At 63.1% G+C, this 55,515-nt stretch carries 59 protein-coding genes (2 of these 59 only partly in view); 14 read left to right on the forward strand and 45 right to left on the reverse strand.

What is annotated here, in order from left to right; genetic code table 11:
* The 26 genes from H2040_RS00275 to H2040_RS00400 form a co-directional block, all read right to left on the reverse strand.
* Nucleotides 1–210 carry the 5' end (the start) of an RNA polymerase sigma factor gene (locus tag H2040_RS00275; RefSeq protein ID WP_022699019.1) on the reverse strand. 336 nt of this gene lie to the left of the window's left edge, so 210 of the gene's 546 nt are visible here — the first part of the coding sequence; its start codon is at nt 208–210; its stop codon lies off the left edge, out of view.
* A 15-nt stretch (nt 211–225) separates the two neighbouring features.
* Nucleotides 226–606 carry a DUF6249 domain-containing protein gene (locus tag H2040_RS00280; RefSeq protein ID WP_022699020.1) on the reverse strand — a complete coding sequence of 127 codons (381 nt, stop codon included), beginning with the start codon at nt 604–606 and terminating at the stop codon, nt 226–228.
* A gap of 88 nt (nt 607–694) precedes the next feature.
* Nucleotides 695–1,246 carry an NnrU family protein gene (locus H2040_RS00285; protein ID WP_287153264.1) on the reverse strand — a complete coding sequence of 184 codons (552 nt, stop codon included), beginning with the start codon at nt 1,244–1,246 and terminating at the stop codon, nt 695–697.
* A gap of 37 nt (nt 1,247–1,283) precedes the next feature.
* Complete coding sequence (locus H2040_RS00290) at nt 1,284–3,359, reverse strand: S9 family peptidase (RefSeq protein WP_287153266.1); 2,076 nt, start codon at nt 3,357–3,359, stop codon at nt 1,284–1,286.
* A gap of 143 nt (nt 3,360–3,502) precedes the next feature.
* A complete protein-coding gene (locus tag H2040_RS00295; protein WP_287153269.1) occupies nt 3,503–4,012 on the reverse strand; it encodes a GFA family protein in 510 nt (169 codons plus the stop codon).
* Nucleotides 4,013–4,438, reverse strand: a complete 426-nt coding sequence (locus H2040_RS00300) for a VOC family protein (RefSeq protein WP_287153271.1) — start codon at nt 4,436–4,438, stop codon at nt 4,013–4,015.
* Between the two features lie 50 nt (nt 4,439–4,488).
* Nucleotides 4,489–4,968, reverse strand: coding sequence for a VOC family protein (locus H2040_RS00305; protein ID WP_287153273.1), 480 nt, complete (start codon nt 4,966–4,968; stop codon nt 4,489–4,491).
* A 109-nt stretch (nt 4,969–5,077) separates the two neighbouring features.
* The gene (locus H2040_RS00310) at nt 5,078–5,797 is read right to left on the reverse strand and encodes a DUF1428 domain-containing protein (RefSeq protein WP_287153275.1); all 720 of its coding nucleotides are present in this window, start codon (nt 5,795–5,797) and stop codon (nt 5,078–5,080) included.
* 40 nt (nt 5,798–5,837) lie between these two features.
* Nucleotides 5,838–6,227: a VOC family protein gene (locus H2040_RS00315; protein ID WP_287153277.1), complete on the reverse strand. Its 390-nt coding sequence runs from the start codon at nt 6,225–6,227 to the stop codon at nt 5,838–5,840.
* Nucleotides 6,224–6,685, reverse strand: coding sequence for an SRPBCC family protein (locus H2040_RS00320; RefSeq protein ID WP_287153279.1), 462 nt, complete (start codon nt 6,683–6,685; stop codon nt 6,224–6,226). The genes H2040_RS00315 and H2040_RS00320 overlap by 4 nt, the downstream gene beginning before the upstream one ends.
* Before the next feature lie 24 nt (nt 6,686–6,709).
* Nucleotides 6,710–7,171, reverse strand: a complete 462-nt coding sequence (locus tag H2040_RS00325) for an SRPBCC family protein (protein WP_287153281.1) — start codon at nt 7,169–7,171, stop codon at nt 6,710–6,712.
* 99 nt (nt 7,172–7,270) lie between these two features.
* Nucleotides 7,271–8,062 (reverse strand): FkbM family methyltransferase, encoded by a 792-nt coding sequence (locus H2040_RS00330; protein WP_287153283.1) that lies wholly within the window; start codon nt 8,060–8,062, stop codon nt 7,271–7,273.
* 54 nt (nt 8,063–8,116) lie between these two features.
* Nucleotides 8,117–9,292, reverse strand: coding sequence for a PepSY-associated TM helix domain-containing protein (locus H2040_RS00335; RefSeq protein WP_287153285.1), 1,176 nt, complete (start codon nt 9,290–9,292; stop codon nt 8,117–8,119).
* Nucleotides 9,292–11,346, reverse strand: a complete 2,055-nt coding sequence (locus H2040_RS00340) for a TonB-dependent receptor domain-containing protein (RefSeq protein WP_287153287.1) — start codon at nt 11,344–11,346, stop codon at nt 9,292–9,294. Before H2040_RS00340 ends, H2040_RS00335 begins: the two co-directional genes overlap by 1 nt.
* 127 nt (nt 11,347–11,473) lie before the next feature.
* Nucleotides 11,474–11,605 carry a hypothetical protein gene (locus H2040_RS00345; RefSeq protein WP_287153289.1) on the reverse strand — a complete coding sequence of 44 codons (132 nt, stop codon included), beginning with the start codon at nt 11,603–11,605 and terminating at the stop codon, nt 11,474–11,476.
* On the reverse strand, nt 11,602–12,327 hold the full coding sequence (locus H2040_RS00350) for a hypothetical protein (RefSeq protein WP_287153291.1): 726 nt from the start codon (nt 12,325–12,327) through the stop codon (nt 11,602–11,604). Before H2040_RS00350 ends, H2040_RS00345 begins: the two co-directional genes overlap by 4 nt.
* Nucleotides 12,324–13,157, reverse strand: a complete 834-nt coding sequence (locus tag H2040_RS00355) for a hypothetical protein (protein ID WP_287153294.1) — start codon at nt 13,155–13,157, stop codon at nt 12,324–12,326. The genes H2040_RS00350 and H2040_RS00355 overlap by 4 nt, the downstream gene beginning before the upstream one ends.
* A gap of 98 nt (nt 13,158–13,255) precedes the next feature.
* The gene (locus tag H2040_RS00360; protein WP_287153296.1) at nt 13,256–13,636 is read right to left on the reverse strand and encodes an MBOAT family protein; all 381 of its coding nucleotides are present in this window, start codon (nt 13,634–13,636) and stop codon (nt 13,256–13,258) included.
* 132 nt (nt 13,637–13,768) lie between these two features.
* Nucleotides 13,769–14,812 (reverse strand): hypothetical protein, encoded by a 1,044-nt coding sequence (locus H2040_RS00365; protein ID WP_287153298.1) that lies wholly within the window; start codon nt 14,810–14,812, stop codon nt 13,769–13,771.
* Between the two features lie 14 nt (nt 14,813–14,826).
* Nucleotides 14,827–16,395, reverse strand: a complete 1,569-nt coding sequence (gene guaA / locus H2040_RS00370; RefSeq protein ID WP_287153300.1) for a glutamine-hydrolyzing GMP synthase — start codon at nt 16,393–16,395, stop codon at nt 14,827–14,829.
* Nucleotides 16,396–17,682 (reverse strand): RsmB/NOP family class I SAM-dependent RNA methyltransferase, encoded by a 1,287-nt coding sequence (locus tag H2040_RS00375; RefSeq protein WP_287153303.1) that lies wholly within the window; start codon nt 17,680–17,682, stop codon nt 16,396–16,398.
* Nucleotides 17,675–18,115: an MAPEG family protein gene (locus H2040_RS00380; RefSeq protein WP_033311605.1), complete on the reverse strand. Its 441-nt coding sequence runs from the start codon at nt 18,113–18,115 to the stop codon at nt 17,675–17,677. The genes H2040_RS00375 and H2040_RS00380 overlap by 8 nt, the downstream gene beginning before the upstream one ends.
* An 18-nt stretch (nt 18,116–18,133) precedes the next feature.
* Nucleotides 18,134–18,478, reverse strand: coding sequence for a DUF3088 family protein (locus H2040_RS00385; protein ID WP_287153307.1), 345 nt, complete (start codon nt 18,476–18,478; stop codon nt 18,134–18,136).
* Between the two features lie 2 nt (nt 18,479–18,480).
* Nucleotides 18,481–19,953, reverse strand: coding sequence for an IMP dehydrogenase (gene guaB / locus H2040_RS00390; RefSeq protein WP_287153309.1), 1,473 nt, complete (start codon nt 19,951–19,953; stop codon nt 18,481–18,483).
* A gap of 105 nt (nt 19,954–20,058) precedes the next feature.
* The gene (locus H2040_RS00395; RefSeq protein WP_287153311.1) at nt 20,059–20,763 is read right to left on the reverse strand and encodes an RlmE family RNA methyltransferase; all 705 of its coding nucleotides are present in this window, start codon (nt 20,761–20,763) and stop codon (nt 20,059–20,061) included.
* Nucleotides 20,760–21,779 (reverse strand): Ppx/GppA phosphatase family protein, encoded by a 1,020-nt coding sequence (locus tag H2040_RS00400; protein ID WP_287153313.1) that lies wholly within the window; start codon nt 21,777–21,779, stop codon nt 20,760–20,762. Before H2040_RS00400 ends, H2040_RS00395 begins: the two co-directional genes overlap by 4 nt.
* A 226-nt stretch (nt 21,780–22,005) precedes the next feature.
* Here H2040_RS00400 and hspQ point away from each other — a divergent pair, with 226 nt between their 5' ends.
* Nucleotides 22,006–22,335 (forward strand): heat shock protein HspQ, encoded by a 330-nt coding sequence (gene hspQ, locus H2040_RS00405; protein ID WP_022699225.1) that lies wholly within the window; start codon nt 22,006–22,008, stop codon nt 22,333–22,335.
* A gap of 15 nt (nt 22,336–22,350) precedes the next feature.
* Here the strand turns inward: hspQ and H2040_RS00410 are convergent, their stop codons facing one another.
* The 3 genes from H2040_RS00410 to H2040_RS00420 are packed head-to-tail and all read right to left on the reverse strand — an operon-like array spanning nt 22,351 to nt 25,904.
* Nucleotides 22,351–23,364 (reverse strand): fumarylacetoacetate hydrolase family protein, encoded by a 1,014-nt coding sequence (locus H2040_RS00410; protein WP_287153316.1) that lies wholly within the window; start codon nt 23,362–23,364, stop codon nt 22,351–22,353.
* Nucleotides 23,361–24,338: a hypothetical protein gene (locus H2040_RS00415; protein ID WP_287153318.1), complete on the reverse strand. Its 978-nt coding sequence runs from the start codon at nt 24,336–24,338 to the stop codon at nt 23,361–23,363. Before H2040_RS00415 ends, H2040_RS00410 begins: the two co-directional genes overlap by 4 nt.
* Before the next feature lie 3 nt (nt 24,339–24,341).
* The gene (locus H2040_RS00420) at nt 24,342–25,904 is read right to left on the reverse strand and encodes an MBOAT family O-acyltransferase (RefSeq protein WP_287153320.1); all 1,563 of its coding nucleotides are present in this window, start codon (nt 25,902–25,904) and stop codon (nt 24,342–24,344) included.
* A gap of 194 nt (nt 25,905–26,098) precedes the next feature.
* Here H2040_RS00420 and H2040_RS00425 point away from each other — a divergent pair, with 194 nt between their 5' ends.
* Nucleotides 26,099–27,130, forward strand: a complete 1,032-nt coding sequence (locus H2040_RS00425) for a coiled-coil domain-containing protein (RefSeq protein WP_287153322.1) — start codon at nt 26,099–26,101, stop codon at nt 27,128–27,130.
* A gap of 57 nt (nt 27,131–27,187) precedes the next feature.
* On the opposite strand, the gene H2040_RS00430 is transcribed toward H2040_RS00425, so the two are convergent.
* The 12 genes from H2040_RS00430 to gatC form a co-directional block, all read right to left on the reverse strand.
* Entirely contained in the window at nt 27,188–27,706 is a 519-nt protein-coding gene (locus H2040_RS00430) for a choice-of-anchor V domain-containing protein (protein ID WP_287153325.1), read from the reverse strand.
* Nucleotides 27,699–28,703, reverse strand: a complete 1,005-nt coding sequence (locus tag H2040_RS00435) for a Vgb family protein (RefSeq protein WP_287153327.1) — start codon at nt 28,701–28,703, stop codon at nt 27,699–27,701. Before H2040_RS00435 ends, H2040_RS00430 begins: the two co-directional genes overlap by 8 nt.
* 4 nt (nt 28,704–28,707) lie before the next feature.
* A complete protein-coding gene (locus H2040_RS00440; protein WP_287153329.1) occupies nt 28,708–29,841 on the reverse strand; it encodes a homogentisate 1,2-dioxygenase in 1,134 nt (377 codons plus the stop codon).
* A 76-nt stretch (nt 29,842–29,917) separates the two neighbouring features.
* Nucleotides 29,918–30,637, reverse strand: coding sequence for a gamma-glutamyl-gamma-aminobutyrate hydrolase family protein (locus H2040_RS00445; RefSeq protein WP_022699233.1), 720 nt, complete (start codon nt 30,635–30,637; stop codon nt 29,918–29,920).
* A gap of 7 nt (nt 30,638–30,644) precedes the next feature.
* Nucleotides 30,645–31,967: a carboxylate--amine ligase gene (locus H2040_RS00450; protein ID WP_287153332.1), complete on the reverse strand. Its 1,323-nt coding sequence runs from the start codon at nt 31,965–31,967 to the stop codon at nt 30,645–30,647.
* A gap of 69 nt (nt 31,968–32,036) precedes the next feature.
* Entirely contained in the window at nt 32,037–32,726 is a 690-nt protein-coding gene (locus H2040_RS00455; RefSeq protein WP_287153334.1) for a fumarylacetoacetate hydrolase family protein, read from the reverse strand.
* A complete protein-coding gene (locus H2040_RS00460) occupies nt 32,723–33,298 on the reverse strand; it encodes a UbiX family flavin prenyltransferase (RefSeq protein ID WP_287153336.1) in 576 nt (191 codons plus the stop codon). The genes H2040_RS00455 and H2040_RS00460 overlap by 4 nt, the downstream gene beginning before the upstream one ends.
* A gap of 1 nt (nt 33,299) precedes the next feature.
* Entirely contained in the window at nt 33,300–34,796 is a 1,497-nt protein-coding gene (gene gatB / locus H2040_RS00465; RefSeq protein ID WP_287153338.1) for an Asp-tRNA(Asn)/Glu-tRNA(Gln) amidotransferase subunit GatB, read from the reverse strand.
* Nucleotides 34,796–35,245, reverse strand: a complete 450-nt coding sequence (locus H2040_RS00470; RefSeq protein WP_287153341.1) for a hypothetical protein — start codon at nt 35,243–35,245, stop codon at nt 34,796–34,798. The genes gatB and H2040_RS00470 overlap by 1 nt, the downstream gene beginning before the upstream one ends.
* The gene (locus H2040_RS00475; RefSeq protein ID WP_287153342.1) at nt 35,242–35,460 is read right to left on the reverse strand and encodes a hypothetical protein; all 219 of its coding nucleotides are present in this window, start codon (nt 35,458–35,460) and stop codon (nt 35,242–35,244) included. The genes H2040_RS00470 and H2040_RS00475 overlap by 4 nt, the downstream gene beginning before the upstream one ends.
* Nucleotides 35,460–36,941 carry an Asp-tRNA(Asn)/Glu-tRNA(Gln) amidotransferase subunit GatA gene (gene gatA / locus H2040_RS00480; RefSeq protein WP_287153344.1) on the reverse strand — a complete coding sequence of 494 codons (1,482 nt, stop codon included), beginning with the start codon at nt 36,939–36,941 and terminating at the stop codon, nt 35,460–35,462. Before gatA ends, H2040_RS00475 begins: the two co-directional genes overlap by 1 nt.
* Entirely contained in the window at nt 36,938–37,225 is a 288-nt protein-coding gene (gatC, locus tag H2040_RS00485) for an Asp-tRNA(Asn)/Glu-tRNA(Gln) amidotransferase subunit GatC (protein ID WP_022698967.1), read from the reverse strand. The genes gatA and gatC overlap by 4 nt, the downstream gene beginning before the upstream one ends.
* A gap of 216 nt (nt 37,226–37,441) precedes the next feature.
* Between gatC and H2040_RS00490 the strand changes: the two genes are divergently transcribed.
* Nucleotides 37,442–40,309: a M16 family metallopeptidase gene (locus H2040_RS00490; RefSeq protein WP_287153347.1), complete on the forward strand. Its 2,868-nt coding sequence runs from the start codon at nt 37,442–37,444 to the stop codon at nt 40,307–40,309.
* Nucleotides 40,310–40,347: 38 nt separating this feature from the next.
* On the opposite strand, the gene H2040_RS00495 is transcribed toward H2040_RS00490, so the two are convergent.
* Complete coding sequence (locus tag H2040_RS00495; protein ID WP_287153349.1) at nt 40,348–41,520, reverse strand: AI-2E family transporter; 1,173 nt, start codon at nt 41,518–41,520, stop codon at nt 40,348–40,350.
* A gap of 129 nt (nt 41,521–41,649) precedes the next feature.
* Between H2040_RS00495 and ruvX the strand changes: the two genes are divergently transcribed.
* From ruvX to dprA, 4 genes are all read left to right on the forward strand, one after another.
* Nucleotides 41,650–42,108, forward strand: coding sequence for a Holliday junction resolvase RuvX (ruvX, locus tag H2040_RS00500; RefSeq protein ID WP_287153351.1), 459 nt, complete (start codon nt 41,650–41,652; stop codon nt 42,106–42,108).
* A gap of 62 nt (nt 42,109–42,170) precedes the next feature.
* Nucleotides 42,171–43,100, forward strand: coding sequence for an aspartate carbamoyltransferase catalytic subunit (locus H2040_RS00505; RefSeq protein WP_287153353.1), 930 nt, complete (start codon nt 42,171–42,173; stop codon nt 43,098–43,100).
* On the forward strand, nt 43,097–43,708 hold the full coding sequence (plsY, locus tag H2040_RS00510; RefSeq protein ID WP_287153355.1) for a glycerol-3-phosphate 1-O-acyltransferase PlsY: 612 nt from the start codon (nt 43,097–43,099) through the stop codon (nt 43,706–43,708). The genes H2040_RS00505 and plsY overlap by 4 nt, the downstream gene beginning before the upstream one ends.
* Nucleotides 43,698–44,810: a DNA-processing protein DprA gene (dprA, locus tag H2040_RS00515; RefSeq protein WP_287153357.1), complete on the forward strand. Its 1,113-nt coding sequence runs from the start codon at nt 43,698–43,700 to the stop codon at nt 44,808–44,810. The genes plsY and dprA overlap by 11 nt, the downstream gene beginning before the upstream one ends.
* On the opposite strand, the gene H2040_RS00520 is transcribed toward dprA, so the two are convergent.
* A complete protein-coding gene (locus H2040_RS00520) occupies nt 44,807–45,013 on the reverse strand; it encodes a hypothetical protein (protein WP_022698961.1) in 207 nt (68 codons plus the stop codon). The two genes, dprA and H2040_RS00520, sit on opposite strands and share 4 nt — an antisense overlap.
* A gap of 144 nt (nt 45,014–45,157) precedes the next feature.
* Between H2040_RS00520 and topA the strand changes: the two genes are divergently transcribed.
* Genes topA through rpmG form a run of 5 tightly spaced genes read left to right on the forward strand, consistent with a single transcriptional unit; the run spans nt 45,158 to nt 52,118 of the window.
* The gene (topA, locus tag H2040_RS00525) at nt 45,158–47,716 is read left to right on the forward strand and encodes a type I DNA topoisomerase (RefSeq protein ID WP_287153410.1); all 2,559 of its coding nucleotides are present in this window, start codon (nt 45,158–45,160) and stop codon (nt 47,714–47,716) included.
* A gap of 3 nt (nt 47,717–47,719) precedes the next feature.
* Nucleotides 47,720–50,026 carry a ribonuclease R gene (gene rnr, locus H2040_RS00530; protein WP_287153360.1) on the forward strand — a complete coding sequence of 769 codons (2,307 nt, stop codon included), beginning with the start codon at nt 47,720–47,722 and terminating at the stop codon, nt 50,024–50,026.
* Complete coding sequence (locus H2040_RS00535) at nt 50,023–50,763, forward strand: NUDIX hydrolase (protein WP_287153362.1); 741 nt, start codon at nt 50,023–50,025, stop codon at nt 50,761–50,763. The genes rnr and H2040_RS00535 overlap by 4 nt, the downstream gene beginning before the upstream one ends.
* Nucleotides 50,727–51,890, forward strand: a complete 1,164-nt coding sequence (locus H2040_RS00540) for an MFS transporter (protein WP_287153364.1) — start codon at nt 50,727–50,729, stop codon at nt 51,888–51,890. Before H2040_RS00535 ends, H2040_RS00540 begins: the two co-directional genes overlap by 37 nt.
* A 60-nt stretch (nt 51,891–51,950) precedes the next feature.
* On the forward strand, nt 51,951–52,118 hold the full coding sequence (gene rpmG / locus H2040_RS00545) for a 50S ribosomal protein L33 (RefSeq protein ID WP_022698956.1): 168 nt from the start codon (nt 51,951–51,953) through the stop codon (nt 52,116–52,118).
* Nucleotides 52,119–52,144: 26 nt separating this feature from the next.
* On the opposite strand, the gene H2040_RS00550 is transcribed toward rpmG, so the two are convergent.
* Nucleotides 52,145–53,533 carry a PleD family two-component system response regulator gene (locus H2040_RS00550; protein ID WP_287153367.1) on the reverse strand — a complete coding sequence of 463 codons (1,389 nt, stop codon included), beginning with the start codon at nt 53,531–53,533 and terminating at the stop codon, nt 52,145–52,147.
* A 9-nt stretch (nt 53,534–53,542) separates the two neighbouring features.
* On the reverse strand, nt 53,543–53,908 hold the full coding sequence (locus H2040_RS00555; protein WP_027068560.1) for a response regulator: 366 nt from the start codon (nt 53,906–53,908) through the stop codon (nt 53,543–53,545).
* Nucleotides 53,909–54,037: 129 nt separating this feature from the next.
* On the opposite strand from H2040_RS00555, the gene H2040_RS00560 reads away from it, so the two are divergent.
* Nucleotides 54,038–54,970 (forward strand): ROK family protein, encoded by a 933-nt coding sequence (locus H2040_RS00560; RefSeq protein WP_287153371.1) that lies wholly within the window; start codon nt 54,038–54,040, stop codon nt 54,968–54,970.
* 4 nt (nt 54,971–54,974) lie between these two features.
* A protein-coding gene (locus H2040_RS00565) for a DNA polymerase IV (protein WP_287153374.1) crosses the window boundary here: on the forward strand, nt 54,975–55,515 show its start. 725 nt of this gene lie beyond the right edge of the window; the window shows 541 of its 1,266 coding nt (coding positions 1–541); the start codon lies at nt 54,975–54,977; the stop codon falls past the right edge of the window.

Here is a 55,515-nt window from a genome sequence, read left to right on the forward strand (position 1 = left end):
CCCCTTGCCCGTGAAGCTTCCGATCTTGGTGAAGGCGCGAATAAACGCGTCCTGCGCCAGATCATCGCCCAGCGCCGCGTTTCCGCACATCCGGGTCAGCATGGACCGGACAAGCCCCTGGTGGCGCCGGACCAGTTCGCCAAAGGCGTTCCGGTCCTTCGTCGCGATGACAAGCGCCACCAGTTCCTGGTCAGAAGCGGAAACGGACAAAGGTGCGAAGCTCCCCTAGGCCGCGTCGCGGTCCTGGCGGGGCGTAAGGAAGTGGAAGCCCAGATAGGCCAGGCCCACCAGTCCCGGGAACGCCGCGATGCCCAGCATGGCCATCATGCCTTCATCGTCATAATAGCTGACGGACCAGCCAAACAGCGCAATCGCAACAGCTATGGCGATCAGGATGATGCCGCGCCGCAGATCGGTATTGTGCGGCATCTTCGGCGCGCCGATGGAACGCACCAGGTCCGGGGTCAGCTGGGATCCGTTTTCCACGGCCTTGCGGATGGTCTGCTGGACCTCGGCCTGTTTCCGCTGCCCGAAATAGAACGCGAAGATAAAGATCAGCGCGACCGAGCAGAAAAGTGCAAGCGGGACGGCAATTTCAACGCCCATTTGTTTTCTCCTTCATCAGAACAGGCAGTCCGCGCCCGTCTTCTGATCATAAGATGCGCGGCGCGCGCGATTTGGATGCGTGGACCATCTATCCGGCAAGCACCGGTCCGAACAAGACGCCATGGAACCGGAAGACGGCAAAATAAGCCACGGCCCCGACAAGCACCGCGAATGCATCCCACCGCCAGGCGCCGGCGACCGGCGGCAGATAGCCGCGCCGCTCCGCCAGCCAGACCGAGGCCGGCACGTAAAGTGCAAAAGACCCGAACAGCAGGATGGAGGCCGCGTCGCCGTTGGCCAGAAGGTGCAGACCCGACCAGATCAGAATGGCCAGCAGCATGGGATGCCGCAAGCTGCGCCGCAGCCGGCCCGGAACATAAGTCACCGCCAGAATGACAAAAGCCACCGGCATGGCGTGCATGGCAATCGCCCGTCCCGCCGGCGGCGGGTCATAGACCGGGCTGAACGGCGCTATCGCCTTGCCCCAGATGATCAGGCCAAGACCGATGAAGGCAAACACGGTCACGAACAGCTTGCGGCCGCCCTCGCCCAGCCGCCCGGTCAGCGCGGCGCGCGCCGGCCCGGCGGCCAGGATGTGAGCGGCGAAAAAGATCGCCAGTCCGGCGATAAGCGCGGCCATGAGACTTCCCCTCCCCGGCGCCTGATGCGGGGCGACTCTAGTCCGAGTCGCCGCCCTCCGCCTCGTCTTCCTTGGCCGGGTCGTATTTTGCGAACCAGCCCATGATATTGTCTGTCTTGGCAATCAGATTGCTGGGCCGCGCAGCGATGGAGTGGGAGGCGCCAGGGACGCGGATCAGCGCCGTCGGAACATCCTGCAGCTTCAACGCGCCGTAGAATTGCTCCGCCTCCCAGGCCGGGGTGCGGTAATCCTCTTCCCCGACCATAACCAGAGTGGGCGTGGTGACGTTGCCGACCAGAGAGATCGGCGACAGGCGCCAGTACAGCTCCGGGTCTTCCCAGGGCTGGGCGCGCATCCAGTGACGCCCGACGAACGCGGCAATATCCCCGGCCAGCGCCATCGTCGTCCAGTTGATGACAGGCTTGATCGTCGCCGCCGCGGCAAAGCGGTCCGTCTTGCCCACAATCCATGACGTCAGGACGCCGCCGCCCGAACCGCCCGTCACGAACAGACGACCCGGATCGGCGTAATTCTTCGCGACGACCGCATCGACGACGCTCATCAGGTCGTCATAGTCCTCGCCCGGATAGGCGCGGTCGATCTCCAGCGCGAAATCCTCGCCATAGCCGGTCGACCCGCGCGGATTGGCGTAGACCGTCACATAGCCTTCGGCCGCGTAGCGCTGAATCTCGGCCGCGAAGTGCGGGGTGTACATGGCGAACGGTCCGCCATGAATTTCCAGGATCATTGGGTAGGAGCCGTCAGCCGTGAAGCCCGGCGGTTTGGCGATCCAGGCCTCGACCGTGCGGCCGTCAACGCTGGACTCAACCTGAATTTCCTCGATCTCGGCCAACTGGATATGGCCCAGCGCGTCGCTGTTGAGATCGGTCACCCGGCGCGGATCGCCCGAGCCAGTCAGGATCGCCAGGTCCGCGGGCCGGCTGGACGCGCCCTGCGTATAGGCCACAACGCTGCGCCGTCCCTCATCGGACGCGGAAAAACCGCCTGACGCATAGGGCCGCCCCAGACTGGTCCCGCCAACATCGTCGGCCAGCTGATCGACGCCGCCATTGAGATCGACCAGCGCCAGAACATTCTGACCGTTCACTTCGGCCGTCACGTAAACGCCGCGGCCATTGGCGGCCCATTCGGGCGAGCTGACGGAATGATCGAAATCCGCCGTCAGGTTGCGCGGCTCTGCGCCATTGGCGTCCATGACCCAGAGATCGGTCTGCTGATAGGCCAGGACCCTGTCGTCATAGCCCGTATAGGCGATGCGCCGGCCGTCCGGCGACACGGCGGGGGAGCCATCCGGTCCGTCCCGCGTGGTCAAGGCGCGGCGGTCGCCGCTGTTCACGCTGATTGCGTAAATCTCGCTCTCGATCGGATCGAGATCCGGGTTTTCGACGTCATTACCGACCGCAAGAATGGTATTTTCATCCAGCCATTCCGGCGATCCGAAACCGTTATCGCCTTTCGTCAGCTGGCGCGGAGAACCGCCATCGGCGGGTACAACATAAATATGCGCCGCGCCTTCCTTCAGCCAGCCCTGACCGTCGAACCGGTAGACCAGATCGTCGAATACGCGCACGGGCTCGGCCCATTCGGCCCCCTCCGGCTTCTCTGGCGGCGTGGCGAAGCTGGGCGTCTCCCCCTTTGTAAACATGGAAAATGCGATGGTGCGGCCGTCCGGCGACCAGTCATAGCCCTGCGGCGGCTGGAACAGCTGCGCGACGGAGAAGCTGGATCCGTCGTCCATGTAGCGCACGCGCATTTCCGGCTTGCCATCCTCGACCGCCATATAGGCCAGCCGCCGTCCGTCCGGCGACCAGCGCGGGGCGTTGTAGGAGCCCGCGCCCGTGATCAGAGGCCGGTGCGCGCCAGAGTCGACATCGACAACCCAGACGGATCCGGCCGGCGAATCCTTCGCCTTGTCGTATCCCATCCGCACATAGGCGACGGTCTCGCCATCCGGCGAGACTTGCGGATCATTGGCCCACTCCAGGTTGAACACGTCTTCCGCCGTGAACTTGCGGATATCGTCATCCTGGGCCGAAGCGGCCACAGGCGCGAGAAGCGCCGCGGCCAGCGCGGCGTGAACGGCAATTTTCATGAATCCTCCCCGGGGGCGATTGGGCGTATCTTTATCGAAGGCAGACTATCGCCCGGTCAGAAGCGCGCGCAAGTTAAGCTCCGGTCAGATTGTCGCGGGGATCGAAAACAGCGCCGCGGGCGCTGGCGCGCGCTGGTTGTTCATTATCCCGCAACGGCGGCGAGACGCGTCTGAACCTCCTCGCTCCACACATCCCGAGGGTCGTAACTGCCCTCGAACGCAGGAACATCGTCGGGTATGGCCACCCAGGGAAAACGGGTTGCCGTGAAACAGTGCAGGTCCGGCTTGAGACGACGCGCGCCATCCATCGCGCCGATCCGCACCAGCGCGATGGAGGGTCCCAGCAGCGGGTGCTCGCTCCACAGCGGCACTTGACAGGTCGGGCAGCGATGCCAGACTTGGCCGTGCGGATGGAAGGAGGGCGTGTCCACGGCCACAGGCGCAAGATCGCCTGAAACCTCCACTCGCTCCCGTTCGATGAGCGCATTGAATCCGAACGCCGATCCGCTCATCCGCTGGCAGAACCGGCAGTGGCAGCAATGAACCACCATTGGCGCCGAGGTCAGATGAAAGCGGACGCCGCCGCAGGCGCACCGGCCTTCCAAGCTGGCGGGTTGGCTGTCTGTATCCGTGATACCGGCGGTTTCACTCATTTAAACCGGCTGTCCCTCGCCCTTCGCACCCTCATAGTTCACCATCCAGGGCGTGCCGAAACGGTCGCGGACCATGCCGAAGCGTTCGGCCCAGAAGGTCTCGTCCAGCGGCATGGCCACCTCGCCGTCCTCCTTCAGAGCGTCGAACCAGCGCTGCGCTTCCTCGGCCGAGGAGGCCGGCAGATTGACATAGAAACCTTGCGGCCGGTCATACATTTCATCGGAATTGTCGGAGCCCATCATCGTCGCGCCGCCGACGGTAATCGCCATATTCATGACCATGTCGTCGCCGCCGGGCATGCGGGCGTCCGGCGAGGCGTCGCCGTTCAGGAAAATACCCGCCACCTCGCCACCGAACAGCTCGGCGTAAAAGCGCATCGCCGCTTCGCAGTTTCCTTTGAAGAAAAGATAGATTTGCGGTTGCATGTTCTTTCTACTCCAGCGTGTCTCTTTCGCTTGTTTAGGGCCCGTTGCCCTTATCCGTTGGCCGCCGCCTCAATCGCTGCGATGTCGATTTTCCTCATCGTCATCATCGCGTCGAAGGCGCGCTTGGCCTTGTTCCGGTCGGAGCTGGTGGTCAGATCAAGCAACAGTTTCGGCGTGATCTGCCAGCGGAAGCCCCAGCGGTCCTTGCACCAGCCACAGGCGCTCTCCTCGCCACCATTGCCAACAATCGCATCCCAGTAACGGTCGGTCTCTTCCTGGTTTTCGGTGACAATCATGAAGCTGACCGCCTCGTCCGGCGTGAAATTCGGCCCGCCGTTCAGGCCGACGAATTTACGACCGAGCACGGTGAATTCGACGGTCAGTTCGGCGCCCTCCTCTCCGCCGGGAAAATCACCGGGCGCGGTATTCACGCGGTCGACACGGCTGTCCGGGAACGTGACGGCGTAGAATTCCGCCGCCTTGCGCGCTTCGCCGTGGTCGAACCAAAGACAGTTGATGATATCCGGCATGATATTTTTCCTCCAAAAATCGAGTTTCAATCCCGGTCCGGCGCGCCTGGCGGAAACAGCGACAGGCGCTCGCGGTCAGCGCGGACATTGCGCGCTCAATCAGACGGGATCAGGCTTCAACGATGGGCGCAAAGCCGCCATAGATCATGCGCATCCCGTCGAACGGCATGGCGTGATGATCGGGCTTCATGCGTTCGTCTTCCATCATCTTCGGCCAGGCTTCGTCACGGGCCTCCTTGGAAGACCATTCGATCCAGGAGAAGACGACATCTTCTCCGTCCTTGGCTTTCACGGCGCGCCTGAAATCGGTGACCTTGCCGTCCGGGACATCATCGCTCCAGGTCTCGACAACGCGATTGGCGCCATATTCCTGGAAGACCTTGGCCGCTTTTAACGCCATTTCCTGATAGGCCCCCCGGTTTGCCGTTGGCACGGCCACAAGCATCCCGTCCACATAGCCCATATCGCCGCCCGACTTTTCATCGAGGATCGGCGCGAAACCGCCGAAAATCATGCGTTTTCCATCGAAGGGCATGGTCTCGCCCATGTCCTGCATGCGCGGATCGTTCATCATCTTTTCGTTGGCGGCGTCGCGGGTCTCGCGGTCGGGATATTCAAACCAGGAAAAGACGACCACTTCGCCGTCTTCAGCCTTCACCGCCTTGCTGAAATCGGTCAGCTTGCCGCTGGGCACGTCATCGCCCCAGCACTCCACCATCCGCGCCGCGCCGAACTCTCTGAACAGCGGCGCGGCGTCCGCGGCGTGCTTACGGTATTCTTCCTTGTTTTTCGCCGGAACCGCGGCGACGAAACCCTCTACATAAGTCATTTGCGTTCCTCCCATTGGCTCCGTCATGGAGACCGGTTTTTCAGAAATTCATGATGTGCAGGATGTTGCCGTCCGGGTCCTTGAACCAGGCGAGCTTTGTGTCGCCGGCGGCGTGGACGCCGTTTTCAAACACCAGCCCCGGCAGATCATAATGTTCGAAAGCAACGCCCTTGTTGCGCAAATCCGCAATGATGGCGTCAAAATCCTCTCCGGCGGCCCAGGTGACGGCGTTCGCCTTGTTCGTGCCGGCGAATTCGGACTGATAAACGGTCAGAAACGTGCCGCCGGTGCGGTAGCCAACCGCCCCTTGCGTCTCCATTGAGGCGTCGGCGACCTCCAGACCCAGCGTCTGTTCGTAGAAATTTCGCGCCGCGGCCAGGTTTTTCACGGCCACAATGGCCGATGAGTTCTTGTCTTTCAGGCGTGTCATGCGGCCTCCTTCTCCAGATACGCGGCCAGACGGTCGAAGCTTCCGGTCCAGCCCTCTTCGTGGCCGTCCCGCGCCTCTTCATCAGCAAACTGTTCGTGGCTGAAGATCATCAGTGTCCGGTCCCCTTTCGCGCGCAGCATCACGCTGACTAGAGACTCCCGCTCCGGCATCGTGATCCACTGCCAGGTGAAAACCAGCTTCTGCTTGTCCTCCACCTCGCGATAGACGCCGCTGACATTGTGGACTTCGGGATCCGGCGGGATGGAGAAAATGACCCGGAAACTCCCGTCCACCCGAACATCGGTTTCGGCGTGGGTAACCTCGGCCCCTTCCGGCCCGAACCACTGGAACATCGCCTCGGGATCCGTCCATGCCCGCCAGACCCGTTCGACCGGCGCATCGAAACGCCTTTGAATGGTCAGGCTGGGCTTCGTGTCGGCGGGTGCGGCGGTGGCCATGGCGGCTCTCCCTGTTTCTTTGGATCAGAGTTTGGCGGCGATGGCTTCCAGTTGGCTGGCGACCTGTCCCCAGCCGTCATGGAAACCCATGTCTTCGTGCGTTTTCCGGTCTTCCTCTCGCCAGTGCAGCGCCCGCGCCGTGTAGCGCGTCCTGTCGCCTTCGCTGGCCAGTTCGATGATGGCCGTCATGAAGGGCTGTCCCGACGGAACCCAGCCGAGCTGGAAGGCGTCAGTGAAAATCAGACGCTTTTCCGGCTCGACCGACAGGTAAACACCCGGCCCGCCCGACTCTTCACCGTCCGGGCCGCGCATCGCAACGTGGAACCCGCCGCCTGGGCGCAAATCCATTTTTTCGACTTCTGCTGTCCAGGGATGAGGGGCGAACCATTGCTCCAGCAATTCCGCCTCGGTCCAGCAGCGCCAGACATTGTGGCGCGGCGCATTCAGCACCCGCTCCAGCTTCAGTTCGAATGATGCGTCGCCCATGGATAACTCACCCGTTAAATAACCGATTGGTTTATTAAAGGCGCTGGCTGTTCAGGTCAACCCGTATCAGGATCGCCCATTCGGGCGTTTTTCAGGCAGTCACCAATCTTTTGCCGGCGTTGCGATGAAGCGTGACCGTGGTTCAAAATTCATCTGGTCGAGAAAATCACGGTGCGTGTAGAAAACGTCGAACCGGCTATGAGCCAGCTGGACATAGCCGTGCTGGTCCAGCAGCAGGTCCAGCGCCAGTGACGGGCGCTCGATGGTCATGAAGCGGAATTTGTAGCGGCTGAAATCGAACTCCCGCAGGATCAGCTCCTCCGCGCCTTCCACGTCCAGCGACAAATAATCAATCAGGCGAGGCGCGCCATGCCGGTCCAGCGCATCAGCAAGCGTGACAGTGGGAACGCGGATGATGCGGGCCGATTGCAATTCCTCCGCCCGGTTCTCCGCAGAATTGTCGAAGCCTTCGCCCACGATGCCGCCCAGCATCCCGTTATCGATGCGAAACTCGACTTCAGGCGCCGCGCCGTCGGTTACACATTCGGCAACTAGCGGCGATGTGCGATTGCTGGCGATCGAGTCATGAAAATCCGGATTGGGCTCGAACAGAAGCCCGGTCCATTCCAGATGCCTTTCAAGAAAATAGGTGTTGCTTAGCTCGACGCCGTCGGCACAGGCCAGATCGACAAAATACCCGCCGCGCTTCAGGCCCTGCCGCTCATAATCAAAGATGTTCATCAGCAGGTAGTCCACCTGCCCCTTCTGGCAGCCAAACGTCTCACGCTGCTGACGCTTCAGCCGCGTCATCTCCTTGATGTCGCGCGAAATGACCTGGAGGTCGGGCTTGTCCAGCGAGAAAAGCTGTTTGATCAGCCTGGCGATTTCCATATCCGCTCCCCTGCCCGGCCCGTGCGGCCAGTCCCCCGTTGGCGCGGCTCCGCGTCAACCCAATCGCCGCGCGCCTTTCCGCCATCGGCGGGCGCCCAGCTTGCGCGCCCAGAGGATGATGCCGGTAATGCAGAGGATCGCAACCAGTATGCCCGAAACAAATAGGATCGCGCGTCCGATGCCCCCGAACGCCTTTCCGGAATGCAGCGGATATTGCCAGGCCAGGAACACATCGCCCGCGGTTCCTTCGGTGATATGCCGGTCGCTGAGCACTTTCCCGCTATTGGCCTCGACCACGATCATGCGGCGCCCGTACGGATCGATGTCCCGCACATCATGGGCGCGCAGTTCATAGGCGGCTTTCCAGGGATTGTAGCTCGCCAGGTCGACCTCCGGCGCGCCTTCCAGCCGGCCGGCGATTGTAAATGCCTCATCGAAATCGATCTGCGGCGCGAAGTCGGCCTCATCATTCGCCGGCAGCGCAAATATGGCGCGCTCCGTGACGCGAGAGACGCGGTCGACCGCGGCCACGACGTGCTCGTACCAGTTAAAATAGAGGCCGGAGACAGCGAACATGAGCGTGACCGGCCACAGCCAGAGCCCCATCGCCCGGTGAAGATCGAAGGTGAATTTGTGCCGCCCCTTCCGCAAACGGACGCGGAAACTCGCGGCCCACTTCCTGGCCGTCGGGAATGACAGGACAACCGAAACCGCGTGGTCGAAAATCCAGAAAAACGCGACAAGGCCCAGGAACCACAGCATCCAGTCCCCAAGATGCAGGTCCAGATGAAGCCCGTAGAGGAAGTTCATCAGGTTGCGCGGCCCAAGGCCCGCCGCGTCATAGCTTCGGCTCCCCAGCAACTCCGCCGTGTAGGGGTCGACGAAGACTTCGATTTCGGAGTCGTCCTCCAGGGACGGCATGGACAGCCGGACGGAGTCATCAGGCGCGCCCGGCAGGTCCACGAAGCGGATGAACCGGTCCGGAAACTGATCGCGCGCGGCAGCGAACCAGAGTTCCACACTGGCAGGCTCAGCGCGTGCTTCGACCTTCTTGAGGTCCTGATTCAGCCAGACATCGAGTTCGTCATAATAAACGACGGCCGATCCCGTCAGCCCCATCAGGGCAAGCCAAAGCGCCGCCAGGATGCCGAACCAGCGGTGCCAGAGCACGAAAAGCGGCCGAATACGAATACTCGGCCGCTTCTCTTTCCGGAAGGCCGCAGCCGGCATCAGAACTCGTATGCGGCCGAGATACGGATATCGCGTCCCGCTTCATAGAGGCCCGCCACGCCTTCCCATCCAGGGATGGCGTTATAGTCGGCGACGCTCGCGTGATCGCGATACTGCTCGTCAAACAGGTTCTGGACAGCCACATTCAGGCGCAGACCTTCGACCTGTCGCGGACGCCACTCTCCATAGATGTCGGCGACCGTGTAGCCGGGCTTGTCCACTTGCTGCAGGGCGTCGATCCAGCCAATCTCGACAGCGCGGTAAAGCACGTCGATGTCATTGAGATCTTCGACCACGCGGACATTCAGGCCCAGATCGATACGGTCCGTCGGCCCCCAACCGAGATTGAGATTCCACTGATCGCCCGAAGCGTTGGCCAGGCCGATTTCCTCATAACCCTCGACAGGGCGGTCATTCAGCTCTGAATCGTACGAGGTATAGAACAGGTCCGCAGAGATGCGTTCCCAGGAATAGCCGAGGCGCAATTCCACGCCCTGCGTCTCAAACTCCCCGACATTTTCGTAGAAAATCGAATCCTCAGGGGCTACGCCGCCGCCGATCTGGTCAAGAATGACATCGTCAATGACCATCGAGAACACGGACGCGGATGCACGAAGCTGCCCATTATCGTATGTCAAACCGGCTTCAGAATTGTCCACGCGTTCGGGCTGAAGCGACGGATCGACTCTCAGACGGCCGGGGCGTTTCTCCAGCGTGAAGGCGTCGCCGACTTCCTTGCCGCGAAGGGCCTGGCCGTGACCCGCCGTGAAGGCCAGTGCGGGCGTAATGTCATAACGGATGCCGACATTGCCGCTGAAGCCCTCGCTGTCCGAGCGCTCGTCATAGGTCACCAGTTCCAGATCGTAGGAATCATAGCGCCCGCCGACACTGATCAGGACCGGGTCAGCCAGACGGAAGTGGCCCTGCACATAGGCGCCCCACAGCTCCCCCTTCTCCTCGAAGGACCCGATTGACGGGTCCCAGGCCCAGCCGCCCCAGACCGACTGATCGGCCAGGTACCGGCTCTTCACGACATCGTTCCGGTGCTCCACGCCATAGATGATCTCGCTCGCGCCGAAATTGGAAGTGTTGCGGATGTCGAAACCGTAGGTCTCGATATCCGCGCCGTATTTGCCCCAGCGGTCAAAGCGGTCCTGCTGGAATTCAGACGTGGTGAAATAGCCGGTCACATCCATGTTCAGCGCGGGGCTGATCGTGTTGCGATAGTTGGCCACCACGGTGCGGCGCTCCGCGTCGGCCGGGAACAGCATGTCGCCTTCCAGAGTCGGCCAGTTCGGACGCGCGCCAAACTCGCCTTCCTCGTCGCGATGCTCATAGCTGACCGACAGATAATGATCGGGAACGATCTCGCCCGACAGCTTCACAAAGCCCAGAAGCTGCTCCGCCGCGGTGCCGAACAGCGTGTTGCCATCGCCATCGTCCATATTGTCGCGGTCGACATAGACCAGCGACCCCAGAACGCCCCAGTTGTCGTTCAGCTTGCCATAGGCGGACACGCTGCCCTTGTAACCGTCATTGCTGAACCAGCCGGCCTTGGTCATGGCGCCGAAACGCTGACCCGGCTTGAGAAGATCGTCAGCGCTCTTGGTCCGGAACCGAATGGCCCCGCCAACCGCGCCAAAACCGGCTGTCGCCTCGCCCGCGCCAGCCTGCAGGTCGACCTGCTTCAGCAGTTCCGGTTCGATCTGGACGCGGCCAATGTGATGGAACAGCGTGCCGGTCTGCGGCGCGCCATCCACCGTGACATTCAGCAGAGTGTCTTCGAGCCCCCGCACGTACACTTTCTGCGCAATGCCCAGCGATCCGCCAACCGAGACAGACGGCGTCTGGCGGAACACGTCGGCCAGGTCGTTCGCCTGAGTTTTCTCGATCTGATCAGAATCGATCAGGACGTTCGTCGTTTCGCCTACAACGATGATGACATCACCGTTTTCGACCGTCTCAGCTTCATCAGCCACGGCGTCCTGCGCGATTGCAGGCGTGCTCGAAATTGCCGCCGAAGCAATGCCGGCCAGCCAGATTTTCTTGGTCACAATCTACCCCTTGGAAGTCAGTTCCCGGGCCTGATAGCCGAGGCCCGGATGACTCGCAAGTGATTATCATTCTCAAATATGCGGTAGACCCGATGAGTTTCTGAACGACTTCAAAAACAGCAGAGGATCATGACTGCTCTGTCTCGCTCTCGGCGAGAATGGCGCCGGCCTGTTCGACCAGCCGCATCACGTCATTGACGAGGTGGTTCTTGCCGACCTGAAGCACTTGGGTCGCGGCCGCAAGGCGCTTTAGGATCATGAGCCGCCCTCCCTTGCGTCCTTCCCGAGATATTCCGCCAGGGCCTGCTGCATGGCGCGCAGCTTGACGTCGAACCATCTGTGATACCGAAGCTGCTCGGACAGTACGAGAGTCATCGTTTCCGTGTTTCTGACCACCGCCGGGTTTGCGGACATATCCTCGAACGGGGTGACCAGACGGCGTGTCTCTCCACTCCAGGCATAATCCAGCTCGCCGGAGAGGACCTGCATCGTATCCATCGTGACAGATCCAAGATTGGCCATGGATGTATCGACGCCATCCACGTCCTCATGAAACTGGAGGATCAGGCGCTTTAGGCGCTCATCGCGCACAAGGGCGATGCGTCCGCTCTGAAGCTCATCCAGCGTTGAGCGGATGATGCATAGATCGGTCCACGGACCGATCTTCAGAAATTGTTCGCGAAACGCCGCTTCACCGCCCTCGCCCAGCTCACCCGTGCGCAACATTTCAGAAGCGTCGCGCGCGGTCGCGAAGTAATTTTCCATCCGGACAGTGCAGGCCTGCTCCGTCTCCAGCGACGTGGTCAGTTCCTCGTACAGGCGCTCGACCAGTTGTTCTCCGCGCGCCCGCTCGGCCCGCGCCTCGTTCCAGTTGCCGAGCTGTATGCCGAGGAAGACGCCAAGCACCACGATCAGCGTTTCGATCAGGACGGTGACCCAATCCTGCTTGCGCAACGCGGTTGCAAGGCGGCGCAGGATCATGGCGCGTCAGACTCCGCCTCGCTCAGATCGATCTTGACCCCGTACACAGCCTCGACCTGGTCCGCCATGGGCTGGAACTTCGATATGTCGACGCAATCGCCGTAAACACGGCGATTCACGGCGCCAAAAAGGTCTGAATCAATTTCGTCAGGCGCGCTGAACGGCAACCGGCCGTCATACTGATAATCGAACGACGTCAAAGACTGCATCATCTGGCTGGCGTGAACCGTGATCAGCCCTTCGATTGCGGCGTATTCGCCCAGCAGGGCATAGGCGTCGCGGCGCGCATCGGCGTCCATCGGGCCGGGCATGCCGAGATGGGCCAGCCGGCCTTTCAGAACCAGCGCCTGAGTCTGCAGGTCCCGGATTTCAACCGCCACATCGAAAATTGCGCTCAGTTCGATGAATTTGCCGCGATCCATGTAGAGGGCGGTTTCGCTGGCAAGCAGGGCTTTCCACGATTCCGCGGACAGGTTCCGGATGGGCGTACGCACGGGGGTTTGCAGGATCATCGGACCACCCGGCGCCTGGAGACCGTCCGGCATCCGGGGAATCCACTCTCCCTCACCGGCCTTCAACCGCCCGGCGATAAACTCAACCTGCTCTACCCGGCAGGGTTCAATGGCCATGCGCTCCGAAGCAAAGGCAAGCAACTTGATGAGATCGGTCTCGACAGCGTCGAGCGCCTGGCGCGTTTCCTTGATCTGCACGGCGCGTGTCGCCCACTGGTTGGCGACCAGGGCAATGCCGACGCCGATCACGATGATCGCCACCTCAAAGCCGAAACGCCGCCACCCTGTCAGATTTCCACCCGGCCGGAAAAACCGCATCGCCCTCCCCCAGGTCCGAATGTTGGAGGAGGACAGCTTACACACGGGAAAGTTTCAGAGTCAGCTTTTAGTTAAACAGAGTGGCGGGCGGTGCCCCTTCAAAAGGCCAGCGCCCGCCGCAACTGGATTGACAGCGCCGGGGCCGCGCCGAGATAGCTCGCCACGATCAACGCCCGGAACAGCCAGGGCCGGCGTCCGAAATTCCAGCGGAAGGCCTCGCCCGCCACCACGCCAAGCGACAGGAAGAAGAACCAGCTCATGAAAATGAAGGCCGGCTCGCCGCGCAGGGCCATGATGACGGCGTCATGGATCAGCCCGCTGACCACGAAGGTCACAACCACTGCCAGCGAGGCCGGCAGCACCCGGTTCATCGGCTGATTGACGAAGCGCGACAGCCCATAGCCCCAGATCGGATTCCAGTGCCGCCAGAAGCCGGCGATACTGCTCGCCCCGAACGACCGGCGCAGCATGTTCGACATCGACCCCGCGCCCCGGCCCGCACCTCGTTCCGCTTGCGCACATAGCGCCAAAGCGTGATGTGCCGACGATCCGGTGCCCAGAATGAAGCGCTAACCTTCTTGGTTAATAGCATCGTCTATCAATATTGAGAATTATTTTAATAATAATTTGCAACGCCTCCACAAAGCGTAGCTATTTAATTTAATAAAACGCAAACTCAGTTGCAGAAAAGAACGGTGGCTCTCAACAATTATAGCACGAAGGAATGTCATCGGATCAGCTTCCCATTCCGCCTCAAAAGTCTCAGCAGAACGCTGCCCATCCTCGAACTTGGCCAGTATTTCCGTGATTACCATATTATGGTAGTCGGCCAGCCACATGAACTTTTTACGGGCGCGGCCGCGGGTGGTGGTAAGTTTTTCCCGAATTAATTTGGCGTGCTGTTCTAGAAACATGAAATAACTGGGCGGGTCATCAAATTCAGACTCGCTCGCAGAGAGATAATCTATGAAGCGCGAGCCATCAGCATCAAGACGGAGCAATCGATCTACGTAATTAGCTTCCTCCTCAACGTCATGGTCCTCTTTATGTAGCCGAGGATCTGAGCGAAAGCGCTGATAGGCAGATTCATCGATGACGACCCGAGGGTAAATCGCTTCGTGAGTCTCGATTTCAAATGCGCGAACCATAGCCGGGCCGAATACCGGCCCCTCACCGCCAAGCCCGACATGGGCATCACCGATTGTGAGGCCAGCCCGAATTACAACTCCATATGCAACACATTGTACTTGAGCATGCAGTAGGTCGAGGAGTTCGTGAAAAAATGCCCCGTCGTTGTACTCTGTTTCGAAAACACGCACTCTTACCACTGCGTCTGAAACCGAATCTACGAAGGCACGACTGGACAATCGTGCATCCTTGATCCTACGCAAACCGGTTAGCTCACTGGGAGCAGTGAACTCTCGTAGCTGAAGCAAAGTATCGCGTATATCATGAGCGTGGCGAGTGGTAAGCAAGTCGCGGAAGCCAAGCACATCGATAAAACTGACAATGCAAGGTTCGTAGCCCTCGCCAGGAACGCGCGCAGCAACCTCAGCCTCATGCTTTTCGCGTACTCGCTTCCGATCAGCCGCAGCACGCTGGACCTGTTTCATAGCTTCAGCAACTGTCCGAGTTTGTTTCGACTTCTTCGGCATCTACAGCGCATTCCCTATTCCCACTCGATCGTGCCCGGCGGCTTGGATGTCACGTCATAGACGACGCGGTTCACGCCGCGCACTTCATTGATGATGCGCGTGGCGGTGCGGCCGAGGAAGTCGTGGTCGAAGGGATAATAGTCCGCCGTCATGCCGTCGCGGGAGGTGACGGCGCGCAGGGCCAGCACGGCCTCGTAGGTGCGCTCGTCGCCCATCACGCCGACCGTGTTAACCGGCAGCAGCACGGCGAAGGCCTGCCAGATCTCGTCATAGAGGCCGGCCTTGCGGATCTCCTCCAGATAGATGGCGTCGGCTTCCTGCAGGATCGCGACCTTGTCCGGCGTGATCTCGCCGGGAATGCGGATGGCCAGGCCCGGCCCCGGGAAGGGGTGGCGCTGGACGAAGGCCTCGGGCAGGCCCAGCTCGCGCCCCAGCGCCCTCACCTCGTCCTTGAACAGCTCGCGCACCGGCTCCACCAGCTTCATGTTCATGCGCTCGGGCAGACCGCCGACATTGTGGTGGGACTTGATGGTGACGGACGGGCCGCCGGTGGCGGAGACGCTCTCGATCACGTCCGGATAGAGCGTGCCCTGGGCCAGGAATTCCGCGCCGCCGATCCTGGCGGCCTCGCGCTCGAATACCTCGATAAACGTGCCGCCGATGATCTTGCGCTTCTTCTCCGGATCGCTGACGCCATCCAGCTTGCCGAGGAACAGATCGCCCTCATCGGCGTGGACCAGCGGGATGTTGTAGTGGCCGCGGAACAGGTCGACGACCTGCTTGGCCTCGCCCTTACGCAACAGGCCGGTATCGACGAAGACGCAGGTCAGCTGATCGCCCAGCGCCTCGTGCAGCAGCACCGCCACGACCGAGGAATCGACGCCGCCTGACAGGCCGCAGATCACCTTGCCGTCGCCCACCTGCTCACGGACCTTGGCGATCTCTTCTTCTTTGAAGGCCGCCATGGACCAGTCGCCCTTCATGCCGGCGATGGCGTGAGTGAAGTTCTTGAGCAACGCCGCGCCGCGCGGGGTGTGGCTGACCTCCGGGTGGAACTGGACGCCATAGAACTGCCGGCTCTCGTCCGCGATGGCGGCGAACGGCGCGTTCTGCGTCTTGGCGATGACTTCGAAGCCTTCCGGGATGGCGTGGACGCGGTCGCCGTGACTCATCCAGACGCGCTCCTCCGTGCCCGGTCCGCCAAAGCCCTCGAACAGCGGGGTATCGGCGACGATCTCGATATCGGCGCGGCCGAATTCGCGCTCATTGGCGGGCGTCACCTCGCCGCCAAGCTGGTTCACCATGGTCTGCTCGCCATAGCAGATGCCCAGCACCGGCACGCCCAGATCGAAGACCTCTTTCGTGGCCCGCGGCGTTCCCTCGCCCGTCACGCTGGCCGGACCGCCGGACAGGATCACGCATTTCGGGCTGAACGCGCTCAGGAACGCTCCGTCCACCTTGTTGAAGGGGTGGATTTCGCAATAGACGCCGCTCTCCCGCAGGCGCCGGGCGATCAGCTGGGTCACCTGGCTGCCGAAATCGACGATCAGGGCGCGTTCATGTTGTTCCTGAATGGTGGTCATCTATCCTGTTCTCTGAAGCGCGGCGACGAAGAAGCCGTCCGTCCCCGTGGAGGCGGGCGTCAGCGTCACCGAGTTGAAATCGGCCGACCAGGGCTTGGGCTTGTCGAAACCGAAAATGTCCTGCCAGACCTCGCCCACGGAGACGAGTTCGAAATCGCCGTTGGAGAGCAGGAAATCCTCGATCCGGTCCTCGTTCTCCTCCGGGAAGACCGAGCAGGTGATATAGACGAGAAAGCCGCCTTTCTTGACGTAATCCTTCGCCTCGCTCAGCACCTGAACCTGCTCGCTCTGGCGGCGCGCCAGGGCTTCCGGCGTCAGACGCCATTTCGCGTCCGGGTGACGCCGCCAGACGCCTGAGCCCGTGCAGGGCGCATCCAGCACCACCCGGTCCATCCTGCCTTTCAGGTCATCCAGCACGCCGGGCTTGGGATCGCGCACCTGGACATTGCGTACCTTCGCCCGGACCAGCCGGTCATGAATCGGCGCCAGGCGGTTGATATCCGCGTCATAGGCGTAGATCTGGCCCTTGTTTTCCATAGCCGCCGCCATGGCCAGCGTCTTGCCCCCCGCCCCCGCGCAATAATCCAGGATCTGTTCGCCTTCCTTGGCCCCGACCAGCAGCGCGGCAATCTGGCTGCCTTCGTCCTGCACCTCGATCCAGCCCTTCTGATAGGCGCTTTCGGGCGTCACGTTCGGCGTGCGGGAGGCGCCCTCGCCGGCCGGGTAGCGGAGGCCGGTCGGGCAGATCGGCGCCTTCTGCGGCGTTTTGCGAAGGGCCTTTGCGGCCTTGTCGCGGTCAGCCGTCAACGTGTTCACGCGCAGGTCCAGCGGCGGACGTTGCGCCAGCGCTGCGCCCTCGGCCACCCATTCCTCGTCGAAATTGGCCTGGAACGACTCTTCGCACCAATCAGGAATATCGGCCCTCACCCAGTCCGGCGCGCCGTCGAGGCTTTTTACGATAGCGACTTGCTCGGATTCGCTCATGGGGTCCGGGGCGTGCTCGTCATCGGCGAAGGCGCTGGCGAATTTCGCCTTGTCCCAGCCCCAGCCGAACGCCATGGCGCCCAGCGCCAGCGCGCGCGGCGTTTCCGCCCCCATGCGCCAGGCAATGGAGGCGCGCATCCGCATCGCGTCATAAACGATATTGCCAATCGCCGCCCGGTCGCCCGACCCGGCAAAGCGGTGGCTCTTGCCCCAGTCGCGGAGCGCCTCGCTAACCGGCCTGTGGCGCGCTTCGACGTCCTCCAGAACCTCGATCGCGGCGGCTATGCGGCCCGCCTCACGCAACGGCCAGGTAACTCCCCACCGCGTGACCGGTCAGATAGCCCCACATGACCAGCAGCACGATGGCGCTGAGTATGAAGACCTGGAAACGCAGGATCACCACGTTCCGCCCGATATGAACGAATGCGTGAACATAGCGGATCAGCACATAGACGCACCCGAGGATCGCCATCAGCCACCCCGCGCCGCCAATCGTGAACGCGAAGAGAACCGCCGCGTAGAACAGCACCGGCATCTCGAACTGGTTCATGTAGGCATTGGATATCTTACGCACCGGCGTCGGCCAGACCGTGTGATCTATGGCCATGCGCTCCAGATCGACCTCGCCCTTTTTGGCGGCGCTGTAGCGCGCCGCGGCCATGCGGAAGCCCAGGAAGAAAACCAGAAGAACGTGAGCGACAACGCTCAGGAAAAGCACCAGATGAGCTGCTGGCATGACGTAAGTCTCCCCGTTTTAAGGATGCGGCGCGGCCCCGCCGTGCCGGTCCGTCAGATAACGCGTGATGGCCCGGGGGTCGGTCAGGAACCGCATCCCGTTGGCTTCAAGCACAGCTTCCGCCGTCTCCGCTCCGTCGGCAAGCACCAGCGCGGGCAGGTCCTGCGCGCCCTCGCCCAGGATCGCGACGATTTCCGCGCGCGGACGCGGCCAGGCCAGGCGGTGAATCTCCACACGATCCGCCCAGTGCGGCGACGCCAGAAGCGCGCCTTCCACCGCCGCGCAATCGAAACAGAACCACGGGCCGTCCGGCCCGTCCTCGAACGGCGCGGTCAGCAGATAGAGGCGGTCGCATTCAGCCATCCCTAGCCGGGGCTCGGATAGTTCGGCGCTTCCCGCGTGATCATCACGTCATGCACGTGGCTTTCCTTCAAGCCCGCATTGGTGATCTTGATGAACACCGCGTTTTTCCGGAAATCAGCCAGCGTGCGGGAGCCTGTATAGCCCATGGCCGCGCGCACACCGCCCACCAGCTGGTGGATAATCGGGGCAACGGGGCCTTTATAGGGAACGCGTCCTTCGACGCCTTCGGGCACCAGCTTCATCTGGTCGGTGACTTCCTTCTGGAAGTAACGGTCGGCGGAACCGCGCGCCATCGCGCCCACAGAGCCCATGCCGCGATAGGATTTGTAGGACCGGCCCTGATAGAGGAAGACCTCGCCCGGCGCTTCTTCCGTCCCCGCCATGAGGGAGCCGATCATCACCGTCTCCGCCCCGGCGGCCAGCGCCTTGGCGACGTCGCCGGAATATTTCACGCCGCCATCGGCGATAATCGGAATATCGGCCGCATGCGCCGCCTTGGTCGCGCCTTCGATCGCGGTCAGCTGCGGCACGCCGACGCCCGCCACCATTCGGGTGGTGCAGATAGAGCCCGGCCCGATGCCGACCTTGATGGCGTCCGCCCCGGCGTCGATCAGCGCCTTGGCGCCGCCTTCGGTGGCGACATTGCCGGCAATGACCTGAACCCGGTTGGACAGTTTCTTCACGCGCTCCACGGCCTCCAGGACGGCGTTGGAATGACCGTGCGCGGTATCGATCACCACGGCGTCCACGCCCGCATCCATCAGGGCCTGCGCGCGCTCATAGCCGGCATCGCCCACCGTTGAGGCGGCGGCGACCAGCAGGCGACGCTGGGCGTCCTTGGCGGCCAGGGGGAAGGCGCTGGCCTTTTCCATGTCCTTGACGGTCAGCAGGCCAATGCAGCGGTCCGCATCATCAACCACCAGCAGGCGCTCTATGCGGTTCTTGTGGAGAAGGCGCTGCGCCTCTTCCTGACTGGTGCCTTCGCGAACCGTGACGACCTCGCGGGTCATCAGATCGGCGACTTTCTCGTTCGGATCTTCGGCAAAGCGAACGTCGCGGTTGGTCACGATGCCGATCAGCTTGCCGGGCTCGCCCGAACCTGTGGGCTCCACGACCGGGATGCCGGAAATCTTGTATTGCGCCATCAGCATCTGCAGATCGCGCAGCGTGGCGTTCGGCGAGATCGTGACCGGATTGACCACCATCCCGGATTCGAACCGCTTCACCTTGCGGACCTCTTCCGCCTGCTCTTCCAGCGAAAGGTTGCGGTGGATCACGCCAATGCCGCCGGCCTGCGCCATGGCAATCGCCAGTTCGGCCTCGGTCACCGTGTCCATCGCCGCGGACAGCAGCGGAATGTTCAGATTGATCTCGCGCGTCAGACGCGTGGACGTGTCCGCCTGCGCGGGCATGACGTCGCTTTTCTGGGGTTGCAAGAGCACGTCGTCAAACGTGACACCTTCCCGAATCTCCATCGGGCGCCTCCTTGTCTCTTGCGGGGCCGCTTTAACAGGTTTTTGAGATGAGACAAGGCGCGCAGGCGCCGCAAACTGTGACCGGCGCAACGCGCCGGGCGGGCCTCAGCCCTTGAAGCCCTGCGCCACCAGATAGATTTCCGCCGACTCCGAGCGGCTGGCGTCCGGCTTGGCGTGCTTCACCTTCTCGAACCTTCCGCGAAGCTCTTTCAGCAATTCCTGCTCGGTCCCGCCCTGGAAGACCTTGGCGACAAAGGCGCCGCCGGGCGCCAAGACATCGAACGCGAAATGCGCGGCAACTTCGACCAGCGCGATAATTTTCAAGTGGTCAGTCGCCTTGTGCCCCGTGGTCCAGGGCGCCAGATCGGAGACCACAAGATCCGCCTCCCCGCCCAGCGCGGCCTTCACCGCTTCGTCCGCGCCCTCTTCGGTGAAGTCCAGCTCCAGCAGCTCCGCCCCCGGGATGGGGTCGATGGCCAGCAGATCGATTCCGACAACGCGGGAGGCCCCGCGCTCCAGCGCCACCTGCGTCCAGCCGCCGGGCGCCGCGCCAAGATCGGCCACGCGCATGCCCTTGCGGATCAGTTCGAACTTGTCGTCCAGCTCGATCAGCTTGAAAGCCGCGCGGCTGCGATAGCCCATGGCCCGCGCCTGCTCGACATAGGGATCGTTCAGCTGACGCTGCAGCCAGCGCGTGGATGAGGATTTCCGCCCCTTTGCGGTTTTCACCCGCTTGGTCAGGCCGCGCCGCGGCTGACCTTTCTTGACCGGGCCGGAGCGGCGGCGGCGGCGTTCTTCGTCATCGCTCATGCCGGACGCCCTCCCCGGCGCGACCGGCGCCGGCGGCGCTTGGTCGCGTAGCGCCCCATCAGGCCGTAAAGCACGCCTTCGCGCAGCCCCCGGTCCGCCACGCGCAGGCGTTCGGCGGGCCAGGCGTCCATGACCGCCTCGAAAATCGCGCAGCCGGCCAGCACCAGATCGGCGCGTTCCGGCCCGATACAGGGCTCCTGCGCGCGCTCTTCAGGGGTCTGATTCAGCAAATGGCGGACGGCATTACGCGCATCCGCATCGCCCAGCCATATCCCGTCAACGCGGGATCGCTGGTAAACCGGCAGCTTCAGATGCACGCCCGCGACGCTGGTCACCGTGCCCGACGTGCCGATGATCTGTGCGCGCCCCGCCGCGAACGCCTCACGGAACGGCTCAAGGCCGTCGATCTTGTCGATATGTTCGCGTGCGGCGGCCTTCATTGTATCGAACCACGGTCCGCGCTCATCCGGTTCGGGATGGTTTTCGGCCAGCGTCACCACGCCCAGCGGCATCGTGCTCCAGGCGCGGATCGGGGGCGGCGCGTATTTCTGGGTTTCTTCCCTGCGCTTCAGCTCTTTCACGTCAATGAAGCTCAGCTCGGTCGAACCGCCGCCAATATCCACGACCATGCAGATATCAATTTCCCGGTCGATCAGGTTGAGACAGCCAAGCGCCGCCAGCCGCGCCTCCTCCCGGGCCGTAATCAGGTCAAACCGCAGGCCGGTTTCATTCTTCACCCGGCCAAGAAAGTCCTCGCCATTCGTGGCGGATCGGCAGGCCTGTGTCGCGATACAGCGGATTTTACCGACATTCCGGCGGGCCAGCTTCTCCGCGCACACTTTCAGCGCCTCGATAGAGCGGTCCATGGCGACGGGCGACAATTCCCCCGTCCGCCCCAGACCTTCGCCCAGCCGCACGATGCGGGAATAGGCGTCGACAATCTTGAACCCGTCGCGGGTGGGCCGCGCCACCAGCAGGCGGCAATTATTCGTTCCCAGATCGATGGCGCCGCACAAGCCGTTCCCCTTTTGGGGCCGGTTGCGGCGGCGCCCGCTGCCCTGCCGTCTGGCAGGAGCGGTTTCGCCGTTGGACATGGCGCACCAGTTCTTGTTTGCGCAGCGGGTCGCCAGTTAAAGGCGCGCAGCCAAAGCGCGTTTTCCACAGTTTGAATTTACTGTAATCCGGTTCGCCGCGCAGAGCCAAGCTCTTGCCCCGCGAAACCAATCGGCTATCTCAGAAAATATGCAGCGCGAAGCCAAATTCTCTCTCGGACAGGTTGTCCGGCACCGGGTATTCCCTTTTCGGGGCGTCATCTATGACGTCGATCCGGAATTCGCCAATTCCGAAGAGTGGTGGGAATCCATTCCGGAAGACATCCGTCCGGCCAAGGAACAACCTTATTACAAGCTGCTGGCCGAAAACGAAGACACCACCTACGAGGCCTATGTTTCCGAGCAGAACCTACTGCCGGACGAGAGCGGCAAGCCGGTGCGGCACCCGCAGGTGGGCGATATTTTCGGCCGGTTCCACGGCGACCGGTACGACATGTCGACCGATCGCCGCGCGAACTAGAGGCCGGTCAGCCGCTTAGGGCTTCACCACGGTATTTTCGATGGTTCCGAAGATGGATTTTCCATCGTCGTCAAACATGTCGACGCTGACCGTGTCGCCGTATTTCATAAAGCCGGTCTTGAAGTCGCCGGTCTGAATTTTCTCGACCATGCGTACTTCGGCGATGCAGCTATAGCCCTTCCCGCCTTCAGAGACCGGGCGCCCCGGACTGCCGTCCGGGTCCTTGTTGGAAATCGTGCCGGAGCCGACAATCGTACCCGCCGTGACGGGGCGCGTCTTGGCCAGGTGGCTCACCAGGCGCGCGAAATCGAACGTGATGTCCGTGCCCGCATCCGGCTCGCCGAATTTCTCGCCGTTATAGGTGGAAACCAGCGGACGCCGCAGCGCGGCGCCGTCCCAGGCGCCGCCCAGCTCGTCCGGCGTCACCGCGACCGGCGAGAACGCCGTCGGCGGCTTGGACTGGAAGAAGCCGAAGCCCTTGGCCAGCTCGCCCGGGATCAGGCCGCGCAGCGACACGTCATTGACCAGCATGACCAGGCGGATCGTATCCTTGGCCTCTTCCGGGCTGGTGCCCATCGGCGCATCGCCGGTGATCACGGCAATCTCCGCCTCGAAATCGCAGCCCCAGGCCTCATCGCCCAGCGGAATATCGCCGCGCGGCGTCAGGAAGGCGTCGGAGCCGCCCTGATACATCAGCGGATCGTCGTAGAAGCTCTCCGGCACCTCGGCCCCGCGGGCCTTCCGGACCAGCTCCACATGGTTGATATAGGCCGATCCGTCAGCCCACTGATAGGCGCGCGGCAGCGGCGACAGCGCCTTTTCCTGATCGAATGCGAACGCGCCGCTGGCCTTGCCTTCATTCAATTCGTCATAGCGGGCCTGGAGTTTGGGCGTCAGGGCGTCCCAGTCCTCCAGCGCCGCTTGCAGCGTCGGGGCGATATCGCTGGCGTCGACGGCGTGTTTCAGGTCGCGGGAAACCAGGGTCAGCTTTCCGTCGCGGGTTTCGTTGGGCAGGCTGGCGAATTTCAAGAAGAACTCTCCATCGTATCTCGTGTCATGACGCCTTCGGCCTTCAGATCCCGGGCGAGCGTTTTCGCGGCGGGCGTGCTGATGCGGGCGCGGCCGGCGCCGGTGGGGTGATATACCGTATCGTACATCAATTCGATCGGCAGGAGCGCGGACTCCATATCATTCAGAATTTCTATGTCGCGGTCCCGGAACAGCGTTTCAACCGCCTGAAAGTTTCCTTCATAGGCTGGCCGGTCATGAAAGCGCGGCCGGTCGAGCTGACCCGGAAACACCACATAGAATCGCCCGCCCCTGGCTTCGACCGCCTGTTTCAGCTTCAGGATTTCCGCCAGCCCGGGCGCCTCCCCCTTGAAGGGCGGGGTGATGCCGGTCCTGCGAAGGCGGCTGAGGTCCTGCGCCGATCGCTTCCCTTCCAGCATATTGGCCGTCTCGTCGCCGCGGGGGGAAATCGCATCCGCCCGTCGCAGCCAGCCCTTGCCCGGCGGATAGCCAAGTGATTTCAACCCTTCGCCCAGCAAGTCGCCGCCCATGAAAACGGGCCAGTAGCGGACCGGAAACTCGAACACGCTGGCGGGGTCGCGTTCGCGCCAGTAGCGGACCTCCAGATCGCGCGGATCGTCCGCCATCAGGCGCACGTAATTGACCGAAAAGACCACGATGTCGCCAGAACGCAGAAGCCGCTTCGTGTTCAGGTAATGGGTGCGCCAGGAAAGCCCCGCATGGGTGCCCAGATTGAAAGCCGGAAGCCCGGTTTCGCGTTCAAATATTTCCGCCGACAGCCCGTAATGCGCCTCCGAGCCGCCGATAATGAGAATGCGCGGCGATGAAGCGGCTTCCGCCGCGCCCCACTTGTTGTCCTCCAGCGCCAGAACCCAGTCGAGTTCGGGCGGCGGCGGCAGAATCTTGCCCCATGTGAAATGCGCCAGCCCCATGAGGACGGCGAAACTGAGCAGGAAGGCGATAAAAAAGCGCATCGGTCAGAACTGAAAATAGAGAAATTCGGACGGCGCGGCGCTGAAAACTTTCGCGACGGCCAGCATGGCGACAGCGCCCGCGAACACGCCCCAGACAATGGTCGGCCGCCAGAGCGGCGCGCGGGTGTCGCGCGCGTGCTGAGGGTAATCGATTGTCGGCTGATTGGCGCGGGTGATCTGATAAATGTTCGGCGCCAGCGCAGCGATCAGCAGCATCGCCACGGCATAGACCAGCCCCGGAATGAACTCCGCGGCCGGCAATCCGCGGCCGCCAACCCTGACGCCCAGCCCCGAAAGGAGGCCTGACGGGTCGAACATGCGCGCCACGGAGGGATGAAGAACCGCGCCGTTCTGGCCTGTCATGCCCTGCAGCATGGTCATGGCGCCGCCAAAACTTTCCGCGCGGAAGAAGACCCAGGCGACGATTACCGCCAGCATTGTGACCGTCCAGGCGGCGAATTTGCGCGCGAAATGCCCCTCTCCCGCGGCCAGAACCGGCGCTTTTCGCCTCAACCAGTCCCAGAAATGGTTCAGAACCAGGTAGAAACCGTGCAGGAAACCCCAGAAAACGAATGTCCAACCCGCCCCGTGCCAGAGCCCGCCCAGGAGCATTGTGGTCATCAGATTGGCGTATCGGCGCACCTGCCCGCGCCGGTTTCCGCCCAGCGGAATGTACAGATAGTCGCGCAGAAACCGCGACAAAGTGATGTGCCAGCGGCGCCAGAAATCGGCGATAGAGGTCGCCTTGTAGGGCGAAAAGAAGTTCGTGGGCAGGCGGATTCCGAACAGACGCGCCGCCCCGACGGCCATATCCGAATAGCCCGAGAAGTCGAAATAGATCTGTCCCGAATAGCAAAGCGCCCCGATCCAGGCCCGGAAGAACTCGACCTGCGCGCCGCGTTCGGCCTGCGCAAAAGCGGGCGAGGCGTATTCCGCGGCGCCATCGGCCAGGATCACCTTCTTGGCGAGGCCGATAATCAGGATGAAAAGCCCCACCTGGAAATTGGTCAGCGTCTCGCCGCGGCGCGTTTGCGCGCCGAATTGCGGCATCATCTCCTTATGATGGACAATCGGCCCCGCGATAAGCTGCGGGAAAAACGACACGAACAGGGCGTATCGCGGCAGCGAGGCCGGCGTCACCAGCCCCTTATAAGCGTCCACCTGATAGGCGATCTGCTGGAATGTGAAGAAGGATATGGCCAGCGGCAGGACGATTTCGACGGAAGGGAATTCCCCCGGCGCGGCCATATCCACCGAGTCGAGGAAAAATCCGGCGTATTTGAAAACGCCCAGCAGTCCCAGATTGAAGACTATCGCGGCGGTCAGCCACCATCGCCGCGCCGGTTTTTCCGCCTGTGCGACAGGCCGGGCAAGATAGAAATTCACCAGGATCGAGCCGCCAAGAAGCAGCAGATAGACCGGTTTCCAGTAGCCATAGAAGAACAGCGAGGCGGCCAGCAGCACGATAACGGCGGCGCCCAGCCCCGCGAACCGGCGCGCGGCGTAATAGCCGAGAACCGCAGCGGGCAGGAAAAGGAACAGATAGACGGGGCTGTTGAAGAGCAAGGCAGGATGGCCCTTGGCCGCCGGTGGTTCGATGCGGGTGTCTATCCGAGCCGCAGGCCGATGTCTATTCGCTCTCCCTAGCCTTACTTACCGTAAGGTTTCGGCAAGATGGCGGCGAATTAACTTGCCGGTTCAAGGCCCTCTCCCGCACTCTTGGACAAGTAATTCAGGAGATTTGGGGAGCTTTGTCCGCCATGAAAAAACTCGTTTCCGCAGCCGCGCTTTGCGCCGGAATGGCCGCCGGCGGCTACGCCTTCGCCCAGGCCACGCCCGAAGCCCGCTTTGTTGATCCCGATACCGGCCAGCCGGAATTTGAGAGCCGGCTGGAAGGCGCGCCGGAAGCCCCGCGCGTAGAGCGCCGGGTGCATGTGGAGCGCCTTAAAAGCACCGCTCCCCGTGACAGGGTCGTCGTGGTCGATGACGAAGCCCATGCCCGCGTGATTGATCTGGACAACGCCAAAGAGGTCACGGTTCGCCGGATCGATGATGGCGACCGCGTGATCGTGATGCGCAATGAGGACGGCGGCGAATGGGACGTGACCGTGGATGGCGAGGCCGTTCAGTGGGACCGCGCCCGCGTGGATGCGGAAATCGAAGCCGCGATGGCGGCGGCGGAGTCCATTGATCACGCAGAAATCGAACGCGAAATTGCGGCGGCCAGAGCCGAGGTCGATGCCATAGATTTCGACGAAATCGAGCGTGAAGTCGCCAGCGCAATGGCTGAAGTTGAGGACTTCGATGAAGGCGAAATCCGCATCGAGATTCAGCGCGCCATGGAAGAAGCTGAAGAGGATATGGCGCGCGCCCGCGCCGATATCGAACGCGCACGCAAAGATGGCGACCGCCATGTCTACGCCTATCGCTTTTCCAGCGAGGGCCTGCCGGAACACGCCGAAAAGCGCATCGAAATCGCCATGAAGCGCATGGAAGAGATGGAGCCGCACATGGAGCGGGTCCGCCTGCGCATGGAAAAGGCCCATGAGCGCCGCGAGCAGGCGCTGGAACGTCTGGAGGCGACCGGCGGCCCGCATCTGCAAGGCGCCGCCGAGCAGCGTGAACTGGCCCTGGCCCGCATGACCGAGGAAATGGAGCGCCGTCTAGACGCCATGGAGCGGCGCATGGAGGCGCGGGAACAGGCCCTGGAAGAACGTGAGCGCCGGCTGAACGAGCGCGAACGCCGTCTTGACGCCCTCCACGATGACATCGAGGCCATGCAAGACAACTAAGCTGCGGATTCCCCCGCAACAGCCAGCAAGGGCGGCAGACCTCAAGGTCCGCCGCCCTTATTTTTTCTGAACGTCCAGATCGATACTTTTCAGGTGAACCATATCGCCAAATTGTGAGGCGTCGCCGTTCCCCGCATTGGCCGCTACGCTGAGAGTCACAGGTCCGGGCGCATACGGGGCGCGCCAGTGGAACGACCACTCCGCCACGCCATTTTCGAGCGCGGCGCCCTCCAGCGTGGAGCGGGCCGCGGCGTCACTGCCCTCAACGCGCTCATTATCAGACGATATTACGCCCGCGGCGCCCTCATCCTGATTCCGCATGCTGGCGAGAAATCCTACAATTTCCGCGTCTTGAGGAGCGAAGCTGAGGCTGACGAGATAGGTCTCGCCCGCAACCGCGCCGCCCTCCAGCCCGGACAGGCTCAGAGCTGGAGACTCTTCCACCGGGTCCTCGCCGAAATGGCACTGGGCGCAGGCCTCGCCCGGATTGGCGAGAGCATCCCACGGCGCGCCGTCCGGAAAGGCAAAGGCCAGCCCGGGCGTGAGCAACGCCGTGAGAAAGATTGTCCTAGTCAAAGGTGACGCGGCCAATCGTGTTGGTGTCCGCGCCGAACCAGATCGTGTCCGTCGGGGCGTGATAATGCGTGTGGCGCACCGTGCCGCCGCCGGAAGGAACCTCGACCGAAGCGAAGAACTCTTCAGTTTCGGGATTAAAGCCGACCAGACGGTTCGGCTCCACGCCGGTCTCGAACACCCAGATATTGCCGTCGGCGTCCATCGCCGTGCCATAGGGGCGGGATTCCGCGCCGGAGGGCAGGTCCCATTCGGTGAATTCGCCGCTGTCCGGGTTGAGGACGCCGAGCTTCCCGCCAGCGTAATCGCCATACCAGACGCGGCCGTCATCGGTGACTTCCAGACGGCGGGGGCGGGCCTCCTCGCGCGGCAGGTCATGCTCTGTCAGGGCCATGGTCTCGGGGTCGATGGAGGCCAGCTTGTGCGTGCCGAACAGGGCGACCCAGACCGTGCCGTCCGGCGCGGTCTTGATGCCATAGGGACGCGCGCCTTCCGTGGGGACGTCGATCAGCTGGACGCCCCGGTCCGCGACGGTCAGCTTGCCGATTTTGTTGCCGCCCTGAACGGTGAACCAGACATCGCCGGCGTCATCGAAGATCAGAGTGTGCGGGTCGCGCGCCGCTTCGTCCGGCATGGCGACTTTCTCGATCTCGCCGCTCTCCGGGTCGTAGCGGCCGACATGGGCGCGGCGGTTGCCGGCGTACCAGACGCCGCCATCCTCTGCGACGACAAGGTTATGCGGCCCGGCGCCCTCGCCCAGGTCCACCTGCTCGAATTCGCCGGTTCCGGTGTTCAGGCTGGCCAGATAGCCGGTGCGCTGTCCGACGAACCAGACCTCGTCCGCGCTGGCCGCAAAGGGGTCGCGCGGGCGGGATTTCTCGTAAGGGACGGTCCATTCCTGGATGGTCACGCCATCGTTCGAAGCCTCGAAATCCTGCGCGGCCGTAGCCACGGGCGTGACGAGCGTCAGGGCGGCGGCGGTAAGCAGGATGCGTTTCATCGGATCAGTCCTTTGCTTTCCAGCTATTCACATACTCATGGTTTTCCACGGACGCCGCCCCTTCGCCAACCTCCAGCGGATCGCGGGTGTCGACCATGACGGCGTATTCGTCTGTCGCGTCCTTGGTGGGCTTGAACATGTTTTTAAGCGCCTTGGGATGCGGACCGTGGGTAAAGCCGGACGGATGGAAGGTCATCATTCCGGCGTCGATATTGTCCCGGCTGAAGAAGTCTCCGGCGTGGTAGAACAATACCTCGTCGTAATCGTCGTTATTATGAAAGAACGGCACTTTAAGGGCGCCGGGGTCCGTCTCGAACGGGCGCGGCGCGAAGGTGCACACCACGAAGCGGTCGGACAGGAAGGTGGTGTGGGCGCTGGGCGGCAGGTGGTAGCGGTGGCTCATCAGCGGCCGGATATCCTTCACGTTCAGGCGCACGGGCGCGAGTTCGCCGTGCCAACCGACCGCGTCCAGCGGATTGAACGGGAAGGTGATGGTGCTGACCGCGTTCCGCTTCTTCACCTGAACGGTCCAGCCTTTCGTGTCCGACTGCTGAGCCTTGAACGCCTCGTCCATTTCCGGGGCGTCCAGCATGGCGGGGTCGAAGATGGCGTGCGGGCCGACCAGGCCTTTGTCCGGCAGGGTGAAATGGGTGTTGGTCGCCTGGATCATCAGGATGGCGTTGGGCTCTGACGGGTCCAGCCGCCACATCGTGCCGCGCGGCAGATAGACATAATCGCCGGGGCGCACGGTCAGATGGCCGTAATCGCAATAAAGCTCGGACTCGCCCTTGTGGATGAACAGGAGCTGGTCGCCATCGGCGTTGCGCGCCAGCATTTCCATCGGCGCGTCCAGCTTCCAGAAACGCATCTCGGTCGCGTTATTGTGCAGGACGACGGGCGCGTTCCACGGGGAATTCGGGGAATCGTTGACGCCGATCAGGTTGAACGCGCGCGGGCGCAATGGGCCTTCAAAATCGGTCCAGCCCGTGGGCGGATTCTTGTGGTGGAGGAAGGCGGCGGGGCCAAAGAAGCCCTCTTTCGAGATTTCCCGCTCATACGTGCCTTCGGGGAAATCGGCGTGCGCCTGACGGGAGGCGTCGCCCTCCACGCGGCTGGCCGGGATCCACTTCTTCGCCATGACCTTAAACTCCGTGCCGGTGAATCTATCGTCGCCCCATAGATAGTTTCAAATGAAACTAATTCAAAGCGGAAGCCTAGCTGTCTTCCGTCACTTCGGTCGGGTTATGCGCGGCCGCGGTGACCAGTGCATTGAAGATACCCCGGAAGCGGGAACGGTGCAGCAGGAACTCCGGGTGAAACTGCACGCCCATATAGAAGTTCCGCTCGCGGTCCTCGATGCACTGAATAACGCCATTGCGTTCGCGCGCGGTGGCTTCCAGCCCGTTGCCCAGATCCGCGATGGCCTGTTTGTGCATGGAGTTCACGCGGTCCTCATCCCCCAGCACGTCGTGCAACAGGGTCTGGTCCTCGATCAGGATCGTCTTGCGGTAGAATACATGGCCGAGGAACGTGCTGGGGTAATCCACGTCCTTGAACGACTTGGCGACATCGGCGAACAGCGTGCCGCCGCGCATCACGTTCATCATCTGCGCGCCGCGGCAGATCGCCAGCACCGGGATATTGGCGCGTTCCGCCCGTTCCGCCCATTCGATCTCCATCTCGTCGCGCTTGCGGTCATAGGCGTAGCCGGCGCGCGGCTTGGCGTCATAGAGGCCTGGAAAGACATCCGTGCCCCCGCCCAGGACCAGCCCCCGCAAAGCGCATTTTCGGCGCGGCTTGCTGGCGGTCAGGCGCACCGGCCGGCCGCCGGCAAGCCAGACCCCGGCCCAGATACAGGCATAGGCCAGATTATCGGCCCGGCTGGGCTTTGTGACCCCGATCAGCGGGCGGTCGGACAGGGGCGGCGCGGTCACTTCAAAATCACTTATAGGTCAGTTCCGGCGGCAGCTTTCCGTGCCGGACGAGCGAGGCGAGCACGAACAGCACGCCAAGACTGGCGAACGGATCGCGCGATGAAAACAGCTCCACCTGCGCCTCGTCCGCGTCCTCCATCGCCTTTTTCAGGTGCTTGCGGGCGCTTTCTATGTCCGTGACCTTGCCCAGCGATGCGCCGAATTTCTTCAGCGCCTCGACTATCTTGCGGTCCTTGGCGGAGGACATTGCCTCCTTCCAGCCATCCTTGACCTGGCTGAAATGCACGTCGGACGAGGCAATGTCCTGAATGGCGGAGAGCAGCCAGACGCCCGGCGCCTTGGTGCGCTTGCCGACCGTCGCCAGCGGCGCCTCCGGCACCTCGCCTTTCACCGTCATCTCGTAAAGCAGCCAAGGGAAATCGACGCCCGACTCGATGGAATGGAAAATGCCCATCCAGAAGCGCGGATTGATCTCGATCATGGAAGGTTCGGCACCTGCCTGCCCGTTCCATTTGAAATCGATTTCCGCAACGCCATGCCAGCTGATCGGGCCAAGCACCGCCTTGGCGGTTTCCAGGAAGGGTTTGTCGTCGATCGTCTCGCGCATGATGCCGGCGCCGGATTCGGCGGGCATTTTCATGATGTTGCGATAGGCCATATGGGCCTTCAGCTCGCCATGCTGAAATAGGACGGCAAGGCAGTAATCGTCGCCTTCGACCAGTTCCTGCGCCAGGCCGCCCTTCTCATAGACCCTGGCGCTCTTCTTCCAGTGCTCCTCCAGCGCGGCTTGGGTTTTCAACGCCTTCACGCCGCGGCCGCCGACGCCGTCGAAGGGCTTGATCAGGAAGGGCAGGCCCAGCTCTTCCGCGGCCTCGTCCAGGCCTTCGCGGTCATTGAACTCGATGCTGCGCGGCGCGTGCGCGCCCAGCTTTTCCGCCGTGCGGGCCAGGTTCTGCTTGGGGTGAATTCTGGAGATCATCTCAGCCGTCGGGCCGGCGACCTTGATCAGCGGATCGAACCGGTCGCGATTCTCGGCGATCAGCTGGATATCTCGGAAGGCCGGGATGAGGACATAGGGAATGTCGTCTTCCGGCGTGTATTTGCGGATATATTTCTCGAGATCGTCGAGGAATTTTTCGGGCTTTGAATCCGACGGCGCGTGGACGAAATTCTTCTTCACATCGCGCGAGAAGGACATGACGGTCAGGTCGACGTCGTCGCAGCCAATCACCTCCACCCCGCGCTCGGCGAGGGAGTGGGCGATTTCGAGCGCAATAAGGCTGCGCCCGTACGTGACAATGCATCGGCCTGTCGGTTTTTCCTTACTCACGCGGTCTCCTTCAAAGGCCCTTGTCCGGGCGTTGAACGCCCGCGGGTAACGCCGCGCGGCGATGAATGACTAGATTATACGGAAATCGAGTTCGCCGACGCCATCGACGCCCGCTTCGACCCGCTGCCCCCGGGCGATCGGCCCGACGCCTTCCGGCGTACCTGTGAAAACGAGGTCGCCGGGTTTTAGTTCAAAGCTGCGCGACAGCGCGGCGATGATTTCCGGCACGGACCAGATCATGGCGCTGAGATCGCCGTCCTGTTTCAACACGCCGTCGACGCTGAGCCAGATGCGGCCGGAGGACGGGTGGCCCGTTTCGGCCAGCGGGACGATATCGGAAATGGGCGCGGAGTTGTCGAACGCCTTGGCGACGTCCCAGGGACGGCCTTTGGCTTTCGCCTCGGCCTGCCGGTCGCGGCGTGTGAGATCGACGCCCACGGCATAGCCGAACACCTTTGCGGCGGCCTCGGCGGCCGGTATGTCCGCTCCGCCCCGCCCCAGCGCGATCACCAGTTCCGCCTCGTGATGCAGGTCGTCCGTGTCCGTTGGATAGGGAATATCGGCGCCGCACGGGGCGACCGCGTCGGCGGGCTTGGTGAAGAAAACCGGCGGATCGGATTTGGCGTCGCCGCCCATTTCCGCCACGTGCGCGGCGTAGTTTTTTCCCACACAGAAGATACGGCGGACGGGAAACCGCGCGCCCGTGCCCTTCACCGCGACGGACGGAATATCGGCGGCCTGAAAGACGAAATCCCTCACTGGCCGCGCACCCCGGACCAGCGATTGACCATGTCCGCGTCGATATCGAACAGGTCGAGGACGCGGCCGACCGTGTGGTCCACCATCGTCTCTATGCTGTCGGGTCTGGCGTAGAGGGCCGGCACCGGCGGATAGACGATGGCGCCCATCTCGGTCACCGCCTCCATATTGCGGATATGGGCCAGGTGCAGGGGCGTCTCGCGGAACAGCATGACCAGACGGCGGCGCTCTTTCAGGATCACGTCGGCGGCGCGGGCGACGAGATTATCGCAGAGACCGTTGGCCAGCGCGCCCAGCGTCTTGGCGGAGCACGGGGCGATAATCATGCCGTCGGTGACAAACGAACCCGAGGCGATGGCCGCGCCGATATCGTTATTGTCATAGACAACATTGGCCTTCGCCTTCAGGTCTTTCAGCTCCAGCCCGAGTTCCGAATAAGCGGTCAACGCGCCAGCCCTGGAGACAACCAGATGCGTCTCCACGCCGTCCACGCCCTGAAGCGCCTCGAGCGCACGCACGCCAAAGGCCGCGCCGGAGGCGCCGGTGATGGCGACGACGAGGCGCCGCGTCACCCTAAACCCCCAGCTTCTTGCGGAGAATTTCGTTCACCGCCTGCGGGTTGGCCTTGCCGCCGGAGGCCTTCATGACCTGACCGACGAACCAGCCCATGGCCTTGGGCTTTTCCTTCACCTGCTCGGCCTGTTCCGGGTTCTCGGCGATGATCTTGTCGACGATGGCTTCCAGCTCGCCGGTGTCGGAGACCTGTTTCAGACCCTCGCGCTCGACGATCTCGGCCGGGTCGCCGCCCTTCTCCCAAAGGATCTCGAAGACGTCCTTGGCCGCCTTGCTGGAGATCGTGCCGTCGGTGATCAGCTTGATCACGCCGCCGATCTGGGCCGCCGAGACCGGGGAGTCGGCGATATCCACGTCTTCCTTGTTCAGGCGGCCATAAAGTTCGTTATTCACCCAGTTGGCGGCCAGTTTCGGGTCCGCGCCGGTTTCCACCACCGCCTCGTAATAACGGCCGCGGTCGGTGTCGGAGGTCAGGACGGCGGCGTCATAGGCGGAAAGGCCGTAATCCTTCTCGAACCGCTCGCGCTTCTCGTTGGGAAGCTCGGGCAGCGACTCCTGGATTTCCTTGATCCAGGCCGGGTCGAGGACCAGCGGCAGCAGGTCCGGGTCCGGGAAATAGCGGTAGTCGTGCGCCTCTTCCTTGGAGCGCATGGAGCGGGTCTCGCCCTTCACCGTGTCGAACAGGCGGGTTTCCTGGTCGATCTTGCCGCCATCCTCGATGATCTCGATCTGACGGCGCGCCTCGTACTCGATGGCCTGCTGGATGAAGCGCATGGAATTAAGGTTCTTCAGCTCGCACCGCGTGCCGAGATGGGAGAAATCGTCCGTCTCGCGGAATTTCTCATACTGGCCCGGCTTGCAGACGGAGACGTTCACGTCGGCCCGCATCTGGCCCTTCTCCATATCCCCGCCGCAGGTGCCGAGGCTGCGCAGGATCTCCCTCAGCGTGCGCACGAAGGCCGCCGCCGCCGCCGGTGAGCGCATGTGCGGCTTGGAGACAATCTCCATCAGCGCCACGCCGGCGCGGTTGAGGTCCACATAAGTCGAGGCCGGGTCCAGATCGTGAATGGACTTGCCGGCGTCCTGCTCCAGATGCAGTCGCTCGATCCCGACCTTGATCCACTCGCCTTCCTCGACCTCCACGTCGATCTCGCCTTCGCCGACGATGGGGTGGGCGAACTGGCTGATCTGATAGCCGAGCGGCAGATCGGGATAGAAATAATTCTTGCGGTCAAAGCGCGACCATTCATTGATCTGCGCCTTCAGGCCCAGACCAGTCCGGACCGCCTGCTCCACGCATTTGGCGTTGATGACCGGCAGCGTGCCCGGCAGGCCGGCGTCCAGCAGCGCGACCTGGGTGTTGGGCGACGCGCCGAAATCGGTCGAGGCGCCGGAGAACAGCTTGGCGGTCGAGGCGACCTGCGCATGGACCTCAAGGCCCAGAACGATTTCCCAGTCGCCGGTGGCGCCGGGGATGAGATAATTCGAGGCAGACATTATGAATCTAATCTCTGATTGAGGTTTGAAGCGATTTGATCGATTTCCGCGTGTTGGCTCATTGCTATTATTGAAATTTCCTCTCCCGCCGAGGTTTTCAGACACAGGACGGACGAACCCGGTTTGTCATCAATTCCAACTTCATCATTGAACCGACGCCCTACAAATTTCTCAATGTCACCACGTGGAAAGTCGGTGCCTGAGATAACGACGCGATCAGCCTGAAACTCGACCTCTACGATGCAGCTCCGATAGATCGTCCATGCGCCGTAAATGGCGAAGACTAAAAGTACGAATCCAACCCAGGTCCACCAGCTTCCAGCCAATAACAACCCGATACCGCCAAGCGCAGGAATTAGCACTGCGCCAATATTGACCAGCGTGACGTTGCGCCACCCTTTGAGGATAACGGTATCACCGTGTTCGCGGATAAGATTGTTTGAGCTCACTGATCTTCTTTAAAAGCAGAAACCAGACGCCGGGCGGCGGAGACGGTGAAACCAAACAGCAGGCCGAACAGGCCCATGACGCTGATCACGATGCCCAGCGCCATCGGCGCATCGACCTTTTCGGTGACGATCAGCACGCCCGCGATCAGCAGGATCGCGCCGGTGATGATCGAAGACCCGGAAATCTTCGGAGCGTTTTCGAGCGCCGAGCCCATCAGGCGGACTCCCACCAGCGTTTCGGCTTGGCCGAGAAGTTCGCGGCTTTTTCCAGCGCGCCGGCAGCGGCGAACATCGTCTCCTCGCCCAGCGCCGGAGCGATCAGCTGCAGGCCCAGCGGCAGGCCCTGATTGTCCAGCCCGGCCGGGACCGAGATGGCCGGAACGCCGGCCAGGTTCGCCGTCACCGTGAAAATATCGTTCAGATACATCTGGATCGGGTCGGCGTCGCGCTCGCCAAACCCGAAAGCGGCCGAGGGCGTGGCCGGGGTCAGCAGCACATCGACATTTTCGAACGTATCGCGGAAGTCCTGCAGGATGCGCTGACGCACCTTCTGGGCCTTCAGATAATAGGCGTCGTAATAACCGGCCGAGAGCACATAGGTGCCGATCAGAACGCGGCGCTGGACCTCCGCCCCGAAACCTTCGCCGCGGGTCGCTTCATAGGTCGGCACCAGACCGTCCTTCTCCACCCGCGCGCCATAGCGCATACCGTCATAACGGGCGAGGTTGGAGGAGGCCTCCGCCGGGGCGACGATATAATAGGCCGGAAGCGCGTACTTTGTGTGCGGCAGGGAGACGTCGACGCATTCCGCGCCCGCTTCCTTCAGCCACTCCACGCCCTGATTCCAGAGATCGCGGATTTCGTCCGGCATGCCGTCGACCTGATATTCCGCCGGCACGCCGACTTTCAGGCCTTTGACGGAGCGGCCCACGGCCGCCGCGTAATCCGGGATTTCCACGTCCAGAGAGGTGGAATCGTTCTTGTCGTGCCCGGCCATGCTGCGAAGCAGGATCGCGGAATCCTCCACCGTCTTGGCCAGCGGACCCGGATGATCCAGCGAGGAGGCGAACGCCACCACGCCGAAGCGCGAACACAGGCCATAGGTCGGCTTCACGCCGACAATGCCGGTAAAGGCCGCGGGCTGGCGGATGGAGCCGCCGGTATCAGTCCCGGGCGCCCCAAGGCAGAGATCGGCGGAGACCGCCGCCGCCGAGCCGCCGGAGGAGCCGCCGGGGACCAGCTTGTCGTCCTTGCCGTCGCGCCGCCAGGGGCTGACGACCGGGCCGTAGCGGGAGTGTTCGTTGGACGAGCCCATGGCGAATTCGTCCATGTTCACCTTGCCGATCATAACCCCGCCCTCTTTCCAGAGATTGGCGGTGATCGTGGACTCATATGGCGGGTCGAATTCGCCAAGGATATTGCTGGCCGCCGCGGTGCGCGCGCCGACCGTGCAGAACAGATCCTTCACGGCGATGGGCGCGCCCTCGATCAGGCCCGCCTCACCCTTTTTGCGGCGCTCGTCGCTGGCGTCGGCCATGCTGAGCGCGCGCTCCGACGTATCGGTGATAAACGCGTTCAGGGGCGCGGCGGCGCCAATGGCGTCCAGATGCGCCTGGGTCAGCTCCCGCGCGGTGAACTCGCCCTTTTCGAGACCGTCCAGCGCCTCGGTCAGCGTGAATTCGATCAGCTTGCTCATTCCACAGCCTTCGGCACGACGAAGAAGCCCTCTTCGGACTTCGGCGCATTCTTCAGGACGGCGTCGCGGTCGCCCGCCGCCGTGACCTTGTCTTCCCGCATCGGCAGCGAGGATTCGACAGCCGTGGTCATCGCCTCGACGCCCTCGACATCGACTTCGTCGAGCTGCTCGATCCAGTCCAGAATTCCGTTCAGCTCGCTGGCCAGCGTGTCGAGGCGATCCTCGGACACGCGCAGGCGCGCGAGATGGGCGATGTGGCGAACTTCGTCTTTGGTGACCGACATGTCCCGCTTTTCGTGATTTGCATGAGGTAAGGAGCCTGTTCGCTATCAGAGGGCCGCCCATGCGGCAAGAAGCCTGCGCCAGTCAGGCCTGTGCGCCTTCGCGCCGGCCAAGCTTAAACCTTTGTAAGATTTGCAACCGCCCCTTGCGGGGCGGGCCTGACCCGCGCTCAAATGCCGCCCGACTATCGTGTCCGATCAGCTGGGGGTCCCTTGATCATGTTCAAATCTATCTGTCTTTCCGGAATCGCGGGAAGCGTTCTGTTGCTGGCCGCGGCCTGCGACGACCAGAATCTCGCCGCCAATACATCCAACGACAACGCCGCGCAGGCCGAAAACAACGCCGCGGCGCCCGACAAGGCCGAAAAGCGCGCCAGGCGCGGCGACAAGTCCGCGGAAGCCAATGTCGAAATTCCGGACGTGGATATCCCGTTCGAGAAATTCACCCTGGATAACGGCCTGACCGTGGTGGTCCACGAAGACCACAAGGCGCCGGTCGTGGCTGTCAGCGTCTGGTATCATGTCGGCTCCGGCGACGAGCCGGACGGGAAGACCGGCTTCGCGCACCTGTTCGAACACATCATGTTCAACGGGTCGGAAAACTATAATCAGGACTATTTCGGCCCGTTCGAGGATGTCGGCGCGACCGGCATGAACGGCACGACCTGGTTCGACCGCACGAACTATTTCCAGACCGTTCCGACCACCGCCGTCGACATGGCGCTGTGGATGGAGTCCGACCGGATGATCAATCTGCTTCCGGCGCTGGACCAGGCGAAGCTGGACGAACAACGCGACGTGGTGAAGAACGAGAAGCGCCAGGGCGACAACCAGCCCTACGGCCTTGTCGAGTATGAACAGCTGGAGGCGTTGTTCCCCGCAGGCCACCCCTATCGTCACTCCACGATCGGTTCGATGCAGGACCTGACCGACGCCTCGCTGGAAGACGCGCAGGAATGGTTCAAGAAATACTATGGCGCGACCAACACCGTGGTCGTCGTGGCCGGCGACATCACCGTCGATGAAGTCCGCGAGAAGATGCAGACCTATTTCGGCGCCGCGCTGGCCGGGGACCCGATCCCGAAAGGCCAGCAGAACGTGCCGGTCCGCGAGCGCGATACGTTCCAGACCATGCAGGACCGCGTGCCGCAGGCCCGTATCTACCGCACCTGGGTCACGCCGGGCCGCACCACCGAAACCGCGGCGGACCTGGACCTGGCCGCAATGGTTCTGGGCAACGGCAAGAATTCCCGGCTCTACAAGGAGCTGGTCTATGACAAGCAGGTCGCCAACAATGCCGTGGCCTATCTGCAGGAGCAGGAACAGGCCAGCTTCTTCGAAATTCAGGTGACTCTGAAAGAGGGTCAGGATCCCGAAGAAGTCGACGCGATGATCGACGACATCGTGTCCGACTTCCTGGCGAACGGCCCCACGGCGGACGAACTGAAGCGCGCCAAGACCAAATATAACGCCAGCACCGTGCGCGGTCTGGAAGAGATTGGCGGCTTCGGCGGCAAAGCCGTTACGCTGGCTCAGAGCGAGGTTTATGCCGGCGATCCGGGGTTCTGGAAAACCCGCCTGGAGTGGCAGAACGAAGCCTCGCCCGCTGACGTGAAATCCGCCGCGAATGAGTGGATCTCCAACGGCTTCCACCAGATCACCGTGACCCCGTTCGGGGATTATCAGGTGGCCGAGGACGGGGCCGACCGTTCCGCCCTGCCGCAGGTGAACACCACGCCGGATCTTGAATGGCCGGACGTGCAGCAGGCCGAGCTTTCCAACGGCATCAACGTGATCTTTGCCCGCCGCGACGCGGTTCCGCAGGTTGATATCGCGGTGCGGTTCGACGCCGGCTATGCCTCCGACACCGTAATGGGCGCGGACAAGACCGGGCTTTCCAGCTTCACGATGAGCATGCTGGACGAAGGCGCGGGAGAGATGGGGGCGCTGGATATCGCCGCCTCTCTGGAAGATCTGGGGGCGGAATTCTCCTCAGGCTCCAATCTCGACTCCTCCACCGTCACCTTCTCCGCCCTGACGGACAATCTGGAAGAGACGGTCTCGCTGGCCGGGACGATCATCAAGAACCCGACCTTCCCGGAGAATGAACTCGAGCGGGTGCGCGGCATCACGCTGGCCGGTATCGAGCAGGAGAAAGCCCAGCCGGTCGGCATGGCGCTACGCCTGCTGCCGCCGGAAATTTATGGCGACGGGCATCCTTACGGCGTTCCGTTCACCGGCTCCGGCACGACCGAGGCGGTTTCCGGTTTCACCAAGGAGGATCTGGCCGCCTACAAAGACGCCTGGCTGCGTCCGGACAACGCCACGATCTTCGTGGTGGGCGACACCACGATGGAAGAAATCCAGCCGGTCCTGGAAGCCGAGTTCGGCAGCTGGGCCGCGCCGGAATCGGCCAAGCCTGAAAAGGACGTCCCGACCGTCTCAAATCCTGAGTCGAGCCGCGTGATCATCGTGGACCGTCCGGGTTCGCCGCAGACCATGATCCTCGCCGGCGAGCTGGCCCCTCCGGGCACCGCCGAGAACAACGAGGCAATCAGCGCGATGAACGACGCCCTGGGCGGTCAGTTCAGCGCACGGGTCAACATGAACCTGCGTGAGGACAAGGGCTGGGCCTATGGCGCCTATACCTTCATCTCCGGCGCCACGAACCAGCGGCCTTTCATGGTTTACGCCCCGGTTCAGACAGACCGTACCGCCGACTCAATCACCGAGTTGCGGAACGAGCTGATGGGCGTCACCACCGACCGTCCGGTCACCTCCGAGGAACTGGCCCGCGTGGTCAAGAACAACACGCGCGCCCTGCCCGGCCAGTATGAAACCGGCGGCGCGGTGCTCGGCAGCCTGATGTCCAGCCACACGCTGAACCGTCCGCTGGACTATCCGGTGACGATCAAGCCGACCTATGAGGCGCTGACGCTCGAAGATCTGGGCGCCGCGGCCGAGGAAGTGGTCAAGCCGGACCAGCTTGTCTGGATGATCATTGGCGACCGCGAACAGATCGAGGAACCGATCCGCGCGCTGAATATCGGCGAGGTGGAAGTGCGTTCACTGGACGACGCCGAGTAATCGGCCGCGTTCCTTAGCAAACAGGAAAAGCCGCGGCTCTAGGGCCGCGGCTTTTTTATGGCCCAACCGTGTTTTCGCGGCCTGGGGATGGTGCCGCCCAGCAACAGGCTGAACGGATGCAGCATTTCCGTGTGCGCGCTCAGGGCCTTCAACATGACCAGCAGCGGCACGGAAATCAGCGCCCCCACCGGCCCCCACAACCAGGTCCAGAAGCTCACAGTCAGCAGAATGGCCAGCGGATTCAGCGTCAGCCGCGCGCCGAGCGTCAGCGGGGTGACAAAACTGCCCTCGATAAAGTTCAGCCCCAGATAGACCAGCGGCGGAATGGCGGCCTCGGTCAGGGTTTCGGTATTGATGATGCCGACCAGCGCCAGCAGTGAGGCGGTGATGATCGGGCCGATATAGGGGATGAAGTTCAGCGCCGCCGCGATACCGCCCCACATGATCGGGCGCGGCATGTCCAGAAAATACATCGCCAATCCGACCGCCACGCCAAGCCCGGCATTGATCAGCGCCATCGTGAAGATGTAGCTGCCCACGCTCCGCTCAACGTCGCGGAACATGCGCGCGGTGTGCAGCTTGCCGCTGATGCTGCGGCGCGCGGCGATCAGCTTCAAACGTAACTCCGTGCGGGTGGCGAGAATGAAATAGGTCAGGGCAAGAACGAACAGGGTCTGCACCGCGGCGCGTCCCATGGAAGAGGTCAGGCTTTCGGCCAGTCCGGGAGCGCGCACAACGACTTCATCGGCGGTTTCGCGTTGTGAAACAGAGGCCATCTGCTTGACCTCCTCCGACAGCGACTGGACCGAGGAGATCGGCTGCTTGACCCCGCTCAGCTTGTCGCTGGCCTGCTCGATATATTGCGGCGCGTTCTCGGCCCAGCTGGCGGCAGGCTGGGCGATAAATGAAAACCCGAAATAAATTCCCGCGCACAGCGCCCCGACCAGGCCCAGCGCGGCTATGCCGGAAGGCAGGCCGGTTTTTTCGATCATGGCCATGGCCGGCGCCAACAGGACGCTCAACACGAAAGCCACCGCGACCGGCATCAGGAACGGTTTGGCGAAATACAGGGTGGATCCCGCAACCAGCAGGAACATGCAGATCAGCAGCGCGAATATCCAGGACTGGATGGCGCGGTTCCCGATATCGTCTATGGTGTTGATGTCGCCGGGATCTCTCACCGGCGGTTCGGCAGATTCAGAATTTTCCAAGCAAGGCTCCGGTGTTCGCGGGGAACCCGTCATTGATCAGCTACGCCTCCCCAAGCGTGTGAACTGATTATAACGCACGGATGTGAAACAGGTTTCCCCAAGCGAAAAACCCGGCCAGACTGGACCGTGATGAGCCTTACAGACCTTGAAAACCTGCCTGCTGAGGGGGCGCTTCTGGGCGTGGACCCGGGCGCAAAGCGCATCGGCGTGGCGGTCTGCGACCCGCGCCGCTCCATCGCCACCGCGCTTGATACGATTCACCGCACGAAACTGGCGGCCGACCTGACGGCGCTGTTTGCGCTCTATGATTCACGCCAGTGCGCCGGTCTGGTGATCGGGCTTCCGGTCAATATGGACGGGTCCGAGGGGCCGCGCGCCCAATCTGCCCGGGCGTTCGCCCGCAATATTCTCAAACATCGCGATATTGCGATCGCAATGCACGATGAGCGCCTCAGTTCAGCCGCCGCCGATGACGCCATGGCGGAAGCAGGCGTAAAGCCTGCGCAGCGCCGGAGTTTGCGCGATCAGACCGCCGCGGCGATTATCCTGCAAAGCGCCATCGATCGGCTGGGCGCAATCCGGTCATGACGGCTTGCCGCGCCGGCAACCCTCGCGCTAAGCAGCGCAGCGACCTTCACGCCGAGCGATCCATGGCTGCCACGATACCGCCCTTCCCGCACAGACACCTGATTTCGGTGAACGCCTTGAGCGCCGCCGAGGTCAAAGAGATATTCGCGCGGGCTGAAAACCACTGGCGGCGGAACCGGGAAACGGGAAAACGCACCGACGCGCTGACCGGGCGCAGCATCGTCAATCTGTTCTTCGAACCCTCCACCCGCACGCTTCTTTCTTTCGAACTGGCGGGCAAGCGTCTGGGCGCGGACGTGGCGACCCTGCCGCTGGCCGAGTCGTCGGTGAAGAAAGGCGAGTCGTTCGAGGACACGCTCTATACGGTCGACGCCATGCAGCCCGACGCCATCATCGTGCGCCACCGGGAAATCGGCGCGGCGCGCGCGGCCAGCGAACTGGTCTCGGCCAGCGTGGTCAATGCCGGGGACGGCGTGGCGGAGCACCCGACCCAGGCCCTGCTGGACGCCTTCACCCTGCAACAGAAATGGGGATCTCTGGAGGGCCGGCGCATCCTGATCTGCGGCGATATCGCTCACAGCCGCGTGGCTGGATCCGATATTCCCCTGCTGACTCAGCTGGGGGCGGACGTGCGGGTGGCCGGGCCGGAAGTCTTCCTGCCAGAATCGACCGCCGCCGAAACGTTCAATGACTTCGACACCGCCCTGCAGGGCTGCGACGCGGTGATGATGTTGCGCATCCAGCGCGAGCGCATGGGCGAGAACCAGGCGCCGCATCTGGAGGATTATGTGCGCGACTGGCGGCTGGACGCCGGCCGTCTGGGCCGCGCGAAACCGGACACCCTCATCATGCATCCCGGCCCGATGAACCGCGATGTCGAGATCACCAGCGAGGTCGCAGACCATCCCCGCAGTGTCATCCGCGCTCAGGTGGAATCGGGCGTCGCTGTGCGCATGGCGGTTCTGGAGCTTTTGATGGAGGCGCGCGCATGACCGTCCTCACCCTGATTATATCCCTGCTGTGCGGGTACCTGCTGGGCTCGATCCCCTTTGGACTGGTGATCACGCGGGCGGCCGGGCTGGGCGATATACGCGCGCAGGGTTCCGGCAATATCGGCGCGACCAATGTCCTGCGGACCGGGCGCAAGGACCTGGCCGCGGCGACGCTGATTCTGGACTCCGGCAAAGCGGCCATCGCGGCGCTGGCCGCATGGGCGGTTTTCGGACGGCCCGAGGCGGCCGCCGCGGGCGCGGCGGCGTTTATCGGCCATTGCTATCCCGTGTGGTTGAAATTCAGGGGCGGCAAAGGCGTGGCGACCTTCTTCGGCGTGTCGCTGGCCCTGTCCTTCCCGCTGGGACTGATGCTCTGCGGCCTCTGGCTCTCCGCCGCCGCCCTGTTCGGTTATTCCTCGCTGGCGGCGCTGATCGCCGCCGCCGCCGCGCCCCTGCTGGCGCTGGCGGCCCACCGTCCTGAACTGGCGGCGGCCTTCGCGGTGATGATCATCGTGATTTTCTGGCGCCACCGGTCAAATATTGCGCGCCTGTTCAAAGGCGAAGAGCCGAAAATCGGCGGCAAGAAGAAAGAGACCGATGCGGCGTGAGCTGAGCGCCGCCGAAAAGCGCGACTGGATCCGCCTAGCCCGGACCCCGAATGTCGGGCCGGTTACCTTCTATGCTCTCATTGAACGCTATCAGGATGCGTCCGCCGCGCTGGACGCCCTGCCCGCGCTGGCCAGGCGGGGCGGCCGGGTGGATCCGATGCGAATTCCGAAACCCGCTGACATTGACCGGGAGATGGACCGGACAGACCGGATGGGCGGACGGATGATCGCCGCGGTCGAGCCGGGCTTTCCGGATGCGCTGGCGGCGCTCGACCCGCCCCCGCCTGTCATTTCGGTTCTGGGCGACCGGGCCCTGCTGACCCGCGATTGTGTCGCCATAGTCGGCTCCCGCAATGCCTCGGCGGTGGGTTTGCGCATGGCGGGCGATTTTGCGCGCGGTCTGGGCGAAGCCGGGTTGATGGTGGTTTCCGGCATGGCGCGGGGCGTGGATTCGGCGGCGCACGCCGCAGCGCTGGAAACCGGAACGGCGGCGGTTCTGGCGGGCGGTCTGGACCATATTTATCCGCGCGAAGCGGAGGCGCTTTACGATGAAATCCGGCGGCGCGGCGCCATCCTCTCGGAGCTGCCTCTGGGCTATCGCGCAACCGCGCGGGACTTTCCGCGCCGCAACCGGCTTGTTTCCGGCCTGTCTCTGGGGGTGATCGTCGTGGAGGCGGCCAAACGCTCCGGCACCCTGATCACCGCGCGGCTGGCCGGCGAACAGGGGCGCGAGGTCATGGCGGTCCCCGGATCGCCGCTGGACCCGCGCGCGGGCGGGACAAACAGGCTGATCCAGCAGGGCGCGGCTCTGGTGCAGAACGCTGACGAGGCGCTGGAAATCATCCGCGATCTGCCGCGCCTTTCCCTGCGAGAACCCGGTGAAGGTTTTGCAGGGAAACCGCCGGACCCGGAGGCGCTGGCAAAGGCCGCGGACCAGGCGCGGGATCATGTCCTGTCCTTGATCTCGACCGCGCCCGCCCACAGGGACGAGATTGCCCGTCAGGCGGGTCTGCCGCCTGCGGTCGTCTTCGCCGCGCTGGTCGAACTGGAATTGGCGGGCCGTGTCAGCCTGGAGCCGGGCGGCGCGGTGAGACTCGCCTAATCCACCGCGCCCGCCGGCATCTTTCGCCGCGCCGCCATTGCAGACGCCAGCGCCAGAATCTGGGATAATTCCTCCAGGCCCGCCTCAAGGCAAAGCCCGGACAGTTCATCACTCAAGGAACAAGCGTATTCCGCCACCTGAGCGGCGTCGACCGGCCGCCGCGATTGCTCGCCAGACGTTCCGTCATCTTCATTATCATCCATGGCGTGGATTCCTCGATATTCGCGATTAGGTTGCAATTTTAACCTAATGCGCCTTAAGAACTTAGCTGACTGTTCAGCATTGACAAGCCTTGAGGCGGCCCCCAGCTTCGCTCGCCATTCTCCACGGATTGTTGCGTGCGCCCTATGAACGTTGTCGTTGTTGAGTCCCCGGCGAAAGCCAAAACCATCAATAAATATCTCGGCGGCGACTACCAGGTGCTCGCGAGCTACGGACACGTGCGCGATCTGCCCTCCAAGGACGGCTCCGTCCGCCCGGACGAGGATTTCGCCATGTCCTGGGCGGTCGACACCAGGTCCCAGAAGCGCGTGAAGGAAATCGCCGATGCGGTGAAGGGATCGGACCGCCTGATACTGGCTACTGACCCCGACCGCGAAGGGGAAGCCATTTCCTGGCACCTGCTGGAGGTTCTGAAGAACAAGAAGGCGCTGAAGGATGTCGCGGTGGACCGCGTTGTCTTTAACGCCATCACCAAGACCGCCGTTCTGGACGCCATGAAGAATCCGCGCCAGATCGATATGGAGCTGGTGGAGGCGTATCTCGCCCGCCGCGCGCTCGATTATCTGGTTGGCTTCACCCTCTCCCCGGTCCTGTGGCGCAAGCTGCCCGGCGCGCGTTCCGCGGGCCGCGTCCAGTCGGTCGCGCTGCGCCTGATCTGCGAGCGCGAGTTCGAGATCGAGAAATTCGTCGCCGAGGAATACTGGACCCTGAAGGCCCAGGCGAGCGCGGGCGGCTCAGAGCCGTTCGAGGCGCGGCTGACGCATCTGGACGGCGGAAAGCTGGACAAGTTCGGCCTGCCCGACGAGGCCTCCGCCACAGACGCCAAGCAAAAGATTGAAGCGGCCAGCTTCAGGATCGGCGCGGTCGAGGCCAAGCCGACCAAGCGCAACCCGCCCCCGCCTTTCACCACCTCCACCCTGCAACAGGACGCGTCCAACCGGCTCGGCTATGCCGCCAAGCGGACCATGCAGATCGCCCAGAAACTCTACGAAGACGGGCTGATCACCTATATGCGGACGGACGGCATCGACATGGCGGGCGAGGCCATCGCCCAGTCCCGCGAGGCGGTGAAGAGCAAGTTCGGCGACAAATACCTGCCGAAATCGCCGCGCAAATACACCTCCAAGGCCAAGAATGCGCAGGAAGCGCACGAAGCGATCCGCCCGACCGACTTCAACCGGTCGCCCGAGGATGTGCGCCTGGACGCCGATGCCGCCAAGCTCTACCGCCTGATCTGGAACCGCGCCACGGCCAGTCAGATGGAAGCCGCCACCATCGAGCGGACCTCCATCGACCTGGTTTCCGGCGATGAGAAGATCACGCTTCGCGCCAATGGCTCGGTCATCCTGTTCGACGGTTTCCTGAAGCTCTACGCCTCCGCCGACAAGGACGAGGACACGCGCCTGCCCAAGGTGACGGAGGGCGACCATGCCGAGACCAAGGAGGTCGAGGCCGAGCAGCACTTCACCCAGCCCCCGCCCCGCTTCACCGAAGCCTCTCTGGTCAAGACGCTGGAAGAACTGGGCATCGGCCGCCCGTCCACCTACGCCTCCATCATCTCGGTTCTGCAGGACCGCGATTATGTGCGGCTGGAAAAGCGCCGCTTCGTGCCGGACGACAAGGGCCGGATCGTCACCGCGTTTCTCGAGAATTTCTTCCGCCGCTACGTCGAATATGACTTCACGGCCGACCTTGAGGAAAAGCTGGACAAGGTCTCGGCCGGCGATCTGGACTGGAAAGCCCTGCTGGACGCTTTCTGGAAAGAATTTTCCGCCTCCGTCGACGATATAGGCGATCTGCGCATCGGACAGGTGCTGGACGCGCTGGACGAGGCGCTGGGCCCGCATTTCTTCCAGCAGACCGAGGACGGCAAGGATCCGCGGCTCTGCCCCAAATGCGGCGAAGGCCGACTGTCGCTGAAACTGAGCCGTTATGGCGCGTTCATTGGCTGCTCGAATTACCCGGAATGCAAATACACCCGCCCCCTCTCCGCCGAGGAAGGCGATGACGCCGCAGGCGGCGATGTGGAGCTGGGCGCGGACCCCGAAACGGGCGCGGCGATCTGGCTGAAAACCGGACGCTTCGGCCCCTATGTGGAGCGCGAGGCGCAGGAAGAAGGCGCCAAGCCGGACCGGTCCAGCCTGCCCAAGACCTGGCCGCCCGACACAATCGATCTGGAAAAGGCGCTGCGCCTTTTGAAGCTGCCGCGCGAAGTGGGCGAGCACCCGGAAGACGGCGACATGATCACCGCCGCGCTGGGCCGCTACGGCCCTTACGTGAAGCACAAATCCATCTACGCCAATCTCGACTCTATCGAGGAAGTGTTCGAGGTGGGGCTGAACCGCGCCGTGGCGCTGATCGCCGAGAAGAAGGCCAAGCGCGGCGGTCAGGTTCTCAAAGAGCTGGGTGAGCACCCGGACGGCGGCGGGCCCGTGAATGTCATGGAGGGCCGTTATGGTCCCTATGTGAAGCACAAGAAAACCAACGCCACCCTGCCCAAGGATGTCGAGCCGGGCGACGTGACGATGGAGCAGGCGGTGACGCTGCTGGCCGAGAAGGCCAGCAAGGGCGGCAAGAAAAAAGCCGCGAAAAAGAAACCGGCGGCGAAGAAGACCGCCGCCAAGAAAAAACCGGCAGCGAAAAAGGCCAGCGGCGGGAGCAAAAGCGCCGCTGCGTCCGACTAGGCCGTGGCCGGGGACGGACCCGACCGCGACGCGGTTTTGCGCGCCATACGGCGCGGCGAAGGCAATTTCGGCAAACGCGAGATTGCGCGGCTGCTCAAGCTGAAAGGCGATGAGCGGATCGGCCTCAAGCGTGTCCTCAGCGCGCTGGAATCCGAAGGCGTCATCCAGCGCACGGCCCGGCGCACCTATGCGGTCGCCGACGCCAGCCCCGGCGTGCGGCTGGTCGAGATTGTCGATCGCGACACGGACGGCGAACTTCTGGCCCGGCCCGAAAAGTCCGACCCCGGCGATCCGCTGATCCGCATGGCGCCCGGTCAGGGCGCTTCGGGACGCGCCGGCGGCGCGCTGGGCGTTGGCGAACGCGCGCTGGTGAAGATCGAGCGCGATCAGGACGGCGAACCTGTCGCCCGGCTGATCAAGCGCCTCGGCCAGAGCGCGCACCGCATCCTGTGCGTCTATCGCGCTGACGGCTCCCGGCCGCGCCTGGTCCCCGTCGACCGGCGCTCCAAGAATGAACTGATCCCGTCCAGGGACAGCCCGCTGAGTCCGAAGAATGGCGATCTGGTCATCTGCGAGCTGGCCAAGGACCGCCAGCACGGGCTGAAAAGCGGACGCATCATCGAAGTCGTGGGCAATGAGAACGAGGCGCGCGCCTCCTCTGTCATCTCCCTCGCCGCGCACGGCGTGCCGGAAGGCTTCAATGACAACGAAGTCGAGCAAGCCGAAAAGGCCAAGCCCGCCACGGTCAGGAATCGCGAGGATCTGCGCCACCTTCCGCTGGTCACCATCGACCCGGAGGACGCGCGCGACTTCGACGACGCGGTGCTGGCCGAGCCGGATGAGGATCCGAAGAACAAGAATGGCTGGGTCGTGTGGGTCGCCATCGCCGATGTCGCCCATTACGTCACGCCCAACAGCCCGCTGGACCGCGGCGCGCTGAAGCGCGGCAATTCGGTCTATATGCCCGACCGCGTCGTGCCGATGCTGCCCGAGCGGCTGTCCAACGACCTCTGCTCGCTGCGGCCGGACGAGGACCGCGCCTGCATGGCCGCGCGCATGGTTTTCAACGCCAGCGGCAACAAGATCGGCCATAGCTTCCATCGCGGCCTGATGCGCTCCTCCGCCCGCCTGACCTATGCGCAGGCGCAGGCGGCGTTCGAGGGCAATCCGGGGCCGGAAGCCGCCGACGTTGTCACGTCCACCCTGCAACCGCTCTGGAAGGCCTATCAGGCGGTCAAGGCGGCGCGGCAACGGCGCAGCCCGCTGGAGATCGACTCGCCCGAACGCAAGGTGCGCGTGGACGAACAGGGCAATGTCGTCTCGATCACCCGCTATGAGCGCTTCGCGGCGCACATGCTGATCGAGGAGTTCATGATCCAGGCCAATGTCTGCGCCGCGGAAACGCTGGAGCAGAAACGCCTGCCCCTGATCTATCGCGTCCATGACGAGCCGAGCCGCGAGAAGCTGACCGCGCTGGCCGACTATCTGCCGCAAGTGGGCATGAAATGGTCGATGAGCGGCCCGGTGAAGCCTGAGCGGTTCAATCAACTGCTCTCCCAAGCCAAGAATCGCGATTATGAGGAGGTGGTGAACGAAGTCGTCTTGCGCTCCCAGTCACAGGCGATCTATTCCACCGAAAATCTCGGTCATTTCGGCCTGAACCTTCAGCGCTACGCCCACTTCACATCCCCCATCCGGCGCTATGCGGACCTCACCGTCCATCGCGGCCTGATCAAGGCGTGCAAGCTGGGCGATGACGGGCAGACGAATGAGGAAGCCTCGAAACTGTCGGGCATCGCCGAGGACATCACCCATACCGAGCGCCGGGCCATGGCGGCCGAGCGCGACTCTGTGGACCGCTATATCGCCAGCTTCCTGTCGGACCGGGTCGGTTCGGAGTTTCAGGGGCGGATTACCGGCGTCACCCGCTTCGGCGCTTTCGTGCGGCTGGCGGAAACCGGCGCGGACGGGCTGGTCCCCGTTTCCTCGCTCGGCGACGATTATTTCCATCATGACGAGAAGGCGCACGCCCTGATCGGCCGGCGCACCGGCGGCCGGTTCGAGCTGGGCCAGAACGTCACCGTGCGCCTGAAGGAAGCCGCGCCGATTACTGGCGGCCTGATCCTGGAGATACTCGACAAGCCCAAACGCGGACGTCCCTCCGGAGGCGGCCGGGGCGGACCGCCGCGCCGCGGCGGCGGCTCACCGGGCCGTAGCGGCGGCGGGGCGGGCCGAAAGTTCGACCGTAAACCGCGCGGCAAGGGCAAAGGCGGCAAGCCGGGACGCGGGGGACCGCGGAAAGGCAAATGAGCGGGCCTAAAAAAGCCTTCGACCCGAAAGGCGACGACACGCGAAAGCACAGCGCGAACATGTCCGGACGGGCCGTGCGTCCGAAACTCGCCGCGACCCTGATCCTGCTGGATGATTCCGGCGATCCGCGCGTTCTGATGGGCAAGCGGCATGGCGGCACGCGTTTCATGCCGCACAAATATGTCTTCCCCGGCGGCCGCGTGGATCGCGCCGACAGCTTTGCCAGAACAGCCGGAGAGATTCATCCCCGCGCGCTTGAGGCCCTGGCGGGCGCGCTGCCGGAACGGCGTGTTCAGGCCGCTGCGGCCGCCGCCATTCGCGAGACGTTCGAGGAAACCGGCTACGCCATCGCCCGTCCGCTGGAGGCTCCTCATAAACGCCCCGCAGACTGGCGGGATTTTTATAGCTGCGCCGGGACGCCCCACATTTCGCCGCTGCGCCTGATCGCGCGGGCCGTGACCCCGCCCTACCGGCCCATCCGCTACGACGCCTTGTTCTTCATGGCCGCGGCCGAACACGCCAGAAGCGTTCAGGGGCCCTGCACGCCCGAGTTGGAAGAAACCGCCTGGGTAACGCTGGACGAGGCGGAATCTCTGGACATCCCGTCCATTACGCGCTTTGTGCTGGCCGAAGTCCGGCGGCGGCTCGATGAGCCCGATGCGCCGGTTCCCTATATTCGAATGGAACGAGGGCGGCACATATGGACGCCGCTGCCGGAAGGCGCATCAACAGCCTGATTACCGCTATCGCCGCAGCCAGTCTCACTGGCTGCGGTTTTGGTCTGTCCCTGCCCCTGATCGCCCTCAATCTGGAATTCATGACCGGGTCCGGCGTGATCTCCGGATGGAACGTGATGATGTCGGCGCTGGCGACCATCATACTTGCGCCCGTGCTGCCCATGATCATGGCAAAGCTGCCGGGGCGCGGCCTGCTGGCCTTTGCCTGCGTGCTTTGCGGTGTGTCGTTCCTGGCCTTTCCGCTGACCGACAATCTGTGGCTTTGGGCGGCGTTCCGCTTTTCGCTGAGCATCGGCCTGACCATTGTCTTCATCGTCAGCGAGGTCTGGATTAACCAGCTGGCCGAGGATGCGCACCGCGGCCGGCTGATGGGGATTTACGCGACCTCCCTGTCCGCCGGCTTCGCGTTGGGCGCTGTTCTGCTGGCGCTTATCGGACCGGACGGCTGGGCGCCGTTTGTCGTCGCGGCCGCGATTTTTGCGTCAGGCTCGCTTCTCACCCTCCTCCCCGGCCCCGGCGTAGAGCCGCCGGAAGGTGAAGGCGCGCATCCGTTCGCGCTCGCCCGCGCTGTCTGGATCGCCCCCACGGCCTTCGCCGCCGCCCTGTTCTTCGGGGCCATCGAGACGGCATCAATGCACTTCATATCTGTCTACGGCGTGCGCATCGGCCTGATCGAGCAGACTGCTGCGCTATTCCTGTTCGCCGCAGCCATCGGCAATATCGCGTTCCAGTTTCCGCTGGGCATGCTGGCCGACCGCGTCGGGGCGTTTCAGGTGCTGATTCTCTGCGCCGTTGGCGGCACGCTGATTCCCCTGCTGCTTCTGGTCACCGAAGGGGCGCTGGCGGCGCAGTTTATCCTGTTCTTCTTTTATGCCGGGATCGTGCTGGGCATGTACACGATCGGCCTTGTCCTGCTGGGCGAGCGGTTCAAGGGCGGCGCGCTGGGCGCGGCCAATGCGGCCTTCGTTTTCATGTATGGCGCGGGAGAGCTGTTCAGCCCGCCTTATGCCGGCGCGCTGATGGACGCCATCAATCCCGGCGGGCTGATGATGGCGCTGTCATCCATGGCCGGCGCCTTCCTGATTTTCGCAGTGATACGCCGCGCGGTTACAGTCAAATCCCGTTGACAGGCTGCGCTCTTTAGCTATTTTGCGCGCCTTCTCGACGAACCAGAGGTCACAAGAGCGATGGCGAAGCCCACAACGATCAAAATCCGGCTGAACTCCACGGCCGATACCGGTTTCTTCTATGTGACCAAGAAGAATACGCGCACCATGACCGAAAAGCTCGTGCTGAAGAAGTACGATCCGGTTGCGCGCAAACATGTCGAGTTCAAGGAAGGCAAGATCAAGTAAGCCCTTTTACGGCCTGATCTTTTGCCTCAGGCGGCTGCCTCGCCGCTGCGTCCGCCCAGCTTCACTTTCACACGATTGCGCCCGGATTTCTTCGCGGCGTAAAGCGCGCTGTCGGCGCGTTTGATGAGGTCTTCCAGCTCGTCGCGCGATTCGCTCTGCGCGACCCCGATGCTGGTCGTGACCTCCAGGGTTCTCACACCGCCATTGATCCTGAACGGCGCGGCATCGATGCTGCGGCGGAACCGCTCGGCGGCGGCCGCGGCGAAGTCCAGCGTCGTTTCCGGCATCACGATCAGGAATTCTTCGCCGCCATAACGGCAGACCAGATCGATCGCGCGGACATTCTGTTTCAGCCGGTCGGCGAACTGGCGCAGGATCTCGTCTCCCGCATCGTGCCCCCAGGTATCATTGACCGCCTTGAAGTGGTCGATGTCGCAGATCAGCACCGAAACCGGATCCTCGTCCCGCTGGGCGGCCCGCGCCATCAGGCGGCGGAGGCGGCCGTCGAGATAGCGGCGGTTGTTCAGACCCGTCAGCGCGTCCGTCACGGCGCTTTCCAGCGTCTCGTCCAGCGCGCCGCGCAGGAAGTCGGCATAGCGCTTCTTGCGAACTTGTGTGGACACCCGCGCGGAAAGCTCCTGCGTGTTTACAGGCCGCGGCAGGACGTCATTCACGCCCATATCCATGGCCCGCACCATGCGTTCGCGCGCATCGGGATCGATGATCGCCAGGATTGGGATCTGCCGGGTCGCCTCGTCCGACCGCACGCGGGCGCAGAGCCGCAGCCCGTCAAAGCTGCGCGCCGCCAGATTGACAATGATCAGGTCTGGCTGCGTGCGCGCATGTTCGGCGGCCTTTCTCGGGTCGGCGACGATCTGGGGACGGTATTCCGGGGTCAGGCTGGCGCGCACGCGCTCGGCCTGATGGTCGTTATCATCCACGATCAGCACGCGGCCGCCCAGAAGCAGGGAATCGTCGACATCGTCGTCAATGGCGCCAGACGCGCGGCCCGAGGCCTCGCGGGTGCGTAATTCATCCATCACGACTTTCAGGCGCAGCAGGCTGCGCGCCCGCGCCAGCAGCATCACGTCGTCGATGGGTTTGGTCAGGAAATCGTCCGCGCCGGCTTTCAGGCCGCGCACCCGGTCCTCGGACTGGTCCAGGGCGGTGACCATGATCACCGGGATATGCCGCGATTTGGGATCGTCCTTCAGGCGCCGGCAGGTCTCGAACCCGTCCAGCCCCGGCATCATCACGTCCAGCAAGATCAGATCGGGCTGTTCCGTGCGCGCGCGTTCGATCGCCTCACGCCCGGACGTCGCCGTGATGACCTCGTAATATTCCGCCTCAAGCTTGGCCCGCAGCAGACGCACGTTGGGCTCAAGATCGTCGACAACGAGGAGTCGCGCGCTCATCGCAGCCCCCTAGTCGAGAAACTGCTTTACGGTCTCGATAAAGGTGGAAACAGTGATGGGCTTGGAAAGATAGGCCTCGCACCCGCCCTTGCGGATACGTTCCTCATCGCCCTTCATCGCGAAAGCGGTCACTGCAATAACGGGAATCGACGAGAGATCGTCGTCTTCCTTGATCCATTTCGTGACTTCCAGACCGGACACTTCCGGAAGCTGGATATCCATCAGGATCAGGTCGGGACGATGTTCCCGCGCCATTTCCAAAGCCTGCAGCCCTTCGCGGGTCTGCAAGGTCTCATAGCCGTGCGCGTCGAGCAGATCACGAAACAGCTTCATGTTCAGCTCGTTGTCTTCGACAATGAGGACCGTTTTCGACATGGCGTTCAGCATAGCGCCTGACATCTTCCCGTTAAGACGAGATTTCTCTATCCCCGTTTCACCCATGGCCGATGTCTTAGCTCAAGCGAGTTAATCAACGGTGGACGGGCACAACGATAGCCTCATGAAATGATTAACGGATGGAGTCTGGAGATCGCGCAAAACAATGCTTTTCCGCTTCTGGGCGTCGACTTCGGCGGCACCAAGATCGAGGCCGCGCTGATCGGCGGGGACGGGTCCGTTCTTGAACGCCGCCGTGCGCCAAATCCGGGAAATTACGACGCAGCCATCGCCACAGTCCGCGAACTTGTCACGGGGATTCAAACACATGCCGGCCAGCCCGCCGGATTCGCCATTCCCGGCTCTCCAAGTCCGGAAACCGGTCTGATCCGCAACGCGAACTCGACCTGGCTGAACGGAAAATCGCTGAACCGGGATCTGGAAACGGCGCTGGCCCGAAATGTTAAAATTGCCAATGACGCGAATTGTTTTGCACTGTCAGAAGCGCGTGGCGGCGCGGCTCAAGGCCATGATTCCGTCTTTGGGGTGATTCTGGGGACCGGGTGCGGCGGCGGCCTGGTCCATCAGGGACGCCTGATCGAAGGCGCTCACGGGATCGCCGGCGAATGGGGCCATATTCCCCTGCCCGCGCCCGGTTCTGACGACAGGCCTGCCCGCGCCTGCTGGTGCGGCCGGGAAAATTGCCTGGAAACCTATCTGTCCGGTCCGGCAGTGTCCGCCGATTATCGCCTTCTGGGCGGAAGGGCCATGGCCGCCCACGAAATTGCCGATCGCGCCGCGGCGGGAGAACGCCGCGCGGTGAACACGCTGGACCGGCTGGTCAGCCGTCTGGGCCGGGCCCTGGGCCTGATCGTCAATGTTTTCGACCCGTCCGCGATCGTGCTCGGCGGCGGCCTGTCCAATATCGACCGGCTCTATGGCGACCTTCCCGGCGCAATCCGTCCGCACGTGTTCTCCGATATGTTCGAGACGCCGGTCCTGCGGCATAAACACGGGGACTCCAGCGGCGTGCGCGGCGCCGCGTGGCTGTGGAGCGAATGAGGTCATGGACGGGTTCTGCCGGAACTGTTTCGCCGACGCGCCGGACGGCGCGGCGCGGTGCCCGGCCTGCGGCTCGCCACGGCTGATCCGGCACGCGGAACTGCACACCCTCTCCATCGCACATATCGATTGCGACGCCTTCTACGCCTCCATCGAGAAACGCGACAATCCGGAGCTGGAGGGAAAGCCGGTCATCGTCGGCGGCGGCCGCCGCGGCGTGGTCTCCGCGGCCTGCTATGTCGCCCGGACCTATGGCATTCATTCCGCCATGCCGATGTTCAAGGCGCTGAAAGCCTGCCCGCACGCCATCGTCATCCGGCCCGAGGGGCGGAAATATTCCACCGAAGGCAAGCGCATCCGCGAGATGATGCAGGACGTGACGCCCCTGGTGCAGCCTGTCTCCATCGATGAGGCGTTTCTGGACCTGACCGGCACGCATCGTCTGCATGGCGGTTCGCCCGCCCTGACGCTGGCGCGGCTGCAAAAGCGCATCCATCAGGAAGTGGGCGTCACGGTCAGCATCGGGCTGTCCCACAACAAGTTCC

It is taken from the genome of Euryhalocaulis sp. (genome assembly GCF_013911995.1).
GTDB classification, from domain to species: domain Bacteria; phylum Pseudomonadota; class Alphaproteobacteria; order Caulobacterales; family Maricaulaceae; genus Euryhalocaulis; species Euryhalocaulis caribicus.

What these genes read in the sequence shown, in the direction of transcription:
- H2040_RS00280 (WP_022699020.1), bottom strand. Translation starts at nt 606, where the DNA reads ATGGGCGTTGAAATTGCCGTCCCGCTTGCACTTTTCTGCTCGGTCGCG.
- H2040_RS00285 (WP_287153264.1), bottom strand. Translation starts at nt 1,246, where the DNA reads ATGGCCGCGCTTATCGCCGGACTGGCGATCTTTTTCGCCGCTCACATC.
- H2040_RS00290 (WP_287153266.1), bottom strand. Translation starts at nt 3,359, where the DNA reads ATGAAAATTGCCGTTCACGCCGCGCTGGCCGCGGCGCTTCTCGCGCCT.
- H2040_RS00295 (WP_287153269.1), bottom strand. Translation starts at nt 4,012, where the DNA reads ATGAGTGAAACCGCCGGTATCACGGATACAGACAGCCAACCCGCCAGC.
- H2040_RS00300 (WP_287153271.1), bottom strand. Translation starts at nt 4,438, where the DNA reads ATGCAACCGCAAATCTATCTTTTCTTCAAAGGAAACTGCGAAGCGGCG.
- H2040_RS00305 (WP_287153273.1), bottom strand. Translation starts at nt 4,968, where the DNA reads ATGCCGGATATCATCAACTGTCTTTGGTTCGACCACGGCGAAGCGCGC.
- H2040_RS00310 (WP_287153275.1), bottom strand. Translation starts at nt 5,797, where the DNA reads ATGACTTATGTAGAGGGTTTCGTCGCCGCGGTTCCGGCGAAAAACAAG.
- H2040_RS00315 (WP_287153277.1), bottom strand. Translation starts at nt 6,227, where the DNA reads ATGACACGCCTGAAAGACAAGAACTCATCGGCCATTGTGGCCGTGAAA.
- H2040_RS00320 (WP_287153279.1), bottom strand. Translation starts at nt 6,685, where the DNA reads ATGGCCACCGCCGCACCCGCCGACACGAAGCCCAGCCTGACCATTCAA.
- H2040_RS00325 (WP_287153281.1), bottom strand. Translation starts at nt 7,171, where the DNA reads ATGGGCGACGCATCATTCGAACTGAAGCTGGAGCGGGTGCTGAATGCG.
- H2040_RS00330 (WP_287153283.1), bottom strand. Translation starts at nt 8,062, where the DNA reads ATGGAAATCGCCAGGCTGATCAAACAGCTTTTCTCGCTGGACAAGCCC.
- H2040_RS00335 (WP_287153285.1), bottom strand. Translation starts at nt 9,292, where the DNA reads ATGCCGGCTGCGGCCTTCCGGAAAGAGAAGCGGCCGAGTATTCGTATT.
- H2040_RS00345 (WP_287153289.1), bottom strand. Translation starts at nt 11,605, where the DNA reads ATGATCCTAAAGCGCCTTGCGGCCGCGACCCAAGTGCTTCAGGTCGGC.
- H2040_RS00350 (WP_287153291.1), bottom strand. Translation starts at nt 12,327, where the DNA reads ATGATCCTGCGCCGCCTTGCAACCGCGTTGCGCAAGCAGGATTGGGTC.
- H2040_RS00355 (WP_287153294.1), bottom strand. Translation starts at nt 13,157, where the DNA reads ATGCGGTTTTTCCGGCCGGGTGGAAATCTGACAGGGTGGCGGCGTTTC.
- H2040_RS00360 (WP_287153296.1), bottom strand. Translation starts at nt 13,636, where the DNA reads ATGTCGAACATGCTGCGCCGGTCGTTCGGGGCGAGCAGTATCGCCGGC.
- H2040_RS00365 (WP_287153298.1), bottom strand. Translation starts at nt 14,812, where the DNA reads ATGCCGAAGAAGTCGAAACAAACTCGGACAGTTGCTGAAGCTATGAAA.
- guaA (WP_287153300.1), bottom strand. Translation starts at nt 16,395, where the DNA reads ATGACCACCATTCAGGAACAACATGAACGCGCCCTGATCGTCGATTTC.
- H2040_RS00380 (WP_033311605.1), bottom strand. Translation starts at nt 18,115, where the DNA reads ATGCCAGCAGCTCATCTGGTGCTTTTCCTGAGCGTTGTCGCTCACGTT.
- H2040_RS00385 (WP_287153307.1), bottom strand. Translation starts at nt 18,478, where the DNA reads ATGGCTGAATGCGACCGCCTCTATCTGCTGACCGCGCCGTTCGAGGAC.
- guaB (WP_287153309.1), bottom strand. Translation starts at nt 19,953, where the DNA reads ATGGAGATTCGGGAAGGTGTCACGTTTGACGACGTGCTCTTGCAACCC.
- H2040_RS00395 (WP_287153311.1), bottom strand. Translation starts at nt 20,763, where the DNA reads ATGAGCGATGACGAAGAACGCCGCCGCCGCCGCTCCGGCCCGGTCAAG.
- hspQ (WP_022699225.1), top strand. Translation starts at nt 22,006, where the DNA reads ATGCAGCGCGAAGCCAAATTCTCTCTCGGACAGGTTGTCCGGCACCGG.
- H2040_RS00415 (WP_287153318.1), bottom strand. Translation starts at nt 24,338, where the DNA reads ATGCGCTTTTTTATCGCCTTCCTGCTCAGTTTCGCCGTCCTCATGGGG.
- H2040_RS00425 (WP_287153322.1), top strand. Translation starts at nt 26,099, where the DNA reads ATGAAAAAACTCGTTTCCGCAGCCGCGCTTTGCGCCGGAATGGCCGCC.
- H2040_RS00435 (WP_287153327.1), bottom strand. Translation starts at nt 28,703, where the DNA reads ATGAAACGCATCCTGCTTACCGCCGCCGCCCTGACGCTCGTCACGCCC.
- H2040_RS00440 (WP_287153329.1), bottom strand. Translation starts at nt 29,841, where the DNA reads ATGGCGAAGAAGTGGATCCCGGCCAGCCGCGTGGAGGGCGACGCCTCC.
- gatB (WP_287153338.1), bottom strand. Translation starts at nt 34,796, where the DNA reads ATGTCTGCCTCGAATTATCTCATCCCCGGCGCCACCGGCGACTGGGAA.
- H2040_RS00475 (WP_287153342.1), bottom strand. Translation starts at nt 35,460, where the DNA reads ATGGGCTCGGCGCTCGAAAACGCTCCGAAGATTTCCGGGTCTTCGATC.
- gatA (WP_287153344.1), bottom strand. Translation starts at nt 36,941, where the DNA reads ATGAGCAAGCTGATCGAATTCACGCTGACCGAGGCGCTGGACGGTCTC.
- gatC (WP_022698967.1), bottom strand. Translation starts at nt 37,225, where the DNA reads ATGTCGGTCACCAAAGACGAAGTTCGCCACATCGCCCATCTCGCGCGC.
- H2040_RS00490 (WP_287153347.1), top strand. Translation starts at nt 37,442, where the DNA reads ATGTTCAAATCTATCTGTCTTTCCGGAATCGCGGGAAGCGTTCTGTTG.
- ruvX (WP_287153351.1), top strand. Translation starts at nt 41,650, where the DNA reads ATGAGCCTTACAGACCTTGAAAACCTGCCTGCTGAGGGGGCGCTTCTG.
- H2040_RS00505 (WP_287153353.1), top strand. Translation starts at nt 42,171, where the DNA reads ATGGCTGCCACGATACCGCCCTTCCCGCACAGACACCTGATTTCGGTG.
- plsY (WP_287153355.1), top strand. Translation starts at nt 43,097, where the DNA reads ATGACCGTCCTCACCCTGATTATATCCCTGCTGTGCGGGTACCTGCTG.
- dprA (WP_287153357.1), top strand. Translation starts at nt 43,698, where the DNA reads ATGCGGCGTGAGCTGAGCGCCGCCGAAAAGCGCGACTGGATCCGCCTA.
- H2040_RS00520 (WP_022698961.1), bottom strand. Translation starts at nt 45,013, where the DNA reads ATGGATGATAATGAAGATGACGGAACGTCTGGCGAGCAATCGCGGCGG.
- topA (WP_287153410.1), top strand. Translation starts at nt 45,158, where the DNA reads ATGAACGTTGTCGTTGTTGAGTCCCCGGCGAAAGCCAAAACCATCAAT.
- H2040_RS00535 (WP_287153362.1), top strand. Translation starts at nt 50,023, where the DNA reads ATGAGCGGGCCTAAAAAAGCCTTCGACCCGAAAGGCGACGACACGCGA.
- H2040_RS00540 (WP_287153364.1), top strand. Translation starts at nt 50,727, where the DNA reads ATGGACGCCGCTGCCGGAAGGCGCATCAACAGCCTGATTACCGCTATC.
- rpmG (WP_022698956.1), top strand. Translation starts at nt 51,951, where the DNA reads ATGGCGAAGCCCACAACGATCAAAATCCGGCTGAACTCCACGGCCGAT.
- H2040_RS00550 (WP_287153367.1), bottom strand. Translation starts at nt 53,533, where the DNA reads ATGAGCGCGCGACTCCTCGTTGTCGACGATCTTGAGCCCAACGTGCGT.
- H2040_RS00555 (WP_027068560.1), bottom strand. Translation starts at nt 53,908, where the DNA reads ATGTCGAAAACGGTCCTCATTGTCGAAGACAACGAGCTGAACATGAAG.
- H2040_RS00560 (WP_287153371.1), top strand. Translation starts at nt 54,038, where the DNA reads ATGATTAACGGATGGAGTCTGGAGATCGCGCAAAACAATGCTTTTCCG.